41 protein-coding genes, 2 pseudogenes and 1 riboswitch are annotated in these 53,403 nt (G+C 70.2%); of the genes and pseudogenes, 17 read left to right on the plus strand and 26 right to left on the minus strand.

Annotated features, from left to right (window positions below):
- Window positions 1-38: 38 nt before the first annotated feature.
- The gene (locus ACH442_RS44785) at window positions 39-854 is read right to left on the minus strand and encodes a hypothetical protein (RefSeq protein ID WP_396344291.1); all 816 of its coding nucleotides are present in this window, start codon (window positions 852-854) and stop codon (window positions 39-41) included.
- A gap of 1,133 nt (window positions 855-1,987) precedes the next feature.
- Window positions 1,988-3,598 carry an ATP-binding protein gene (locus ACH442_RS44790; RefSeq protein WP_396344292.1) on the minus strand — a complete coding sequence of 537 codons (1,611 nt, stop codon included), beginning with the start codon at window positions 3,596-3,598 and terminating at the stop codon, window positions 1,988-1,990.
- Window positions 3,599-3,894: 296 nt separating this feature from the next.
- On the opposite strand from ACH442_RS44790, the gene ACH442_RS44795 reads away from it, so the two are divergent.
- On the plus strand, window positions 3,895-4,098 hold the full coding sequence (locus ACH442_RS44795) for a hypothetical protein (protein ID WP_396344293.1): 204 nt from the start codon (window positions 3,895-3,897) through the stop codon (window positions 4,096-4,098).
- Window positions 4,099-4,704: 606 nt separating this feature from the next.
- Here the strand turns inward: ACH442_RS44795 and ACH442_RS44800 are convergent.
- Complete coding sequence (locus ACH442_RS44800) at window positions 4,705-4,908, minus strand: cold-shock protein (protein ID WP_396344329.1); 204 nt, start codon at window positions 4,906-4,908, stop codon at window positions 4,705-4,707.
- 279 nt (window positions 4,909-5,187) lie between these two features.
- On the opposite strand from ACH442_RS44800, the gene ACH442_RS44805 reads away from it, so the two are divergent.
- A complete protein-coding gene (locus tag ACH442_RS44805) occupies window positions 5,188-6,840 on the plus strand; it encodes a Na+/H+ antiporter (RefSeq protein WP_396344294.1) in 1,653 nt (550 codons plus the stop codon).
- A gap of 94 nt (window positions 6,841-6,934) precedes the next feature.
- Here the strand turns inward: ACH442_RS44805 and ACH442_RS44810 are convergent, their stop codons facing one another.
- The 4 genes from ACH442_RS44810 to ACH442_RS44825 all read right to left on the minus strand — a co-directional run bounded on the left by ACH442_RS44810 (window position 6,935) and on the right by ACH442_RS44825 (window position 14,261).
- A complete protein-coding gene (locus tag ACH442_RS44810) occupies window positions 6,935-8,179 on the minus strand; it encodes a serine hydrolase domain-containing protein (protein ID WP_396344295.1) in 1,245 nt (414 codons plus the stop codon).
- A 308-nt stretch (window positions 8,180-8,487) separates the two neighbouring features.
- A complete protein-coding gene (locus ACH442_RS44815; protein ID WP_396344296.1) occupies window positions 8,488-9,795 on the minus strand; it encodes an extracellular solute-binding protein in 1,308 nt (435 codons plus the stop codon).
- A gap of 55 nt (window positions 9,796-9,850) precedes the next feature.
- The gene (locus tag ACH442_RS44820; protein WP_396344297.1) at window positions 9,851-12,358 is read right to left on the minus strand and encodes a putative bifunctional diguanylate cyclase/phosphodiesterase; all 2,508 of its coding nucleotides are present in this window, start codon (window positions 12,356-12,358) and stop codon (window positions 9,851-9,853) included.
- A gap of 259 nt (window positions 12,359-12,617) precedes the next feature.
- Window positions 12,618-14,261: a diguanylate cyclase gene (locus tag ACH442_RS44825; protein WP_396344298.1), complete on the minus strand. Its 1,644-nt coding sequence runs from the start codon at window positions 14,259-14,261 to the stop codon at window positions 12,618-12,620.
- Between the two features lie 514 nt (window positions 14,262-14,775).
- Here ACH442_RS44825 and ACH442_RS44830 point away from each other — a divergent pair.
- Window positions 14,776-14,901, plus strand: a pseudogene (locus ACH442_RS44830) (NADH pyrophosphatase); the annotation flags it as partial.
- 301 nt (window positions 14,902-15,202) lie between these two features.
- Here ACH442_RS44830 and ACH442_RS44835 read toward each other — a convergent pair.
- The 6 genes from ACH442_RS44835 to ACH442_RS44860 all read right to left on the minus strand — a co-directional run bounded on the left by ACH442_RS44835 (window position 15,203) and on the right by ACH442_RS44860 (window position 21,183).
- Window positions 15,203-15,694 carry a DUF4262 domain-containing protein gene (locus tag ACH442_RS44835; protein ID WP_396344299.1) on the minus strand — a complete coding sequence of 164 codons (492 nt, stop codon included), beginning with the start codon at window positions 15,692-15,694 and terminating at the stop codon, window positions 15,203-15,205.
- A gap of 489 nt (window positions 15,695-16,183) precedes the next feature.
- Entirely contained in the window at window positions 16,184-16,969 is a 786-nt protein-coding gene (locus ACH442_RS44840) for an LLM class flavin-dependent oxidoreductase (RefSeq protein WP_396344300.1), read from the minus strand.
- A 217-nt stretch (window positions 16,970-17,186) separates the two neighbouring features.
- Window positions 17,187-17,945 carry a Pr6Pr family membrane protein gene (locus tag ACH442_RS44845; RefSeq protein WP_396344301.1) on the minus strand — a complete coding sequence of 253 codons (759 nt, stop codon included), beginning with the start codon at window positions 17,943-17,945 and terminating at the stop codon, window positions 17,187-17,189.
- 187 nt (window positions 17,946-18,132) lie between these two features.
- Complete coding sequence (locus ACH442_RS44850; RefSeq protein WP_396344302.1) at window positions 18,133-18,873, minus strand: YcnI family protein; 741 nt, start codon at window positions 18,871-18,873, stop codon at window positions 18,133-18,135.
- A gap of 106 nt (window positions 18,874-18,979) precedes the next feature.
- Entirely contained in the window at window positions 18,980-20,422 is a 1,443-nt protein-coding gene (locus ACH442_RS44855; RefSeq protein WP_396344303.1) for a sensor histidine kinase, read from the minus strand.
- Window positions 20,423-20,481: 59 nt separating this feature from the next.
- Window positions 20,482-21,183, minus strand: a complete 702-nt coding sequence (locus ACH442_RS44860; protein ID WP_396344304.1) for a response regulator transcription factor — start codon at window positions 21,181-21,183, stop codon at window positions 20,482-20,484.
- A gap of 177 nt (window positions 21,184-21,360) precedes the next feature.
- Between ACH442_RS44860 and ACH442_RS44865 the strand changes: the two genes are divergently transcribed.
- From ACH442_RS44865 to ACH442_RS44880, 4 genes are all read left to right on the plus strand, one after another.
- Window positions 21,361-22,524, plus strand: coding sequence for an outer membrane lipoprotein carrier protein LolA (locus ACH442_RS44865; protein WP_396344330.1), 1,164 nt, complete (start codon window positions 21,361-21,363; stop codon window positions 22,522-22,524).
- Window positions 22,525-22,608: 84 nt separating this feature from the next.
- A complete protein-coding gene (trpB, locus tag ACH442_RS44870) occupies window positions 22,609-23,787 on the plus strand; it encodes a tryptophan synthase subunit beta (protein ID WP_396344305.1) in 1,179 nt (392 codons plus the stop codon).
- Entirely contained in the window at window positions 23,784-24,575 is a 792-nt protein-coding gene (gene trpA / locus ACH442_RS44875; protein WP_396344306.1) for a tryptophan synthase subunit alpha, read from the plus strand. Before trpB ends, trpA begins: the two co-directional genes overlap by 4 nt.
- Complete coding sequence (locus ACH442_RS44880; RefSeq protein WP_396344307.1) at window positions 24,535-25,263, plus strand: GntR family transcriptional regulator; 729 nt, start codon at window positions 24,535-24,537, stop codon at window positions 25,261-25,263. Before trpA ends, ACH442_RS44880 begins: the two co-directional genes overlap by 41 nt.
- A gap of 35 nt (window positions 25,264-25,298) precedes the next feature.
- Here ACH442_RS44880 and ACH442_RS44885 read toward each other — a convergent pair whose 3' ends face one another.
- Complete coding sequence (locus ACH442_RS44885; RefSeq protein ID WP_396344308.1) at window positions 25,299-25,922, minus strand: tyrosine-protein phosphatase; 624 nt, start codon at window positions 25,920-25,922, stop codon at window positions 25,299-25,301.
- 486 nt (window positions 25,923-26,408) lie between these two features.
- Here ACH442_RS44885 and ACH442_RS44890 point away from each other — a divergent pair, with 486 nt between their 5' ends.
- On the plus strand, window positions 26,409-26,891 hold the full coding sequence (locus tag ACH442_RS44890; protein WP_396344309.1) for a DUF4265 domain-containing protein: 483 nt from the start codon (window positions 26,409-26,411) through the stop codon (window positions 26,889-26,891).
- A gap of 42 nt (window positions 26,892-26,933) precedes the next feature.
- Here the strand turns inward: ACH442_RS44890 and ACH442_RS44895 are convergent, their stop codons facing one another.
- The 6 genes from ACH442_RS44895 to ACH442_RS44920 all read right to left on the minus strand — a co-directional run bounded on the left by ACH442_RS44895 (window position 26,934) and on the right by ACH442_RS44920 (window position 33,416).
- The gene (locus ACH442_RS44895) at window positions 26,934-27,764 is read right to left on the minus strand and encodes a phosphatase PAP2 family protein (protein ID WP_396344310.1); all 831 of its coding nucleotides are present in this window, start codon (window positions 27,762-27,764) and stop codon (window positions 26,934-26,936) included.
- 228 nt (window positions 27,765-27,992) lie between these two features.
- The gene (locus ACH442_RS44900; protein WP_396344311.1) at window positions 27,993-29,009 is read right to left on the minus strand and encodes a tetratricopeptide repeat protein; all 1,017 of its coding nucleotides are present in this window, start codon (window positions 29,007-29,009) and stop codon (window positions 27,993-27,995) included.
- Between the two features lie 7 nt (window positions 29,010-29,016).
- The gene (locus ACH442_RS44905; protein ID WP_396344312.1) at window positions 29,017-30,444 is read right to left on the minus strand and encodes a tetratricopeptide repeat protein; all 1,428 of its coding nucleotides are present in this window, start codon (window positions 30,442-30,444) and stop codon (window positions 29,017-29,019) included.
- Between the two features lie 471 nt (window positions 30,445-30,915).
- On the minus strand, window positions 30,916-31,887 hold the full coding sequence (locus ACH442_RS44910) for a C40 family peptidase (RefSeq protein ID WP_396344313.1): 972 nt from the start codon (window positions 31,885-31,887) through the stop codon (window positions 30,916-30,918).
- Between the two features lie 15 nt (window positions 31,888-31,902).
- Window positions 31,903-32,038, minus strand: a riboswitch (cyclic di-AMP (ydaO/yuaA leader).
- A 113-nt stretch (window positions 32,039-32,151) separates the two neighbouring features.
- Window positions 32,152-33,069, minus strand: coding sequence for a M56 family metallopeptidase (locus ACH442_RS44915; RefSeq protein ID WP_396344314.1), 918 nt, complete (start codon window positions 33,067-33,069; stop codon window positions 32,152-32,154).
- Window positions 33,066-33,416 (minus strand): BlaI/MecI/CopY family transcriptional regulator, encoded by a 351-nt coding sequence (locus ACH442_RS44920; protein ID WP_396344315.1) that lies wholly within the window; start codon window positions 33,414-33,416, stop codon window positions 33,066-33,068. Before ACH442_RS44920 ends, ACH442_RS44915 begins: the two co-directional genes overlap by 4 nt.
- A gap of 76 nt (window positions 33,417-33,492) precedes the next feature.
- Here ACH442_RS44920 and ACH442_RS44925 point away from each other — a divergent pair, with 76 nt between their 5' ends.
- The 4 genes from ACH442_RS44925 to ACH442_RS44940 all read left to right on the plus strand — a co-directional run bounded on the left by ACH442_RS44925 (window position 33,493) and on the right by ACH442_RS44940 (window position 40,336).
- The gene (locus tag ACH442_RS44925) at window positions 33,493-34,908 is read left to right on the plus strand and encodes a cytochrome ubiquinol oxidase subunit I (RefSeq protein WP_396344316.1); all 1,416 of its coding nucleotides are present in this window, start codon (window positions 33,493-33,495) and stop codon (window positions 34,906-34,908) included.
- A gap of 13 nt (window positions 34,909-34,921) precedes the next feature.
- Complete coding sequence (cydB, locus tag ACH442_RS44930; RefSeq protein ID WP_396344317.1) at window positions 34,922-35,902, plus strand: cytochrome d ubiquinol oxidase subunit II; 981 nt, start codon at window positions 34,922-34,924, stop codon at window positions 35,900-35,902.
- 395 nt (window positions 35,903-36,297) lie between these two features.
- Entirely contained in the window at window positions 36,298-39,771 is a 3,474-nt protein-coding gene (gene cydC / locus ACH442_RS44935) for a thiol reductant ABC exporter subunit CydC (RefSeq protein WP_396344318.1), read from the plus strand.
- 10 nt (window positions 39,772-39,781) lie between these two features.
- The gene (locus ACH442_RS44940; protein WP_396344319.1) at window positions 39,782-40,336 is read left to right on the plus strand and encodes a TetR/AcrR family transcriptional regulator; all 555 of its coding nucleotides are present in this window, start codon (window positions 39,782-39,784) and stop codon (window positions 40,334-40,336) included.
- Here ACH442_RS44940 and ACH442_RS44945 read toward each other — a convergent pair.
- Entirely contained in the window at window positions 40,324-41,910 is a 1,587-nt protein-coding gene (locus ACH442_RS44945; RefSeq protein ID WP_396344320.1) for a methyl-accepting chemotaxis protein, read from the minus strand. The two genes, ACH442_RS44940 and ACH442_RS44945, sit on opposite strands and share 13 nt — an antisense overlap.
- Before the next feature lie 149 nt (window positions 41,911-42,059).
- On the opposite strand from ACH442_RS44945, the gene folP reads away from it, so the two are divergent.
- Complete coding sequence (gene folP, locus ACH442_RS44950; protein WP_396344331.1) at window positions 42,060-42,857, plus strand: dihydropteroate synthase; 798 nt, start codon at window positions 42,060-42,062, stop codon at window positions 42,855-42,857.
- Window positions 42,858-42,948: 91 nt separating this feature from the next.
- Here the strand turns inward: folP and ACH442_RS44955 are convergent, their stop codons facing one another.
- Window positions 42,949-44,343 carry a DHA2 family efflux MFS transporter permease subunit gene (locus ACH442_RS44955; RefSeq protein ID WP_396344321.1) on the minus strand — a complete coding sequence of 465 codons (1,395 nt, stop codon included), beginning with the start codon at window positions 44,341-44,343 and terminating at the stop codon, window positions 42,949-42,951.
- 67 nt (window positions 44,344-44,410) lie between these two features.
- Between ACH442_RS44955 and ACH442_RS44960 the strand changes: the two genes are divergently transcribed.
- On the plus strand, window positions 44,411-44,977 hold the full coding sequence (locus ACH442_RS44960; protein ID WP_396344322.1) for a TetR/AcrR family transcriptional regulator: 567 nt from the start codon (window positions 44,411-44,413) through the stop codon (window positions 44,975-44,977).
- Window positions 44,978-45,525: 548 nt separating this feature from the next.
- On the opposite strand, the gene ACH442_RS44965 is transcribed toward ACH442_RS44960, so the two are convergent.
- Both ACH442_RS44965 and ACH442_RS44970 read right to left on the minus strand, forming a co-directional pair.
- Window positions 45,526-46,155, minus strand: coding sequence for a DUF4241 domain-containing protein (locus ACH442_RS44965; RefSeq protein ID WP_396344323.1), 630 nt, complete (start codon window positions 46,153-46,155; stop codon window positions 45,526-45,528).
- 32 nt (window positions 46,156-46,187) lie between these two features.
- Window positions 46,188-47,981, minus strand: coding sequence for a LamG domain-containing protein (locus ACH442_RS44970; protein WP_396344324.1), 1,794 nt, complete (start codon window positions 47,979-47,981; stop codon window positions 46,188-46,190).
- 82 nt (window positions 47,982-48,063) lie between these two features.
- Between ACH442_RS44970 and ACH442_RS44975 the strand changes: the two genes are divergently transcribed.
- Together ACH442_RS44975 and ACH442_RS44980 are read left to right on the plus strand one after the other, a co-directional pair.
- Window positions 48,064-48,504, plus strand: coding sequence for a hypothetical protein (locus ACH442_RS44975; protein ID WP_396344325.1), 441 nt, complete (start codon window positions 48,064-48,066; stop codon window positions 48,502-48,504).
- A gap of 50 nt (window positions 48,505-48,554) precedes the next feature.
- Window positions 48,555-50,159 (plus strand): phosphatidylserine/phosphatidylglycerophosphate/cardiolipin synthase family protein, encoded by a 1,605-nt coding sequence (locus ACH442_RS44980; protein WP_396344326.1) that lies wholly within the window; start codon window positions 48,555-48,557, stop codon window positions 50,157-50,159.
- Window positions 50,160-50,310: 151 nt separating this feature from the next.
- Here ACH442_RS44980 and ACH442_RS44985 read toward each other — a convergent pair whose 3' ends face one another.
- Together ACH442_RS44985 and ACH442_RS44990 are read right to left on the minus strand one after the other, a co-directional pair.
- Window positions 50,311-51,729 (minus strand): GntP family permease, encoded by a 1,419-nt coding sequence (locus tag ACH442_RS44985; protein ID WP_396344327.1) that lies wholly within the window; start codon window positions 51,727-51,729, stop codon window positions 50,311-50,313.
- A 325-nt stretch (window positions 51,730-52,054) separates the two neighbouring features.
- On the minus strand, window positions 52,055-52,726 hold the full coding sequence (locus ACH442_RS44990) for an SDR family oxidoreductase (RefSeq protein WP_396344328.1): 672 nt from the start codon (window positions 52,724-52,726) through the stop codon (window positions 52,055-52,057).
- Between the two features lie 72 nt (window positions 52,727-52,798).
- Here ACH442_RS44990 and ACH442_RS44995 point away from each other — a divergent pair.
- Window positions 52,799-52,921, plus strand: a pseudogene (locus ACH442_RS44995) (TetR/AcrR family transcriptional regulator); the annotation flags it as partial.
- Between the last annotated feature and the right edge of the window lie 482 nt (window positions 52,922-53,403).

The raw sequence follows: 53,403 nt of genomic DNA on the forward strand, positions 1-53,403 counted from the left end.
CCAACATCGCCCGCGCCATACGCCAAGCCAACCGTCGCTCACACGACCTGATCACCGCCGTGACCAGCAGTTACCCGACAACGCAATGACCCTGGAACGATGCCGGCCAGCCACACGGCGACTGCGGCCACCGCGGCCTCGGTCGCGACGGCAACGTTGCCCCAGACAACGCCATTGACATTGGCTACGGCGTTGGCGGTGACAAGGACATTGAGCCCGACCTTCAAAGAACCCCGCGCGGCATCGGCCTGGGCGGTCACATTCTTCCCTCCGGAACGGGCCTGGAGGCGCTGAACGTAGGTCTGAATATCCTGGGAAAGGCGCACCAGAGCAGCCTGGATAAGCTCCGGGTCCTTGCTCTGGACATCGACCGTCACCTTCTCGTGGTATTGACTGTCGATGCTCTTCAGCAATACGAGCAGGGCACGGATGTCGTCCTCGGAGGCGCCCTTCACCTGGGCTGGCGGAACGAACTTGGCGGCCACGTCGGGGTGCTCCGCGGCGGCCCGCCCGGTTCCGAAGGCGAACAGAGCCAGGATCTCTTCGTCGCTGTAGGGGAGTTTGGCCTGGCCGGCGTCGGCTGAGGTGGTGGTAGCCGAGCTCGGTGAAGGCTCGCCCTGGGCGTGGGCAGCCGCAGGGCTGAAAGACAGGACCATCGCCGCGGAAGTGACTGCCGCCACGGTCTTGAGGTATCGCGTTCGCGACACGACTTCTCCGATCTCATGAAGGAAACAACGGACATAGGGGTTTCGAGAAAGCTCGGAAGATATGCACACGTCGCCGAGAATGGCGACGGGCAGCCTGATTTTCCCCAGCGTATAAGCGCTGAGGAACCGGCACGTCCGCGCGAACATGCTCGAAAAGGTTTCTGCCGGGTGGCGAACTATTCCAGGTTCTGGAGTCTCTGGATGTCCAGACCCGCCCGTTGCCCGTCGCGATTCCGCGATACCGACGGTGAATCGATGTTACGACAGCCCACAGTTGGCGTTCCTTCCCGCTTCCCCGTTTCCCCCGTGCTACCCCAGGAAGGACACCGGCATCAGCAGAAATGAAGGCGGCGCAGGGACGGAACTCTCCTCGAAGAAAGAGCCCACAATGCTGGCCGGTCATCCGTGATGATGATCGATGCCCCCGGAGCGACGCCAATGTAGCACGGGGTTTCTGACTCGACCAGATCATGCGATCAAGGCGAAAAAGCCCTTGAAAATGTCGGTTTTGCGACCGATTTATCCACGTTGGAACCACGCCGAGCAGAGCCCTTCTGCCCATTCGCGACGGCCCGTTCAGCAGGCCGCTGATGCCGCCGGCTCGGTCCACGAACAGGACCACCAGTGGGCTGACGACCTGCCCGCAAACTCATTGCACCGACTCACCATCCGGCAGATTCCGCACGAGGAACACGACCCAGCCCGGCCCCGATGCTTCCCCCGATCGCCGCATTGGCGGAGCCGATGAAGACTGGCTGTGAGTCAGCTGATAAATGGCCTGTAACTACCACCCATGACAAATATCATGGTTGCCCGCCGGCCAGCTCCTTCGTAGCGTCGACACGGATCGCGAATTGACGGGGGTTAATCGTGACGATTCCTTTGGGCGTGCTGCTCGGCAGCCGCCGGGCTTTCGCCTGCCAACTTCTGGGCCGGCTCAACCGCGGTCGGCTGCCGGCGCCGTACGGTCGAGGCCGATCACCCGTGTAGCAGTGAGGTTCCGCCCCGGGACCGGACATCAGGGTGTTATGCCGCGAGGGGGATGGCTGGACGGCAGCAGACACGGGTCTCAGGCGGTGTGCGTAGCCCGTTGATCGAGTGCAGCCGCTGTCCGTTGCCGTGGTTGATCGGCGTCGGTTCGCCGTGGCCGGGCAGGGGTCGACGATGATCGTGCCGCCGATGATCGGCCGAACTGCACACCAGCGCAGACGAGATCGCCGACGTACGGCAACATCTCGCTTCGGCCGCGGCCCATGGCTGTTGTCTGTGCTGCCGACGGGCTATTGCGGTTTGGTCGGGAGTTCGATGACGAAGGTGGTGCCAGGGCCGGGGTGATCGGCCAGGTGGATGGAGCCATGGTGTCGTTCGATGATGGTCCGGACGATGACCAGGCCGAGGCCGGTGCCGGGGATGCGCCGCTCGAGGGCGGTGGAGGCGCGGTAGAAGCGGCGGAACAGCCGGGGTCGTTCGGCAGCGGGGATACCGATGCCGGTGTCGGCGATGCTCCAGGTGATGCGCTGACCGCTGTCGTCAGTCGTAGCGGTGACGGTGATGGTGCCGCCGGCGGGTGTGTATTTGATGGCGTTCGACAGCAGGTTGTCGGCGACCTGGCGCAGCCTGCCCGGGTCGGCGTGCAGATCCAGCCGTTGCGGGAGCCGGAGCGAGACGATGAGGTTCTTGTCCGATGGTGTGATCGCCTCCAGCGCCTGGCGGATGATGTCGCACAGGTCGGTGTCGGTGGGGTCGATGGCCAGGTTGCCGGATTCGAGCCGGGCCAGGTCGAGCAGGTCGTCGGCCATGACTGACAGGCGTTCGGCGTTGCGGGCGATGAGTTGCAGGTAGTGTCGCTGCTCGTCGGGGGCAAGGCCATCGAGTTCGCTGGTGAGCATGGCGGCGGTGCCGGTGATCGCGGCGAGCGGGTTGCGCAGCTCGTGGGTGACCATGGCGAGGAATTCGTCTTTGGTACGGGCCAGCTCGATGGCCAGTTCTTCGGCACGGCGCCGTTCCACATATTGCCCGATCTGGGCGGCGAGGCCGTTGAGCAGGCCGATCAGGGTGTTTTCGGGATCTTCGACGCGGTCGCCGTAGACGCACAGAGCGCCGAGGATGTGGGTGCCGGTGCGCAGCGGAACGCCGACGGCCACACGTAGCCCGATCCGGGCGGCGGCGCGGCTGCGCAGGGAGCCGGTGTCCGCGGCCAGGTCCGAGATCCAGTGCGGTGCAGCGTCGGCGCAGATGCGGCCGGGCAAGGCCATGCCCGGTTCAAGGACGTCGATGGCGAAGTCCCGCAGCCGGCGGCCGGGCTCGACGTGACGGGCAAGGCAGGTCAGCAGTTGCCGATCGTCGTCGACGATCCACAGTTCGGTCACCGGCCAGCCCATCTTCACGCCGAGGGCCTCGACCACACGGGCGGCGGCGGCGGTGCTGGAGTCGGATTCGGCGAGGCTCCGGGCGACGGCGACTTCCGCTGCGGCGAACAGGCCGGCTCGTTGCGCGGTGGTTACGTCGTGGGCAAAGACGTGGAACACCCGGCCGGTGGGCTCCTCGGTGGCCGTCAATGTCATTTCGATCGGCACCTCGTGACCGTCGGCGTGCCAGGCCGACCACTGCAACCGCCGGCCGCGGGTCTGCCCCGGCAGGCCGAGGGCCAGCGTCGCCAGTTCGACTCGCCCCGTCTCCCGTGCTTGGGGCCGGACGATCAGCTCCTCTACCGATCGACCGCACGCCTGAGCCGGGGTGTAACCGAACGTCGTCTCGGCGGCCGGATTCCAGGCCACCACCCGCCCGGAGGCGTCGAAGGCCAGATAGGCGTCCAGCGCGGCAGCGAGCACCGCCGACTGGCGTAACGGCCCGGGGTTCGTACTGCCGGCCCGTTCGGATCCTGCTGGCATCGTTTCCCCTGACGGATTCGCTGCGATCAGCCGATTGCCCTGATTCGGGGATACAAAGTGGCGCGGTACATTCCAGGCTAACCCGAGGACCTACGCCGTCGGCCCTGTTCACGCGGTACTGGTTTCAGCGCTCACGTTGCCATCGCCGGCGAGTTTCCTGCAGCTCGCACGGTGCTCAAGGGCCGCCGACCGGCCTGCTGCCCGGAGGAGCCATGTTGGCGCGCCGGATCTGCGGGTAGATCTTCGACATGACTGCGCATGATGAAACCTCCAGCCGGCAACGGACTGCGGCCGCGATGCACGACACCGCGGAACGTCTGGAAGTGGCCGAAGCGATTCTGCACCGCAGCGCGGAGGAGTCACCGGATCCGGCCGCCGCCACTCGGTTGCACTCACTCGGCGACCAGGTGACCGCGCAGGCAAAGAACATCGGTCGGCGCGCAGATCAGATCGAGCAGCCGAGCGTCGAGCGCGATCACGCGCCGGGCCGCTCCAGGTGATGCGGGTGGGGCAGCGCTCACTGTAGTCGCCGTTGGGAACGCGGCGGACTGCTCCGCAGTGGCGCCGGGTGAGGGCCGGGGTTGAACGGCAAACTGACGGTAGCGCAGGTGTGGTGGTCCGGTGCCGGAGCCAGGCGTCGAAGTCGGCCGGGGCGCCGGGCGCCGCCCGATGCCAGGCCACGCCGGTCCCGTCCGCGCCGGTCGCCCTCTTACAGCAGCGTCGAGCAGGTCAGCAACTTGACGGCATCGTCGTGCCGGCCATCACGGCGAAGGGGTTGCGTAGCCGGTGCATGGCCGTCTCGCCGCGGTCCGCAGCACGAGGGACCGGACCCGGATCCGCGGCGGCCGGAGCGAGAAACGAGGCACAGGCCCGGATGCCGTCACCAGCAGCGGCCGGTCGGCTGAAACGCGGGAAACCAGCGCGGGCACCCTGCCCGAGCGGGGTGGTGACAACCGTGGTCATGTAAATACTCCCGGGGACGGCACGGCAACAAAGCACGTGCGGCAGGTCACGGAACATCATCAGAATGGACCGAGAAAGAACAAGCAGGAAATACTGAAAGGCGGCCCGCTGAACCAGTCGGGCCGCCGTTCGGGGATCGCAGGTCAGAGCGAGCGAATATTCTCCGCCTGCAGGCCCTTCTGCCCCTGGGAGATGTCGAATTCGACGCGCTGGTTCTCCTCAAGGCTGCGGAAGCCGCTGGCCGAGATCGCGGAGAAGTGGGCGAAGACGTCGGCGCCGCCGCCGTCCTGGGTGATGAAGCCGAAGCCCTTGTCGCCGTTGAACCACTTCACGGTACCTGTCGTCATGTCTGCTCCTTCGCAGGCCTGCAGGGGCCGCACCGTGCGGACCCTGACGCCGCCGCGTTGATCACCCGCGCCGGAACCGACACGAAAAACGAAAAGCGCCTGCATGGATCACAAAATCCATGAGGCGCCGAAAAACGTCTAAGGAAATCAAAACTGCAACCGGGCAACCGTAGCACAGAGATCGCCGACCGCCACCGGGATTCCGCACGAACCCGGACGCCACGTTTTTCGAACTCCCCGGTTTTCGCTGTTTCCGGGCCGGTCCGCGAGGATTGGCCGGTGGATGTCGAGTCGGTACTGGTGTTCGTCCTCGCCGCTGTCGCCGTGGTCGCCGTGGTGCGGTGGGTCGCGGCCCGGACCGGGCTGCCCGCCGCGGCCCTGCTGCCGCTCATCGGCATCGGCTACGCCCTGCTGCCCGGCCCCGACATCGCCCTCGAGCCGCACATCATCCTCACCCTCGTCCTGCCGCCGTTGCTCTACAGCGCCGCCCTGGACTCCTCGATGCTCGCGATCCGCCGCAATCTGACGACGGTGGTGAGCCTGTCGGTCGTTCTGGTCCTGCTCACGGCCCTGCTGATCGGCCTGGGCTTCGCCTGGCTGGTCCCGGGGGCGACCCTGGCCGCCGGTGTCGCGGTCGGCGCGGCCGTCGCACCACCGGACCCGGTGGCCGCACTGGCCGTCGGCCGCAAGGCCGGGCTGCCGCCACGCATCATCACGGTGATCCAGGGTGAGGGGCTGCTCAACGACGCCACCGCGTTGACCATCCTGGGCGTCGCGGTCGCGGCGGCAACCGGTGACGGCTTCTCCGCGCCCATCGCGCTGGGCCGATTCCTGATCGTCGCCACGGGTGGCGCCGTCGTCGGGGTGATGATCGCTTTCTTGGTGCGTCTGCTGTCGCGGCCGCTGAGCGCGGATCCGCTGCTGGCCAACGCGGTCTCGCTGGCCACCCCGTTCGGCGCCTACCTGCTGGCCGAGCAGATACACGTCTCCGGTGTGCTGGCGGTGGTCGTCGCCGGGCTGATCGTCGGGCACCACACACCACGATCGGCCTCCGGCGCCGGGCGTCTGCAGACCAGCGCCGTCTGGAGACTGGTCGACTTCCTGCTCGAAGGCCTGATCTTCCTGCTGATCGGCCAGCAACTCCCGCAAGTCATCGACGGGCTCGCGGGGTACGACACCGCAACCGTCGTGGCCGCGGTCGCCGTCACCGTGGGTGTCGTCCTGCTGCTGCGACCACTGTGGCTGCTGCTGACTCTGATCCTGCCGGCAGCACTGTTGCGCGCACGCTCCCGCGGGGGCCGCCCTCCGGCGACGGAACCCGCACGATGGTCGGCACGGGAGGTCGCCGTGCTCAGCTGGGCCGGCACCCGGGGAGTGATCAGCCTCGCCGCGATCTTCACCCTGCCCCTGACCACCGATACCGGGGCCGGCTTCCCCGCCCGGGACCTGCTGCTGTTCTGCGCCTTCGTCGTCGTGCTCGTCACCCTCGTCGGGCAGGGCCTCAGCTTCGCCCCGATCGTCGGCCTGCTCGGGCTACGCGCGGACGACAACGACCAGGCCCAACTGCGTAACGAAGCCCGATCGGCGTCCGTACGGGCAGCCCTCACCGCACTCGACGAACTGGAGGAACAGGAACACGACGACATCAGCACCCCCGTGATCGAGACGATGCGCGAGCAACTGCGTGCCCGGCTCGACCGCTACCAGGACCGGATCGTGCTCCTGCGTGCCAACGACGACACGACCGGTACGCCGATCTCACCGCAATACGAGGCCGCGCTGCACGTACGTCGTGTTGCACTCGACGCCCAACGCGACGAACTGCTGTGCTGGCGCGACGCCGGACGGTTGCCCGACGAGGGCCTCCGAGTCCTGGAGCGCGAACTCGATCACGAGGAGCGGTTGCTCCCTGACCGACCGACCCGCAGGTGAACCTGGATACGGCCGGTCCGGTCGACCTCTCGTCCGCACCCTCGCGGTGCGTTTCGGAACCCGGGCCGTGAGAGGTGGCCGCTGCTGGACCAGGTCAGCCGCCTGATCCGTCGGGCGGCGGCGCCACTCCGGTGATGGCCTGCATCTCCCGTCCGATCATCTCCACCAAGGGCACGTCGTCGCGGTTGGTGAGGATGACACCGGCCCAGCCGGTATCCGGGTAGACGTTCCAGTTGGCGCCGACACCGGGGTTCCCGCCGCCGCGTCCGTATGTCCACTGGCCGCCGACGATCATGGCCGGAGGCCCGTAGGTGCTGAATCCCGCCGGGCCAAGCGGATTCTTGGCTGCGGTGAGCACATCCGCCCAAGGCCGGTCCAGGACCGTGCCGTCAGTCAACGCGTGCGCGAACCGGACCAGGTCCGGGGCGGTGGCGAAGCCGCTGTCACCGGGGGCATCGATGTAGGTGCGGCCAGGGTTCTTGCCCAGCGTCTCCATACGCGGACTGCTCTTGTCGAGATTGCGGACGGCGTCCACCTGGCTGCCGTCAGCCAGCGTCATGTACGGGTGAGCGATGTTCGCGTCGGTGAGCCACTGTGGTCTGGTGTGGAACGCCGACCCGGTCATGCCGCAGCGCTGGAAAATCTGTTCCTCGACGTAGTCCCAGTACGTCATGCCGGCCACGGCCTCCACGATCAGCGCGGCGATGGTGACCTCCGCCTCCGCGTGGTCGGTGTCGGGCAGGCCCGGCACGCCGGCCGGACTCGCCTGCCGGGCCCTTCGCCGGTAGTACGCGTGCACCTCGTCGCGGCTGTGGAAGACACGGCGGACGTCCTCGGCCGGAGACTTCAGCCCGGACATGCCGGAGAGCAGATGGTGAATGGTCACCCGCTCGGCGACGTCCCGGGGGAAACCAGTCAGGTGCTCACCCACCGTATCTGCCAGCCGCAGCTTGCCCTGCTGCGCCAGCTGGAGGATCGCCACCGCATGGAACGGCTTGCCCGCCGAGCTGAGGCTGAACGCCGTGCCCTCACGGTTCCGGACCCCCTTCTCCCTGTCGGCCATGCCATAACTGCGCGACAGCACCGTCCGGCCGCGGTGGGACAGCAGTACTACACCGGAGAACTTGCCCGCGGCGGCCAGTTGCGCCACGTACCGGTCGTAGGCTCCTCCGGGCAGAGTGTCCGGCGGGATCCTGTCGGGCCCCGATGAGCCGGCCGGGAGCCGGTCTGTGTGACCGGCGCGGGCGCGCACCAGCGGCACACCGGCGATCGCGGCGCCGCCCCACTGCAGCATCCGCCGGCGGGCGACACCGCGTACGGAATCCGATTTCAAGATCATCTTCCCTCCTTGGTCGGCAGGCCTGGGCGCAGGAGAATGCGCAGAGGTCATGCGACGATCCAAAAGGGAGCGCCGTTGCAGCGGCGTATGCACTCTCCTTACGCCCGCGATACACACCGCGACTGGCTCGTCAGGAAACGGCGACGGTCCTCACCTCGGCAGATGGATGAGTTCTCACCGAGTCGGCCACCGCACATCTGCCCGAGACCTCGGCCGCCTGTGGGGCCGGCCCAAGGCAATCACCGGCGACTTCCATCGCTTCCTGCGAGGCGCACATGGGCAGTGACCTCGGCGCGGAATCGATGATTTCACCGGCCGAGCCGGACGTAGTTCTCGTCATAGGGCTTGGCGATGTCGGCCAGGACGGCATCCGGGGTCTTGTTGCCGTTGATGAGGTCCTGGATCGCCACGCCGAGGACGTCGTAGTAGCCCGGCGCCGGCCAGTCCGGGTAGAAGGCCAGACCGTCCTCGGCCTCGATGGTGGCGAAGCGGGTCATCAGCTCCTTGTTCTTCTCGGCCGACGGCGGGGGCAGGTCGGCGCGGACCGGGACCCCGCCCGACTCGCCGAGCAGGCTCTGGATCCTCGGCTTCATGGTGATGTCGATGAAGTCGTACGCGAGGGACTTGTCCTTGGCCTTGGCCGGCACGACCCAAAGGTTGCCGCTGGAACCCGGGTGCAGCGTGTTGCCGGGGAACAGGAACGTACCCCATTGGAAGTCCTTGATGTCCCGCACGAAGTCGCCGTACATCCAGCTGCCGACGATGACCATCGGGAAGCGCTGCTTGGTGAAGGCCAGGTTCATGTCCTCGGCCTTGACCCGGGCCGCGTTCTTGGCGATGTAGCCCTTGCGTACCCAGGTGGCGAAGGTGCTGGCCCCGAACCGGAATTCGGGGCCGGTGAAGTCGACCTTGCCGTTGTAGAGCTGGTACTTGTCGACGAAGGTGCGGTCCGCCTTGGAGAGCACCAGCTCGTAGAAGATCTGCTGGGCCGGGTACTCGGCGCCGCCGACCGACAGGGGCGTGACGCCGGCCTTGACGAACGTGTCCATGGCCTGCTGCAGCTCGGCGAATGTGGCCGGGACCTTGACCTTGTACTTGGCGAACAGGTCCTTGTTGTAGTAGACCATCACGAACTCGGCGTAGTTGGGGATGCCGTAGACGGCGCCGCTGCCCATGATGCCGGCGCTGTCGTAACGGGTGGTGGTCTGCAGGCTTGGGGTGAGCAGCTTGTCCCAGCCTCGCTTGGCCGACTCGCTGGTGAGGTCGGTGAGCAGGCCCTGGTCGGCGAGCAGGCCGGCGGTCGAGTTGCCCTTGTTGTACTCCAGGACGGTGGGCGGGTCGTCGGCGTTCAGGGCGATGGCCGCGTTCTGCCGGATCTGCTCGAACGTCTTCTGCTCGAACCGGACGGTCACCCCGGGATGGGATTCCTTGAACTGCTTGATCGCCTCGGTCCAGGCGAGGCCCATCGCGCTCTCCGGGCGTTCGTAGTGCCACACGGTAAGGGTCTGTGCCCCGGCCGCCCCACCCGGGCCGGCGTTGTTCCCGCAGGCGGCGAGCGCCGCGACGGTCAGCAGGATCGCCAGCCCGGACACCAAGCGCAAACGTCTGACCCGCATGTTCTTCCCCCCATGGCCGCTGTTCCCCCAGTCTGGCAAGGCTGAGGGCCGACTATCAGGAAGCCGGGGAAATCGCCGTGAGACGGTGCATATCGGCGGGGGCCGGGCGGCCGAAGTAGTAGCCCTGGAACAGCCTGCAGCCGAGCCGTTCCAGCTCCTCGGCCTGCCCGGCGTTTTCCACGCCCTCGGCGATCACCAGCAGGCCGAGCGTCTGGGCCACCCCGATGATCATCTGGACGATCGAGGTGGCCTCCGGGTCCCGGCCGAGCCCGTCCACGAACGAGCGGTCGATCTTGAGGGCCTGAACCGGGAACCGGCGCAGGTGGGCGAGGGACGAGTAGCCGGTGCCGAAATCGTCGAGCGCCAGCCGGACTCCGAGGTCCCGCAGCGCCTCGAAGGCCTTGGTCACCTGGGCGATGTCGGCGGCCAGGGCGGACTCGGTGATCTCCAGCCACAGCGCCGCGGGATCGATGCCGGTGCTGTTCAGCACGCCCGCGACGGTCTCGACGAACGTCGGGTGCTCGAACTGCAGCGCGGACACGTTGACCGACATCCGCAGCAGCTCGCCGTCGGCCCGGCCGGCCTGCCACTCGGCCAGCTGCCGGCACGCCTGCGCCAGCACCGAAGCGCCGAGCGCCACGATCAGGCCGCTCTCCTCGGCGACCGGGATGAACTCGTCCGGCGACACCAGCCCGCGGGTCGGGTGCTGCCAGCGGACCAGCGCCTCGAAACCGGCGGTCCGCCCGCTGCCGGCCTCGACGATCGGCTGGTAGAAAACCACCAGCTCGTCGTCGTGGATGGCGCGGCGCAGATCCTGCTCGGTGCGCACCCGGCGCTCCAGGGCCGAGCTGAGCCGTTCGTCGAAGATCTCCACCCGGCCGCGGCCGCGCTGCTTGGCCTGATACATCGCCACGTCGGCGTCGCGCAGCAGCTCATCCGCGGTGACCGGGTTGCCGGCCGCCACGAACGCGATGCCGATGCTCGCGCCGATGGTGATGTCCCGGTGCCCGCCCTTGATCTCGACGCGGATCGGCTCGCTGATGCCGGCCACCACCCGTTCGGCCGCCGCCACCGCCGCGCCGACCTCGGGGACCTCCTCGCTGATCACCACGAACTCGTCGCCGGCCAGCCGCGCGACCGTGTCGGTGGCGCGCAACCCACGGATCAGCCGCTCGGCCACCGCGCGCAGCACCGCGTCACCGGCGTCGTGCCCGAGCGAGTCGTTGACCAGCTTGAACCGGTCGAGGTCGATGAACAGCACGGCCATCAGGTCGGATCGATGCCGGACCCGCAGCAGGGCCTGCTCGAGGCGGTCCAGCACGGCGGCGCGGTTGGGCAGGTTGGTGAGCGTGTCCCTGCTGGCCAGGCGGGCCAGGCGCCCGGTCGCGACCTCGGTGGTGGTGATCGTCTCGTTCAGCGCCTTGGCGATATAGCTGAGCTCGTCCTGGGTGCTGACCTGGACGCGAGCGCTGAGGTCGCCGCCGGCCACCGCGCGCAGCGCCTCGACGATACGGCCCACCGGGGTGGCGACCGAGAAGTAGAAGCCGGCGAACAGGTAGACCGCCAGCAGCGAGGCCAGCCCGAGCCAGAGCCGCACCTCGCGGATGCGGGCGGTGGACTGCCCGATCCGGGTCTGCAGCAGGCGGTCGAGCGTGGTGACCGCGACCGAGGCGTAGTTGTTGGTAGCCACCCGGACCGCGTCGGCCGAGTGGGACGGGAACTGCTCCAGCGACTTGTGCTCGACGGCGAACGCCAGCCGCTCGCCCATCGCCGCGGTCACCGCCTTCAGCTCGCGGGACTGCCCACGGATCGAGGCGACCGCCTCGTCGTCGCCGGCCGAGGCCGCCACGGCGTCCGCCGCCCGGGTCAGGTGGTCGCTGCTGGTGGTCACGATGCCGAAGTACTGGCCCAGCTCCATGAAGGTGGTCAGCTGGTCGCCGGTCTGCTCCTGGACGGTCACCTCGAGCAGGTCGGCGATCCGGCCGGCGACGTCGCACAGTGAGGGCAGCCAGTCCTGCAGCATCCGGGCGATGTAGTTGGAGTCGAGGTCAGGATCGTGGATCAGCCCCGATCGGTCACCGATCGTGACGATCAGCGCGAGGGTCGAGTCGGAGGCGGCCTGGTACTCCTGGAACTGGACGGACTTCGCCTGATCGCTGGCCTTCAGCGCGGCGACGATGGCCTCCCGGGTGCGCGCCCACTCGGCGTGCACCTCCCACGCGCCGTGGGTCTGATGGTCCACCTCGTCGACTCGGGCCACGTCGGCGTCCAGGTTCACCGACAGGTCGAAGCCCTCGGAGACCGCCGACCGCCGGGCCTGCACCAGGTCGCCCGACATCACCAGCAGCGTCCGCAGGTAGCGCAAGCCCTCCTGCTCGCGCACGGTCGCATCGATCTTCTCCCGCTGCACGTGAACGTACTGGTTGACCGTCACCACCAGCGGCACCAGCAGAACCAGGCCGACCAGCAGGAACTTCTGGGCGTAGCGGAGCCGGCCGATCAGCTGGGCGGCCGGCCACAGCAGCAGCGACAGCGCGGCCCGCAGCCGAGCACCCACGCCCATCGCTTCCCCGAATCCCCGTCACCCGGTGTTCTCCCCTTTACCTTCGGATCGCGAGGTGCGGGCCTGAGAGGACCGCGACTTCCGGTTCCCGTACGCGTCGGCCTGCACGCGGTACACCCCCGCGTACCGGCCGCCGGCCGCGAGCAGCGCGGCGTGGGTGCCCCGCTGCCAGGACGTGGAGGACAGCGGTGAGCGGACAGTCGGCGGCCTGGGGAGAAACCCACAGAGCGTCATACATGGGCGCGAATCAGCGCCATCGTCAGGATGAAGCTGCCTGGGACAACGCCTGATCCGTGGCGAGGTACACCCGGTCCCGGCCGTCTGCCTTGGCCCGGTAGAGCGCTTTGTCGGCAGCAGCAAGCAAGTCGACCGGCGTCGTAGCAGACCAACGGTAGACGGCGGCCACTCCGGCGCTGAATGTCGCAGGGGTGGAACATCTGCTCAGTGCCGCGCGCCATTCGTCGGCTCGGTCTCGCGCCCGATCCGCTGTGACGCCCGGAAGGACGACGACGAACTCCTCGCCGCCGTAACGGGCGACCACGTCACCGGGCCGACATCCTGAGGTCAGAACCTCTGCGACGTTGACCAGCAGCCGGTCACCGGCTGCATGGCCGAAGGTGTCGTTGACGTGTTTGAAGTGGTCGAGGTCGACCATGACGATGCTCGTCGGCGCAGCGGTTTCGCAGGTCTCGGCGGGGGCCGCGGCCAGATCTGCCTCCAGGACGCGCATCAGGTATCGGCGGTTGTACAGTCCGGTGAGCTCGTCACGGACGGCCTGCTCCGCCAACTCCCTGCGGAGACTTTCCACGACCTTCAACTGCTCCTGCAGATTGGCGTTGGCCACATCCAGGGAGCGTTTCTGCTCCTCCAGCTCGGAGATGTCGCGGATGACCACGACCCGGCCCGCTGCCTGGCCCTGCCGATCGGTCAAGGCGGCCGACCGGACGTCCAGGTCGAGGTGCCCTGCGCTGGTTTCGAGCGAATGCTTGCCGTCGGTCAGGAGCATTCCCGGATGCCGCTGCGGTGTCAGTGCTCGTAACGGAAGGCCCGCAAGGTCGCCGGGAAGGTCGGTCCGGCCTCGCCGGATCAGGTGCTCGGCTGCCGGGTTGTAGTCGAGCACTCGGTCCTCGAGGTCGAGAACCAGCAGCGCGTCGGCGACCTGGTCGAAGACCGACGACCGTGCCAGCGGTGCCAGACGCAGTATTCCCTGCCGGAACACCGCCCACCAGTAGATGATGCCGATGAGAGCGAAACCGAGGACGGACAGGTCGACTGAGCTGCCGCGAGCCAGGAGCACCAGCGTCGCGATGTTGCACACGGTCGACGGCACCGCACCCAGCAGCACCGTGCCGAGTTGCTGGCGGTACAGCAACCTGGCGGTGCGCCTCGCCTTGACCACGTGCGCCAGCCCGGCAGTGATCAGCACGTAGCTGTAGAGCGTGTGGGCCCAGAACAGGGGACCCGGTGCCATCACCACCATCGGTGGTTCCACCCGGACCGAGGACGCGAGCAGACCGTGCCACGGGTTGGTCAGGGCCGCGGCGGTGACCAACGCCGGCTCGATCAGCAGCAGCGCTGTGCGTCTGCGCCAAAGGACGTACTCCCGGTCGACGATGACCCGGCAGAGCAGGTAGCAGCCGGTTACCGTGACACCGACACCGGGGTACAGCAGGGACAGCACACTGGTCTTCAGGGCAGTCGGTATCAGGATCACGCTGAGGAACTGCGAACCCGCCCAGAGTGCGAGGCCGAGCATGGTGAGGGCCAGCGCCACAGCGGCAGGCGTCTTTGCGCGCCGGCGCCCCGCCGACCAGCCGACCAGTCCGCAGGTCAGCATGCCGACCAGTGGTATCAACGCCAACGGGTGCCACCCGAACAACGTCGTCGCCTCCCGCAGGTTCATCCGGCCGCGAAGCACTCTTTACTCACATCGGCAACGTGATCCGCGGCCTGAGCACTACGAACGGGGCTGCGAACAGCTCACCTGTCGATCAGTGAGCGTGCGGTCGGCATGCGAGACAGGCGTCGTCTCCGGACCGGGCGTGCCTCCAGACCGCCGTTGCTGCGGCTTTGCGGGCCGCCCTGAAGGTGTCTCGATCGCTCATGAGTGACGATGGCAATCTGACGCGGGGTCTGAGATCCTCGTCAAGACAATCAGCGAGCGTTCGATGTGCTGCGTGGTTGAGGGATTGATGGCGTTGGGCTCCTCTGCTGTGACTGGAGCGCCGATGCCGTACGCCGAGGGTGGGCTGGACCGGGCGAGCGCCCGCCGGGGTGACCCGGACTGGCTGGCCGGCCTCCGAGATCGTCCGAACGTCAAGGTGGTGCCGATCTGGCAGGACGACTGCGTGGTGCACGGTGACCCGTCGCGGGCCGTCATCGCGTCCGGCGCGGTGGTGCGGCCGTTGCTCGACGCCGACGAGATCCTTGACGCCCGGTGGTTCACCCGGGCCGAACTCGCCGAGAAGGCCGCTGCCGGTGACCTCGGCCGCATCGACTCCATCGACCGGGTGCTGCTGCACTCATGGCTCGAGCACGACTGACCGCACCGCCGGCGCCGGCACTCCCCCGTTGTCCGGCACGTTGCATCGGCTCGCGATCGTCGTGTTCGCCGCCAACTACAGAAACCTGGCGAGTCGGCAGTGAACAGCAAACTGCTGCCGCTCTGGTCAGGTAGATGTGGCAGCAGCTCCGGTCAGTCGCAGTGGCGCCGGACTGCTTCCGGCCGGCAGAGTTGTGACGCCTCCCTCACGAATCCGCTCGTCGGATACAACCGGTCCGGCCAGGAGCGGAACCGAAACAGGCGCTCATGTCGGTATCGGGTGCGGAGCCGGCGCGACGAAGTCAGACGTCTTGGGTCCAGACGCCTTGCGGGTGCTCGCCGGGCGTGAGCCAGAGCTGTGGCTGGGAGAGGTTGCCGGTTTCCTCAGGAAATCTGCCGTCCCGGTCGGGCCAGACGACCTGGAGAAACGGGATGGGCGGTTGCCGGTAGAACCAGATGCCGTGACCGAAGAAGGCTCGATACCAGGCCGGTTCGATGGTCCTGAGACGGATCGGGTAATCCTTGACGACGTCGTCATGGGTCTGGCCGTCGGCGAGACCGTCCCGTTTGCCGAGGATGTTCAGACAGGACTGCATGACGCTCAGGTCGAGGCCGAACATGGCCAGTTCCGGACCGCCCCGGCTGTGCCAGCGACCGATCGTGTACGACCAGCCCGGCCCGAGCTCATCCGCCGGGACGCCGGTGACGCTCCACCCGAACTGCTCCACGTTGCCGATCACGCCGCGGTCGGCCGCGTCGTAGTCGCCGCGATCGCCGTGGTCCTTGCAGATCACACAATGACAAATCCGTGAAGCTTCGAGCACAGATCCAGCGTATGTGATCGGTTACGGCACCCGGGCGGCGGCCTGGGCAGGTACGAATCGAGCGTGATGACCGCTGCCGTCGCGGTCGTTGATGATCTCGGCGGTCGCGGATCGTTGATGGGAATCCATGCCGATGATGACGTGCCCCGTGCCTGTTCTCCTCGATCGAACCGGGGGTTGAATCCGGCCAGGAGGGCAGCACTACGTTGAGCTGGGCAGTCCCCTCTTGAGCCTCTCCGCGCCGCGGTGACCGGCAGGACGCATGCCATGAGCGAGTCACACCGACAGCGGCGGACAGCCGCAATACGAGCGATCCCGCCGGTCACTTCGACCGAGCCTGGCCGGGCTGCGGTCGTACCGCCAGTGGATGACCAGCCGATGAGCGGACATTGGCAAGAGGTCGCTCTCGCCGTCATGACATGCCGTGCTGCGGAACAGGACCCTGGCTCCGGAGGCTCTCTAGGTGCGTGGTCCGCGGCGGATCACGGCTCGGAGCGTGTCGATCCAGTCGCCGTCGGGGCCGATACCCTCTACCAGCCAGGTGGCGCCGGCGGACGCGTACTCGTCGGCGGGGATGCCGTCCGCGTGAAGGGCGACCACGTCCCACGCCGGCGGGCGTTCGATGCCGTCGAGATAGGCGGCGAGACTGTCGGGGGTCAGCGTCTCGGTGCCGGAGAGGGGAACGAACCCGTCCCACCCGACGGCACGCTCCAGCGGGCGGCGGTGCGGGCTTTCGCCCGCTACCCAAATCGGCGGGCGGGGCTGCTGAACCGGGCGCGGAAGCATCTCGGTGCGTACGGTGAAGTGCTTCCCGTCGTGATCGACCGGCCCCCGCAGGAGGCCGTCGAGAACCGTCAGGCCTTCATCGAGTACGGCCGCGCGGTGGCGCGCCTCTCCCCGCTCCCCGAAGGCCTCGAACTCGGCGTCCGCCGGCGCGCCCAGTCCCACGCCGAGAACGGCGCGCCCGCCGCTGAGGTGGTCGAGGGTGGTGAGTTCCTTAGCGACCTTCCACGGCCGCCGCCGGGCCAGCGGCGTGACCATGGTGCCCAGGAGCACCCGTTCGGTGCTGGTCGCGGCGGCGCCGAGCAGCACCCAGGGGTCGTGCACGTCGAGTCGCAGCTCGGGCTCCCAGGTCATGTGGTCCCAGAAGAAGACCCCGTCCCAGCCCGCCTGCTCCGCATCGACGGCAAGCGCGACCAGCGTCGCCGGTGGCGCGAACGGGGGCAGGTTGATCGCGAACCGCATGTTGCCTTTCCTTCCGCCGGCCCTGCACTCGTGACTACATGGTCAGGCTATTCCAGTCTGCTGTGGACGGCCGCTTGTGCGGCCGGCAAGTGGGTCCTGACAGCGCCTCGCCCAAGTACCGACCTGCATTGCCTGAAGTTCCCGGAAAGGCATCGAACGACAGCCGAACAGACCCGAGCCGGACCACCACTCCCAGGCGGCCGGCGAGCTGACTCGCCTACCGCTGACGCTCACTACCCGACGAAGCAATTGACGCACCACCGGCACCGCTCGGATCAGCACACTCCTCGGTCTTTCCAGGATGCGCCTCAGAAACCCGAACCGGGGCAACCACACGTCCACCCGGTAAACGCCGGTCCAGCCCCCACAACGTCACCCCGAACAAAACGGCGATCAGCACCACGAACGCCATATTGCGAATCGCCGCGCCGTAACCAATTTCAGTCACGCTGGCAAAGGGATACGGATACCAATCAGTGACCGCACCGTGGGCAAACGTGTAACCGATCCACAAGACCGGCCACACCACCGTCCAACCCAGCGTACGGCCGTCCATCCGCGCCCGGGGCCCGAACAACAGCCAGCCCAGCAGCGCCCACCACGGCGCCACGTAGTGAAAGCCCAGGTTCGACCACCAACCGGCACCAGTCGGATTGGTCGTGCCGGCCAGCACCGTCGCATACACCAGACCGGTGATGATGATGCCCAGCATCGCGTCCAGACGGATCACCCGCCACAGCCGCCCGTCCCGCTCTGGATTCACCGCCAGCGTGACCGTCACGATCAGCAGCAGGATGTTGCTCTGAATCGTGAAGAAACTGAACAGGCGAACGAACCGCGTCACCACCGGCTCCACCACACCGTCCGGGCCGGGCGAACCCTGCGCCGTCAGCACGATCTGGGTCAGCAGCGAGCCCACCACGACGGCGGCGAGCAGCCCATGCCAAAGGCGGGCGTAGACACGAGATCGGTTCATCCCGGTAGTAAAGCTTGATCTTGATGATCGCGCCACAACCGCCCCGGGCCCAGCCGAGCGTCTCAGTCCGCCTGCCCGAGCGGAACCGGTTTCACCTTCCCCGGCCCGAAAGGCCCAGGATGAACCACGATCCGCTGGACAGGCAGACCATCACGCCGGGCCAAGGCCCGACCCATCGTCGACGCGATCAGCTCGCGGCGGGCTTGTCGGTCACGGTTGCGGCCTGCTCCGGCTTACGACTGGCTTTCGCGTACGCCAAGCCGGCCAGCACCAGCGCGATGAGTCCCGCGATGAGCCCGGCCAGGCCCAGCCCCGAGCCGCTGCCCGAGTCGTCGGAAGCCTCGGCGGCAGCGGGAGCTGCGGCGGCCGCCGCCGGAGCCGCACTGGCGGCGGCGGCCGGGACGATCTTCAGGACCGGAGCGGGGCTGTCCGGCTCGGAGCCGTCCGTGGCCGGCTCGTCGATCCAGCGGACCACGTTGCCGTCGGAGTAGGTCTGCAGCGCCTTGAAGATCAGCTGACCCGACTCCGGCAGCGCGCCCATCGACACGTCGAACTCCTGGAATTCGCCCGGCTTGATCTCCGAGCCCTTGGCCGCGGTCCAGGTGATCTTCGAGACCGCCTCGGTGATCTCGGTGTCGTGCGCCTTGATCGGGGTGGCCAGCTTGGTCTTCTCGGCCACGGCGGTCCAGCCCGGGACCGGTTTGACGGAGACCGACGCGACCGGCTGGTCCGCGGGGAGGTTCACCTCGAGCTTGGTGGTGGAGGCGCTGTCCGACTCGTTCGGCACACGGAACGAGACCTTCGCGTAGCTGCCCGCGGTGGCGGTGCTCGGGTTGACCGTCACGTGCGCGGAGGCCGGACCGGCGATCGCGAGGGTCAGCAAACCGGCCGCGGCGGCCACCACCGCGGAACGCTTGAGCAGCGACATTGTTGGGGGAACCTTCCGTCGTTTCGTCGCCCGCTGCCGGGCACTCCCCGTTGGTCGGCCCGATGATGCGAGAAGTTCCCGACGATCGCCGACTTTCCGGCGCCGCTCACTCTTTCGTGATCATGGCAGCGGATTCCGCCTCCCGGAGGCGGCCCGGCCTCGTTTCCGCACCCCGGCGCCGGGGCGCCCCACCGTCGCCCTTGGGCAGGCGGACCTCAACGCGCAAACCCGGCTCCGCATCACCCAGCGTGACCGATCCGCCGTGCCGCCGCACCAGCTCCTGCACGATCGCCAGCCCCAGCCCGGAGCCACCGGCATCGCGCGCCCGGCCGTCGTCCAACCTGGTGAACCGGTCGAACACCCGCTCCCGGTCCCCCACCGGAATCCCCGGCCCGTCATCGGTGACGACAACCAAAAGATCACATTCAGCTTCCGCCGTACGGACGGTGACCGTCGACCGCCGATGCCGGCACGCGTTGTCCAGCAGGTTCGCCACTACGCGCGCCAGCGCGTCGGGATCGGCCACCAGCGGCAAGGGACCGGTCGCATCCTCGTGCCGCACCCCCGGGTAGCGTGCCGCCACCTCCCCCACGAGTTGCCCCAGGTCGACCTGTTCCATCCGCCGGGAGACGGCCCGGCCGCCCCCGTCGTCGGACCGGGCCAGCAGCAACAGGTCGTCGACGAGCCGGGACAGCCGTTGCACGTCGGCGAGCAGGTCGTCGGTGAGCGCCGGCCAGTCCGTGTCGTCGGGCAGCCGCTGCGCCACCTCCAACTCGGTGCGCATGTTGGTGAGCGGGCTGCGCAGCTCGTGGGCCGCGTCGGCGACGAACGCCCGTTGCCGCGCCCGTGCGGTGTCCAGCCGTTGCAGCATGTCGTTGAGGGTGACGGCCAGCCGCCGGACCTCGTCGTGCGAGTCGGGCACCGGCAGCCGGCCCGCCCGCGTACCTCCGGTGATCTCCTCGGCACCGGCCCGCAGCGCGTCGACCGGCCGCAGCGCCGCGCCCAGCGTCCGCCACAACCCGGCCGCCAGCAAGGCCACCAACAGCGGAAACGCGATCAGTAGGGTGACCTGCAGCAGGTGCAGGCTCTGGCTCTGCTGGCTCGTGGAACGCGCGACCAGGATCTGCAGCGGCTGGGTCGCCGGGCCGGCGGTGTCCTTGACGACCCAGGCCTCCCCGTCGAAGCCGATCCGCTCCCCTGGGATCATGATGCCGTCGCCGTCGCGCAGGCCGGTCAGCTCGCCGTCGTACAGAATCGGCACCAGCCGGTCCGCGGTGGCGGAAACCGCCCGCACCCGGTTCTGCTCGTCGATGACCTGCACCTGGACCCCGGGTGTCACCTGGATCGGATCGGTGAGCTGCCCCTGGTCGACCAAGCGGGCCACGCCGCGTGCCGTCTCCAGCGCCTCGGCGTTCACCGCCCGTCCCTGGGCGAAGGTGAGCACCGCGACGAGCAGCACGCCGCCCGCCGCCAGCCCGAGCACCAGCGCCGCCGCCGAGATCAGCAGCAGGCGCGCCCGCAGACTCAGCTCCCGCAGCCGTCTCCGCATCCGCTCCCCTCCTCCGCCACTTCCCCGCCACCCGCCTGGAACCGCCGCCCCGCCGTCTCTCAAGCCTGCGTCGGCTCCGGAGATCCCGGTTTGCCGGCCGCCTCGGCCGCGACCAGCCGGTAGCCAGCGCCGCGCACCGTCTCCAGGCGATCCCGGCCGATCTTGCGACGCAGGTAGCCGATGTACACCTCGACCGCGTTCGGCGCGGTGTCCAGCGCGGCGTCCCACACGTGGTCGAGCAGTTCGGTCTTGGAGACCACCTCGCCGGGGCGCCGGATCAGATACTCCAGCAGCGCGAACTCGCGGGTCGTCAGCGTGACCTCGGTGCCGGCCACCAGCACGCGCTTCTCCGCCGGGTCGAGCTCGACGTCGCCACAGGCGAGAACGACCGGCCGGGCCTGAGTACCGCGGCGGAGCAGCGCCCGCAGACGAGCGAGGAGCACGACGTACGAGAACGGTTTGGTCAGATAGTCGTCGGCGCCGCAGTCCAGACCGTCGGCCTGGTCATACTCCCCGTCCTTGGCGGAGAGCATGAGCACCGGCAGCCAGTGCCGTTCCGCCCGCAGCTGCCGCACCACGCGATAACCGGAGAGCCGTGGCAGCATGACGTCGAGAATCATCGCGTCATATCCACCGTGCCGGGCCATCTCCAGCCCGTCCTGCCCGTCGTGGGCCACGTCCACCGCGAACCCCTCGGCCTGCAGACCGCGTCGCAGCGCGGCAGCCAGCCGTTCCTCGTCCTCAACCACCAGCAACCGCACCCGCTCACCTTGTCACGCCGTCGTTGATCCTCGATACCGTCTCTCAGTCGCCTCTCAGCCCCGTCCTCCTTCCGGCCCGACCCCCAGGCATCGCGGGTCTTCCCCTACGGGTCCTTCTCAGGCTTGTCACAGCGGTGGCAGAGCAGGATTGATGCATACCAACGGGAGGTGGACATCGTGTCTGTGTGGAAGTCCAGGCCGGCCCTGCGCTGGCTGGTACCGGGGGCCACCGCGGTTGTCGTCATCGGGGGCGGCGCGGCGGCCGGCACGATCGTGGCCAGTGCTGACCCGTCGCTGCCGGACCGCAGCGCGGCCCAGTTGCTGGTGGATCTGCAGAGCGCCAACCCTGCCGGCCTTTCCGGCACCGTGGTGCAGAGCGCCGACCTCGGCCTGCCCGGCATCGCCGGGCTGGCGAGCAATCTCGGCGGCGCCTCGGCCTCGGGTAACGGCCTGACCAGCCTGATCGCCGGAAGCAACACCGCCCGCGTCTGGTACGCGGGGGAGGACAAAGTACGTTTTGCCCTGCAGGGGACGCAGGGTGAGACCGACGTGATCCGCAACGGCGCGGACGTGTGGCAGTGGAGCAGCTCGGACAACACGGGCAAGCACCTGAAGCTGCCGGCCGACACCGGATCGAAGACCGGCAGGGCGCTGCCCGGCTCGGTGCCGTCGACGCCGCAGGAGGCGGCCGACGCGGCCCTCGCCGCGATCGACCCGACGACCAAGGTGCAGACGACCGGTGCCGCCGAGGTGGCCGGGCGCGACGCATACGAGCTGGTGCTGAGCCCGAAGGACTCCGACTCGCTGGTCGGGCAGGTGCGGCTGGCGATCGACGCCGAGCAGCACATCCCGCTGCGGGTGGAGGTTTACGCCAAGGGGGCGGCGAAGCCGGCCGTCCGGGTCGCCTTCGACTCGATCAGCTTCAGCGTGCCGGACGCCGAGCAGTTCACCTTCAACCCGCCGCCGGGTGCGAAGGTCGACGAGCCGGGCACGCCGTCCGCCGATTCGAACAAGACGAAGGGCGCGCCGAAGCACTCGTCCGCCGCGCCGGCCAAGCCCTCCGCGAAGGGCGAGGAGCCGAAGATCATCGGTAAGGGCTGGACCACCGTCGTCTCCGCGAAGGTGCCAGCCGGGACGCTCGGCGAGCTGACCGACGCCAGCAAGGGCACCGGCGACCAGGCCAAGGCGGCGCAGGCCCTGCTGGGCACGCTGCCCGAGGTCAGTGGCTCGTGGGGTAAGGGACGTCTGTTGAGCGGCTCGCTCTTCAGCGTGCTGATCACCGACGACGGCCGGGTGCTGGCGGGTCTGGTGACTCCGGAGGCGCTGTACAAGGTCGCCTGACCTCCATCCGAAAATAGTTCTAGAACTCTGCCGCCCAGCATGGCATGCTTGGGCGGCAGAGTTCTATAACTTTTGGGAGCGGTGATGTCAGCGTCCACGGTTTCAGCAGTCCCGGCCATGAGCCCGCCGGCCACGGGCGGACGGTTCGGCGAGTTCGGCGGGCGCTATGTGCCCGAGTCCCTGGTCCCGGCCTGCGCCGCCCTGGAGGCGGCGTTCCGCGAGGCCTGGGCCGATCCGGCCTTCCACCAGGAGTTGTGCCGCCTCCGCGCGGAATATGCGGGGCGCCCCACCGCCCTCACCCCGGCCTTCAACCTCTCCGCCGACCTCGGCATCACGCTGCTGCTCAAGCGGGAGGATCTGGCCCACACCGGCTCACACAAGATCAATAACGTCCTCGGCCAGGCGCTGCTCGCGCGCCGGATGGGCAAGACCCGCCTGATCGCCGAGACCGGGGCCGGTCAGCACGGCGTCGCCACCGCCACCGCGGCAGCCCTCTTCGGCATGCGCGCCACCGTTTACATGGGCAAGCGTGACATCGAGCGGCAGCGGCTCAACGTCTTCCGGATGGAATTGCTCGGCGCCGAGGTGATCCCGGTGACCAGCGGCAGCCGCACCCTGAAGGACGCGACCAACGAGGCGATGCGCGCCTGGGTCGCCGCCGTCGACGACGCGCATTTCTGCCTGGGCTCGGTCGCTGGCCCGCACCCCTATCCGTGGCTGGTCCGCGAGCTGCAGCGGGTGATCGGCGAAGAGGCGCGGGCACAGACGCCGGCCGTGCCCGACGTGGTGGTGGCCTGCGTGGGCGGCGGGTCGAACGCGGCCGGCACCTTCGCCGGTTTCGTGGACACCCCGGCCCGGCTGATCGGCGTCGAGGCGTCCGGTGGCGCCGCGATGACCAACGGCTCACCCGGGGTCGTGCACGGCTATCGGTCGATGGTCCTGCAGGATGCGGACGGCCAGGTGCTGGAGGCCGAGTCGATCGCCGCCGGGCTCGACTATCCCGGCATCGGCCCCGAGCACGCCCACCTGGGCGCGACCGGCCGGGCGGAATATCGCACGGTCACCGATGCCGAGGTGCTCGACGCGGTGGTGCGGCTGGCCCGCAGCGAGGGGATCATCTGCGCGCTGGAGTCGGCGCACGCGGTGGCCTGGGTCCTGCGCGCGGCCGGCACACCCGACCTGCCGACCGGGTCGACGGTGCTGCTCACGCTCTCCGGGCGCGGCGACAAGGACATGGCGACGCTGGCGGGTGAGATCCGGTGAAGCGGCTCAACCCCTACCTGACCGGCGGCATCACGCCCGACTGGATCGACTACCTGCTGGCCTTCCAGGAAGCGGGCGCCGACGCGGTGGAGATCGGCCTGCCGTTCTCCGACCCCATGATGGACGGCGCGACCATCCAGCAGGCCTCCGAGCAGGCGTTGCGCCGGGGCGCCACCGTCGATTCGATCCTGGCCGACCTCGCCGCCGCCCGAGCGCGGATCAGGATTCCGCTGATCGCCATGACGTACGCCAATCTGGTCCTTCGCGACGGGCCGGAAGCCTTCTGCCGACGGCTCGCCCAGGCCGGGGTCAGCGGGTTGATCGTGCCGGACGTGCCGGTCGACGAGGCCGACCGGCTCGAAGCCGCCACCACGGCCGCCGGCATCGACCTGGTTCTGCTGGCCGCGCCGGTCACCGAGCCCGACCGGCTGGCCGAGATCGGCCGGCGCAGCCGTGGCTTCGTGTATGCGGTGAGCGTCATGGACACCACCGGCGAGCGCGACGCGCTGGCCGCGACCGCCGCGCCCCTCGCCCGCCGGATCAAGGAGGTCACCGACCTGCCGGTGCTCATCGGGTTCGGCATCTCCAACCTCGAGCAGGCCGCCACCGCCGCCCGCGCAGGGGACGGCGTGGTGATCGGCGCCGCCCTGATGCGTAGGGTTCTGGACGGCGCGTCACCCGATGACCTGCGAACCGAGGTCGCCGCGTTCCGTGCCGCTCTCGACCGGCTCGACCAGGAGACGACCGTTGTCCACGCGCACCCCGAAGTATCAGGTGATCGCCGATGACCTGACCAACAAGATCAAGGCCGGTGAGCTGCCGCCCGGGTCCGCGCTGCCCCCGCAGAAAGAGCTGAGCACGCGGTACGGCGTAACGCTGGCAACGCTGCGACAGGCGCTCAAGCAGTTGCAGGACGAGGGGCTGCTGTCGCAGGAGGCCGGCCGGGGCACGTTCGTGTTCCCCCGCGCGAAGTACCAGCTCACGTCGCTGCACGGGTTCGCCGAGGATCTACGGGACCAGGGTCAGACGGTGACCACGGAGATCCTCGACCAGACGGTCGGCACGCCGACGGACTGGGCTGCCACGCTTCTCGGCGACGAGCCGGCACTGCGGCTGGAGCGGGTGCGGCTCGTCGCTGGGCGGCCCGCGGTGCACCAGACCTCCTGGGTCCGCGGCACGAGCCTGGCCTCGGCCGACTTCAGCGACACGTCGCTGTATGCGGCGTTGATCGAGCTGGGCCACTTCGTGCACCGCGCGTCCGAGGTGGTCCGGCCCGGACTGCTCGAGGAGCCGGTGGCCGGCCTGCTCCGACGACCGGCGGGCGAGCCGGTGCTGCTGTCGGAGCGGGTGACGTACGCGCTGGACATGCGGGTGCTGGTGGTGGACCGCGCCACCATGCTCGGTTCGGCGATGGAGATCCGGACCGAGCGGGCGGCCAGCGGCCTCTCCGTCCACTGGAGTCGCATCACCGCCTGACCGTCGGCTGAGGTGCGGCGAGGCCGGCCTGGTGGTCAGTCGGGCAGCGGTGCTGTCAGCCGCTCCCGAACGGCGGCGATGTCGTCATCCGGGAGGCCGCAGTGAGCGAGGTAGGCGGGAACGCCGCCGTAGCGGGTGGTCGCGTGCGCCAGCGTGTTGAGCATCGCCTCCGGAACGGTCCCGGGTGTGCGGGCGAAGTCAGCCGCGATGTCCTCCGGGCCTACGCCGGCCACCGCGAGCAGCAGCGCGGCCAGTGCCCCGGTGCGGTCCCGGCCACCCCGGCAGTGGATCACAACGGCGCCCGGCGGGGCGGCGGCGATCTCGTGGAACGCCCGCGCGAACCTGACGGTGTTGTGATCCAGCATCGGCGCATACGAGTCCGGGGGCGGCTCGTAGCCGAGCGGATCCGCGAGCAGCGGCACATGGCGGTAGAACGGGTCACCGGCGAACGGGCTGGGATCGGCGGCGCACTCGCGTGACCTGCGCAGATCGAGGATTCGGGCGACACCCTGGGCGCGGATCGCGTCGGCTGTGGCCGCGGTGAGACGACCGTGGCTGTCCGATCGGATCAGTGCGCCGGGGCGGATCCGGCGACCGTCGGTGGTGGGGATGTCGCCGAGGTCACGGGCGTTCTCACAGTCCGGCCAGTCCACGATCATCCGCCCAGCCTAGGTCCGTTCCGAGCCGCGGGGCCCACCCCAGCCGGCTCAAGCCGCAGGGCCCGGCCGATCCGAGCCGCCGGGGGGCTCCCTCCGACTGGCTCGAGCCGCAGGGGCCGGCTCCGACTGTTTCGAGCCACGGGGAGGCGGCTTCTCCGGCTGGTTCGAGCCACGGGGAGGCAGCCTCTCCGGCTGGTTCGAGCCACGGGGCCGCCTCCGACCGGTTCCGCCGTCGGCCCCAGCCGGTCTGGGCCGCCTCCGATCGATGCGAGCCGCAGGGCCCGCCCCCAATGGGCATTCTGACAGCTGAACCCATGATCATGCGGACCGCCTGTGGACGAACCAACAGTGTGGACAACCGTTCGGGCGGCCACGACCCGGCGATACAGTGATTGGGACGCACGAAGATCGCGAGACGGCAACGATATGCGAGACTGCGGCGCGTTGATCACCACCACCTGGGCAAAATGCCCCAGAATGCCCGGCGTGACCGTTGAGGAAGTAACGGAGCAGGTCCGCCTGCTGGCCGGGCTGGGAGCGGGTGGCCAGCTCGTCTACGAGACCGTGCTGACCCGAACCGTCGAGCCGGGTCTGCACATGATCATGGCCACGCCGGCGTTCGTGGAGGGGATCGCCGCCGGGGACCAGATCCGGGTCCAGGCCGGCGGTGGTTTCGAGGTGGTGCGCCGGGGCGGCAACATCTGCCTGCTCGTGGTGCCCGACGCCGCGCCCGGGCCCGACGATCTGTCGCCGCTGCGGGACGCCTTCGAGGAGCTGGGCGGGATCGTCGAGCTGCCCCCGGATCGCCGGTTCATCGTGATCACCGTGCCGGCCGCAGCCGGGTTCGACGCGGTGGAAGCGGCGATCGACGCCTGGACCGCGCCGCGGGGGCATCACTGGGAATACGGCAATGTCTACGACACCGACGGAAATCCGCTGAACTGGTGGCTTTCCGATAAGCCCCGTTGAGTTGATGCGGGCGGCCGACCGCAGCCGCCCGGCCGGCTCGGACTACCGCCGCAGCACCGGCTCCTCGACCGGCATCCGCGGGTGCGGCGCGGTCCCCGTGTCCGGGCTCACGTCCAGCACCGGCAGGATCTCCGCGTCCGGCACGGCCACCGTCCGGCTCGACGGATAGAACGGGCGCATCAGCGCGTACGCGATGAGCAGCAACGCCACCGCCGCGATCGCGTCCAGCCAGTAGTGGTTCCCGGTCGTGACCACGACCAGCAGCGTGATCACCGGGTGCAGCAGCCAGAGTCCCCGCCAGCGGGCCGAGGTCGCCGTGATCAGCGTGATCGCGACCACGACGGCCCATCCCACGTGCAGGGAGGGCATCGCCGCGTACTGGTTCGAGAGCTGATCAGTTTCGGGCGCACCGTACACCGCGGGCCCGTAGATGCGGCCCAGGTCGAGCATTCCGGTGTCGGTGAGCATCCGCGGTGGCGCCAGCGGGAAACCGAAGTGCACGAGCAGCGCCGTGCCGGTCAGCAGGGCGAGCACGTTACGGGTCCAGCGGTAGTGCGCGGGGCGGCGGACGTAGAGCCAGATCAGGCAGATCACGGTGGCCGGGAAGTGCACGTACGCGTAATAGCAGTTCGCGACCTCGACCAGCCAGTGCCATGACATCAGCCGGTTCTGCACACTCAGTTCGCCCGGAAGATGTAACCAGTGTTCCAGATCCCACACTTTGTGCGCATTGTCGAACGCCTCACCGACGTGCCCGGTCGCCGCGATCCGGCCGATCTTGTAGACCAGGAACATGACCGCGACCAGACCGAGCTCGCGAAGCGCGGAAATCCAGCGGGACCGCGTGGAGGCGGGTGGGACGTCGACGCTCACACAAGCTCCTCGATGAGCCGGCCGGCGCACGGGGGAAGGCACACCGGCACGATAAAAAGCTAGAAATGGCCACATCACGTGACACCGCGCCACTCTAGTGATGAGTGGCAACACCGGCCCTGACCTGCGGCAGCCCCGGGCCGATGGCCGCGGGGTGACGGCCGATCAAGCGGAGCTTGAATGAACCATGACGCACAGCATCCGGCGATCTTGCCACATGGGCAAGTTTTAGCGCGAATTTAGTGATGTAACGCGCATCCGAAACGCACCCGAAATGATCAGTGCACTCACAGCGGCCACGGCCAGTGCGAGCGGGAGCCACCGGGCGCTCATGGCATACCAGACGAGAAGCGGGACGGACACGCCGGCCGCGACCAACTCGGTGACCACCAGACGTCGTGGCAGCAGCGCCAGGCACCGCCACGGCATCCGGCCCGCGGGCAGCAGGACACGGGCCGTGAAGGTCAGCATGACCACCGCCACGACCAGGGCGATCCCCTGCGCGAACAGGCCCGCGAGACTCCACCAGGGCGTCGCGAGGCGCACCGCCAGCGTCAGCGGCACTCCGACCGCCAGGCCGCGTCGCAGCCCGGCCAGCACGCCCAGGATCGGCCACGCGAGGGCTTCGGCGCGCAGCCGGGCCGGATGGTCGACGGCCAGGTCCCGCAGCCCGCGCATGGCCTCACCGACGTGCAGCCGCTCCGCGTTGAGCAGGGCGATCAGCCAGCGGCCGCCGGGATGCTCCGGGTCCTCGGCCAGCGCCGCCCGGGTGGCTCGCGCCGCGGCCCGGCGGCGGCCGGCGACACGTTCCACCTCGGCGAGCGTGAGCAGGCTGGGCACCGACCGCGGGTCGAACGCCAGGGCCTGCCGGGCCGCGGCGCGGGCCCGGCCGAAGTCCCGGCCTGCGGCATGGGCCCGGGCCAGGACCCGGTGGACTTCCGGTTCGGCCGGCCGCAGACGCGCCGCTTCACTCGCGGCCTCGACCGCTTCCCGCGTACGCGACAAGGCGATCAGATTCTCGGCCCGTTCCGCATGAGCCCCGGCGGATCCGGGTCCCGCCTCGATCGCGGCCTCCGCGGCGGCGAGGGCGTCGCCGTGCCGCCCGTCGAGCCGCAGCACCGCCGCGAGCAGCGCGAGCATGTCCGGATCGCCGGGCCGGTTCAGCAGGCCGAGGCGAAGCTCGGCTTCGGCCTGATCGAAACGGCCCAGCTCGACGAGCAGTCGCGCGCGCGACGCCGCCGTCACAGCGCCGTCACCGAGATTTGCGCTTCTTGAGGTATGCGGCCAGGTCGTCGTACTCGCCGCTCTGATTGGCGAACATGGCGACGTTACGGGCGGTGGTGAACCAGGCGTCGGTCGACGGGCGGACCTCGCGGGCCGCGTTCAGCATGTCCGACTGGTTGATCATGCGGATCTCGCCGGTGGCGATCGAGTCGCGCATCGCGTATTCGGCGGCGGTCTCGCAGAGGTGCGCCAGGTCGGCGCCGGAGAAGTTCTCGGTGGCCGCGGCGACCGCCGCCAGGTCGACGCCCGCGACCGGACGATCGCGCAGGTGGTACTCGATGATCGCGGCCCGCGCCGGACCGTCCGGCGGCAGCACCAGCACGGTGCGGTCGAGCCGGCCCGGCCGCCGCAGCGCGCTGTCGACATCCCACGGCGCGTTCGTCGCGGCCAGCACGAAGACGCCCTCGTTGCCGCCCTGCACCCCGTCCAGCTCGGTGAGCAGCTGGTTGACCACAGTGCGCATCGCCGACGAGTTCAGCTGGCTGCGCTTGTGCCCGAGCGCGTCGATCTCGTCCAGGAACAGGACGCACGGCGCGTGGCCGCGCGCCGACTCGAACAGGTCGTGCAAGTTCTTCTCGGAACTGCCGATCCACATGTTCAGCACATCGGTGATCGACAGCGAGATGAACGCGGCACCCATCTCCCCCGCGACCGCCCGCGCCAGGAACGTCTTCCCGCAGCCGGGCGGCCCGTAGAGCAGCAGGCCACCACGCAGGCTCTTGCCGAACAGGCTGCGCAGCTTCGGATTGCGCAGCGGGCCGAGGAAGGAGACCTCGAGCCGCTTCTTGACCTCGGCCATGCCACCGACGTCGGCGAGGGTCACGGTGGACCGCTCGACGTCGAACGACCGGTCCTCGTGGCCCGTCACCGGCTCGGGCTCGTCCCCGGCCTTGGCGAACCGGGGCGGCACGACATCGCCGAACTCCTGCTCCATCGCGGCCCAGTCCACGCCACCCGCCTGCCCCGCCGGCCGATCTCCCGCCGGCCGATCCCCCGGCGACCCGGAACCAGCCGGCCCGGAACCAGCCGGCCCGGAACCAGCCGGCCCGGAACCAGCCGGCCCGGAACCAGCCGGGTCGGAACCAGCCGGGTCGGACTTCGCCGGACCGCCCGGCTGCGCCGGGTCCGACGTGCCCGTCGAGTGGCCGGGATCCGCAGAGCCGGCCGGCTGGGCGCCGGGTTGACCCGCGGGCTTCGGCGGGGCCAGCGCGGACACCATCAGCCCCCGCGCGGCCTCGTTGCCCGGCTCACGGCTCAGCACCTGAGCAGCATGCTCGATCGCCTCCGCCCCACGCCCGGCCGCGACCAGCAACTCGGCCAGATGCAGCCGCAACGGCAGGTCGTCGGGGCGGGCCTGCACCGCCGCGGTGAGGCTGTCGATCAAGGCGTCGCTCATGAAACGCGATTATGCCCGCGTCGCCCGCGCTACGGCCGCTCGCCCTTTCCCCACCGGCCGCGCCGACCGTCTCGGGCGCGGCCGCACCGAGCAGCAGCGTGTAGCCTGCGGCAACCGCCGGAAGCACCCGTCAGCCATCGGTCACCGTCCGGAAGAACGTGATCACGTCCGCCGCGAAGAGCTCCGGCACCCCCAACGCGGCGCCATGCCCGCCACGAGGGAACTCCGTCCACTGCCGGATGTCATCCCGCCTCTCGACGAACGGCCGGATCGGCTGGGTGACGTCACCCGGGAGGGACGCGATGGACTCGGCTACGCCACCCGGGCAGAGGGACGCGGGCAGAGCCGGCACGCAGCGCGCGGGACCCGGGCGCGGGCCGGCGGGGTGGTGCTCCCCGGCGTACGCGGGGAGGGGTTGCAAAAAGGCCGCCCCCGGCGGACCGGGAGCGGCCTTTCCACCTTGAGCGCGGATCAGCCCGGCCGGCGATAGCCGGCGATGGGGCCGCGATCGATGGTCGCCATGCGCACGAAGTCGCCCGTGTGCGGCGCGTGCACCACCATGCCCTTGCCGATGTAGATGGCGACATGGTGCACGTCGGAGTAGTAGAAGACCAGGTCACCGGGCTTCAACTCGCTCCGGCTCACCGACTTCCCGGAACTCCACTGGTCCTTCGTGTAGTGCTCGAGGTGCACGCCTACCGAAGCCCACGCCTCCTTCGTCAGACCCGAGCAGTCGTAGCTGTTCGGGCCCTCGGAACCGAAGACGTAGGGCTTGCCGATGAGGTCGCACGCCTTCTGCGCCGCACGGCCGCCCTTGTCGTTGGTGTACTCGGCCGGGCACAGACCGGTCTTGTACGGCCCGGCGTCCGCCCCGTTGTAGGAGGTCTGCCGGAGCTTCTGCAGGCTGTTGATCTTCTTCTCGATCGCCGTCCTCTTCGTCTTGAGGTCGGTGTCACGGGTGGAGATCTCGGTGGCCAGGGCGTCCACCTTGGCCTTGTCGGCGGCGTACTTGTCGCGGAGTTTGACGACGTCACTGATCGACGCCTGCCGGTTGGCCGCCAGTTGCTCGAGGAGCGAGAGCTTCTCGGTCAAACTGCTCGGCGAGCCACTGAGCAGCGCACCGACCGCGGTCGGCGGACCCTGCATGTAGGCGTCGGCCGCCATGTTCCGCACCTCACCCATGGCCGCGTCGACCTGCTTCTGCAGCGGGGCGAGCGTCGTGGCCAGCTGCTTCTGCTGCTTCTGCAGCTTCAGCAGTTTCCCGTGCACGTCGTTGTAGTCCTCGATGACGGGCTCGAGCTCGTTCCACTGCTTGTCGATCTGGGCTTCGACGTCCGATGTCGGATCGGCGTGAGCGACAACAGGTCCGGTGACAACAAACCCGGCAGCGATGACGGCGCAGACGAGACTGCGCAGCACACCCCGCGCGCCTATCCGTTTCACGTAGGTGCGTTGTCCTTTCTTCCTCTCGGCCGCCGACCGGGTTAGCTGACGGGTTCGGGCGGGAAGCACGCCCGGCCGCTCAACGAGCGGCTTCACCCCGAGGAACCTGGGTCCCCGGCTCGCCTTTACGGCGATTAGGCGGTGGCTCGTCAGATCGGCCGGTTGGACGATGGGGGGCTGTCGAACCGGGGACCACCGTACTCGGATCATGCAGGCAAATGAAGGTCGCGTCCGGAGGGAAACTACCCGCACCAGTGCGAGCACTCACAGTGAGCGGAACGGCCACGCGTCCAGGGCCTGCGCGAGCCAGGGCACGATCAGGATCACCGTGGGTAGCACCAGGAGGCCGACGGCGGCGAGCCCGGCGAGGGCCGACAGACCGGTCGAACCGGCGGCCGGGCCGGTCAGCCGGTCAAGTCGGCGGCGGCGGGATTCACCCGCGGGGTCGGCCGGGGCTTCCTCCGCAAGGGGGACGGCGTCGGAGAGCCGGGCCAGCGCGGCGCGCAGCGGGGCCGGCCCGGTGCGGCGCCGGGCGGCATCGTCGGCCACCATCTCCAGGAGCAGGTACACGGCGTCGAGTGGCGCCCGGGACCGCAGCGGGCGCGGCACCGCCTGGTAGAAGGCGGTGAACGACTCCATCACCAGTTCGTGTTTGTGCCGCAGGTGCGCCTGTTCGTGGGCGAGCACCGCGTCGACCTGCTCCCGGTCGAGGATCTGGAGCACCGCGTCGCTGAGCACGACCCGCGGCTCGCGGCCGGGCACGCAGTAGGCCAGCGGCAACGCGCCGTCCAGCACCCGCACCTCGCCGCCGCCCAGCTCCTGGTGGCGTTCGGCCCGGTCGAGCAGGTCGGCGAGCATCCGGTGCCGTTCGCGCCGGGCGCGGGCCCGCACGCTCACCCGGATCAGCGAGATCAGCAGCCGGATCACGATGGTGGCCGCGACGGCCAGGGAGAAGACCAGCGACGCGACGACCCATGGGTGGTCGGCGCCGGCCGCGCGGGTCAGCTCCTCCGGGGCGGCGAGCACCACACCGAGGGCGCAGAGCACCGCGGTGAGGGTGAGCGCCTGCCAGAGCAGGACGGCGGCGACCGGTGCACGGTCGGGCCAGCGGGCGCCGGCGAGGACACCCGGGACGACCAGCGACAGGGTCAGCCCGAGAGCGCCTAACAGAAGTGCGGTCACGTCTCTTTCGGTGTGGCATCCAGGGCGGCTTGGATCGCGCCGGGCGGCAGCTGACCGAGGAAGTATGCCAGCGCGGCGTCCTGATCGGGAGTGCCGCTGAGTGCGTCGAACATCAGGGCGGCGGTCATCTCGGCGCGGGACTGGGCCGGCGCGTACTTGTAAGCGCGGTCCTCCATGGTCCGCACGACCAGTTTCTTCTTGGCGAGACGGTCGAGCACCGTCATCACGGTGGTGTACGCCAGATCACGGTCGGCGAGTATGCCCAGATAAACCTGCCGGACCGTCAAAGGGACGGGCGAAGCCCACAGCTGATCCATGACCTCACGTTCGAGTCCGCCAAGTGCCATGTGACCCATCCTACTAGGGCCGGTCGTACTACGTCTCGTAGTATCTACTACGAAGAGTCGTAGAGGGGGACACCCGATGGACGTGCTCGACCTGACCCGGCTGCAGTTCGCGGTCGTGACGATCTATCACTACCTGTTCGTGCCGCTGTCGATCAGCCTGTCGGCGGTCGCGGCCGGTCTGCACCTGACCTGGATGCGCACCGGCTCCGAGCGGTTCCTGAACCTGACCAAGTTCGTCGGCAAGCTGCTGATCGTCACGTTCGCGGTCGGCGTGGTCACCGGCCTGGTGCAGGAGTTCCAGTTCGGGCTCGGCTGGAGCGCGTTCGCCAAGTTCTACGGCGACGTGTTCGGCCCGACCCTCGCGATCGAGGGGATGCTCGCGTTCTTCCTGGAGGCGACGTTCCTCGCGTTGTGGTACTTCGGGTGGGGCCGTCTGCCCCGCCGCCTGCACGCCGCCACGATCGTCGTCGTCGCGGTCGGGACGCTGCTCTCGGCGTACATCATTCTTGCGGCCAATTCCTTCATGCAGAACCCGGTCGCCTACGCATTGGACGCGGAGACCGGCCGGGCCCACCTGACCAGCTTCGGTGAGCTGCTCACCAACGAAGTGGTGCTCGCCGCCTTCCCGCACACGACGGCCGGGGCGGCGATGGCCGGTGGCGGCCTGCTCCTGGCGATCGGGGTGTGGCGGCTCGCCGCCGACGGCGCGTTCCGCACGCTCGCCCGGCTCGGCGCGTGGCTGATGCTGATCGGTGGCGCGATGACCGCCATCACCGGCGACCACCTCGGCAAGGTGATGACCGCGGTGCAGCCGATGAAGATGGCCGCGGCCGAGGCGCTCTACGAGACGACGACCGGAGCGCCGTTCTCGGTCTTCGCGCTCGGCAAGCTCGGCCACGAGAAGCCGTTCCTCACCGTGGAGATCCCGCACCTGTTGTCGTTCCTGGGCACCGGCTCGTTCGACGGAACCGTGCAGGGCATCGACGACCTCCAGGCGCAGTATGTCGCTCAGTTCGGCCCAGGCAGCTACGTGCCGATGATCCCGGTCGCGTTCTGGACGTTCCGCCTGATGATCGGCGCCGGCGTGGCCGGGATGGCCCTCGCGGCGTACTACCTCTGGGCCTCGTCCTCCTCCCGCCGCTTCCGGATCCCCTTGCTCCCCGAGTTCCTGCAGATGGGCGCCGGCGTGCCGACCTGGATCAAGCGGATCCTGCTGCTCTCGCCACTGCTGCCGGCCGCCGCGAACACGTTCGGCTGGGTCTTCACCGAGACCGCGCGGCAGCCGTGGCTCGCGTTCGGCATCTCCAAGGTCTCCGACGGCATCTCCCCCGGGCTCACCGGCGCCGAGGTCATCGCGTCGCTGGCCGGGTTCACGCTGATCTACGGGCTGCTCGCGGTCGCCTGGTACAAGCTCGTCGTCCACCTCAGCCGCAAGCCTCTGGCCGAGGTTCCGGACAGAGCACCCGCCGCCGAGCCGGTTCCCGCCTACTAGGAGTCCAGGAAAGATGATCACCTTCTGGTTCGCGATCCTCGTCCTCGCCTGGGTGCTCTACTTCGTCCTTGAGGGCTTCGACTTCGGCGTCGGCGTGCTCGCCCCGTTCCTCGGGCGCGACGAGCACGAGCGCGGCGCGGCGATCCGCACCATCGGCCCGTTCTGGGACGGCAACGAGGTGTGGCTGGTCGCCGCGATCGGCGTCACGTTCGCCGCCTTCCCCGACTGGTACGCGGTGCTGCTCTCGGCGCTCTACCTGCCGATGGTCGCCATCCTGCTGCTGCTCGCGGTGCGCGGCGTCGCCCTCGAGTTCCGCGGCAAACACGACTCCCCCGCCTGGCGCCGCCGCTGCGACTGGCTCCTCTCCGGCTCGTCCGCCGGCGTGGTGCTGCTCTGGGGCGCGCAACTCGGCATCTTCGTGCACGGCCTCGCTCTCAACGCCGACGGCGCTGTGATCGGAAACGGACTCAGCCGCAGCCTCTCTCCGCTCCTCACCCCCGCCGCCGGGCTCGGGGCGCTCGGCGCGCTGCTCGCGACGGTGCTGCTCGGCGCGACCTTCCTGGCCCTGCGCACCACCGGCCCGGTCCGCCGCCGCGCAGTGTCGCTGGCCCGCAACGGCGGGAACCTCGGCACGGTCGGCCTGCTGCTCGCCGGCGTCGCCACCGGCTCCCGGATCACGCTGGTCGCCGCGGTCGTCTGCTTCGTCGCCGGGATGCTCGCCCGCCGCGGCTGGGAGGGCAGCGCGTTCACCACGGTCGCGGCCGGCGTCGCCGGTGCGGTGGTCACCGTCTTCACCGCGCACGGGTCGGTCGTGCTGCGCAGCACCCTCGACCCGCTGTGGTCGCTGACCCGCGCCGAGGCCGCGGCCAGCCCGTCCGCACTTCGGCTGATCACGATCGCCGGCGTGCTCATCCTGCCCGGGGTGCTCGCCTATCAGGCCTGGTCGTACTGGGTGTTCCGGCGCCGCATCGCCAGCGAACGGATCGCGTCGTGATTCCGCTCCCGGGTCTGCGCCGGCTCGGCTTCGGCGCCGCGCGCTTCGCACCGGCGGGCGGGTTCACTTCCGGTCATTTCCAACCCCTTTCCCGTACGGGATCAGCACCGTCCCCGTCCGCCCACGTCCCGCCGTCCGCCGTCGGCGTGCCGGCCGCTCCGGGGACCGACAGCCCCGGTACCGACGGTCCTGGGAGCGGCGCTCCTACGGTCGACGGTCCTACAGCGCACGGTCCTACCGCGCACGGTCCTACCGCGCACGGTCCTACAGCGCACGGTCCTACAGCGCACGGTCCTACAGCACACGGTCCTGGGAGTGACGGTCGTATGGCAGACGGTCCTGCGGGCGGCAGTCCTATGAAGGACGGTCCTGGGCGCGGTGGTGGGCGGCGCGTCGTGAGAGGGCCGATCGATCCGCAGCTGCTGCGTCACGCCCGCAGCTCGCGCGGCGGAGTGGCGCTGCTCGCAGTGATCGGGATCGGACAAGCGGCGGCGACGCTCGCCATTGCCGTCGCGCTCACCTGGATCGTCGCCCCGTCGTCGTTCTTCCTCGGCGGGCCACGTACCCCGGCGATCGCACTGCTGGCCGGGGCGTTCGCCGCCCGGGGCCTGCTCTCCTGGGCCGAACAGGTCGCCGCCCGCCGGACGGCCGCGCGCGTCACCGACGAGCTGCGGCGTTCGCTGCTGACCGCGGTCGTCCGGCGCGGCCCGGCGTGGGTCGCGTCCTACGGCGCCGGCCGCCTCACGACGGTGCTCGGCACCGGGCTCGACGCGCTGCGCCCGTGGTTCTCCGGGTACCTTCCGTCGCTGGTCCTCGGCGTACTGCTCCCACCCGCGGTGATCGCCGTGATGCTCCTCGCCGATCCGGCCTCCGCGGTGATCGCGCTCCTGACACTCCCGCTGATCCCGCTGCTCGGTGCGCTGATCGGCTGGGCCACGCAGGCGCGTGCCCGGCAGCGATGGGCGGCCGACGCCCGGCTGGCCGGTCACTTCCTCGACGTCGTACGCGGTCTCGGAACCCTCAAGATGTACGGGCGTGCCGAACGCCAGATCGCGGTCATCGCCGACCTGAGCGACCGCCATCGCCGGGCCACCCTGCGGGTGCTCCGCGTCGCGTTCCTCTCCTCGACCGCCCTCGACCTGGTCGGCACCCTGTCGGTCGGGCTGGTCGCGGTCCAGGCCGGCATCCGCGTGGCCGGCGGCTCGATGTCGCTGGCCCCGGCGCTGCTCGTGATCCTGCTGGCGCCCGAGGTCTACCGCCCGTTGCGGGAGATGGCCGCGCGCTACCACGCCGCCACCGACGCCACCGCCGTGATAGCCGACGTCGACGAGATCCTGGCCTCGACAACCACCGCGAGCGCCGGCTGGGCAGTCGCAGCTGAGACTGCGGACCGGATGTCGGCGGAGCCGGGTTCGGCCGAGCGGGAACGGTGTGCCGAGTCTCCGGGCGGGGAATGGGCGGCGCTCGCGGAGGCTGCCCGGTGGGGAGTCCTCGCGGCGGGGGTGCGCGCTTCCTATCCCGGCGCGGGCGGTGAGGCGCTGCGGCTGGACGAGCTGGCGGTCCGGGCCGGGGAGGTCGTGGCGCTGCGCGGGCCGTCGGGCGCCGGGAAGAGTACGGCGCTGCGGGTGTTCGCGGGGATCCATCCGGCCGAGTCGGGGGCGGTCGCCGTCGGGCGGGCGTTCCACCTGTCGCAGCGTCCGGCGCTGCCGCACGCCCGGACCGTCGGTGAGGCGTTCGCGGCGGACGCCACCGCGGACGAGATCCGGTCCGCACTGCACATGGTCGGGCTGGACGGCGAGGTCGGTGCGGATACGCCGCTCGGCGAGCACGGCAACGGCATCTCGGCCGGTCAGCGGCAGCGTCTGGCCCTGGCTGCGCTGCTGCACCGGGCCGGGCGGGCCGCGGCCCTGAGCCGGCGCGCCGCCGAACGGCCGCAGCGCGGCGAGCCCGGGCCCAAACGGCGTCCGCTCCCCGTGGTCACGCTCCTGCTGGACGAGCCCACCGCACATCTGGACCCGGCGGCGGAACGCTTGGTGGTAGCCCGGCTGCGGGAGTTCGCCCAGCGCGGCTGCGCTGTCCTGGTGGTGGCCCACCGACCGGCTCTGCTGGCGGCCGCCGACCGCGTCGTCGACCTGGAAGCCCCGGCCGGCCGTGTGATGGAGATGCTCCCGGCGGATGAAAACCCGCCGGCGACAGTGGCGAACGACGTGACCGAGGGTGCCGAAGCGGACTCGAGCCCCTGGTGGCGGCGGGGATGGGTGGCGGTTGCGCTCGGGGCGGGTGCGGTACTCGGCGGGATTCTGCTGACCGGGTCGGCGGCCTGGCTGCTCGTGCGGGCGGCCGGCCTGCCGCCGGTGCTGACGCTCTCCGCCGCGGTGGTGCTGGTCCGTGGGAGTGCGGTGGCGCGGCCGCTGCTGCGGTACCTGGAGCGGCTCGTCGCGCACGACGTGGCGTTCGCGCAGTTGGGGAGGCGCCGGGCGGCTGTGTACGCCGAGCTGGTCCCCCGGGTGCCCGGGGCTCGTCTGCACCGGCGCGGGGATCTGCTGACCCGGCTGGTCGACGACGTGGACGCCCGGGTGGACGGGCTGCTCCGGGGCCGGCTGCCGGCGATCACGGCGGGCGTGGTGGTCGCGGTCGCCGGGGCCGCGGCGGCCGGGATCGTGCCCGGGGTGGCGGGGGCGCTGGCGCTCGGCGTGCTGATCTCCGGGGTTGTCGCCCCGATGGTCGCGTCGTGGCAGGTCGACCGGCAGGACGCGGCGACCGGGGTGGCGCGGGCGGCACTGCGGGACGCGATGGTCGAGACCGTGGACGGGGTCGAGGAGCTGGGAGCTGGGGGCGGGCGTTCCGGCGTACCGGAAGAGCGGAGCCGGACCCTCGCGGAGTTGGAGGCGCGGGCGGCGCGGATGTCGGGGTCGGCGGCGGGGGTTGCCCATCTCGGCTGGGCGGTGGCGGCGGCCGGGACCGCGCTGGCGCTCGGGGGCGCCGGGGTGTCCGCGGAGTGGAGCGCGGTGGTGCTGCTCGGCGTGATCGCGCTCGGCGAGTCGGTGGTGGCGCTGCCGGACGCGGCGATCGCCCGCCGCCAGGCCGCCGGGGCCGAACGCCGGGTCGCCGCCCTGACCGCGGAAGGCCCGGTCGACGGAGTGGCGGCCGGCGCCGAGAGCCGCCCTACGGCAGCGGGAACATCCGAAGCGGCCACAGCCGCGCGACGGGCGGAAACGACGACGGGCGCGACTCCGGACGGAGCGGTGATCGTTTCGGGACTCGTGGCGGGGTGGGATCCGGCGTGTGAGCCGGCCCTCGACGGCCTCGACCTCACCCTGCGTCCCGGGGCGAAGGTCGCGGTGACGGGCCGCTCCGGGTCGGGCAAGTCGACGCTGGGCGCGGTGCTCGGCGGGCTGCTCGCGCCGCGCGCCGGGCACGTCCGGGTCGGTGGGAGGGTGGTGCTCGTCGGGGATGAGACCGGACACGTGTTCGCCTCGACCGTACGGGAAAATCTGCGTCTCGCGTCGCCGGTGGCGACCGATCCGGATCTTGTCGCCGCTCTGCGGCGGGTCGGGCTCGGATCGTGGCTGGCCGGGCTGCCGCAGGGGCTGGACACCTGGCTCGGGACCGGGGGCAGCACCATGTCGGGTGGGCAGCGGCGGCGGTTCGCGACGGCGCGGGCACTGCTGGCCGACCCGGCGCTGCTGATCCTGGACGAGCCGACGGAGGGGATCGACGAGGCGGGGGCGCACGCGCTGATGGCGGATCTGCTGGACGCGGCGTCGGGGCGTACGGTGCTGGTCTTCGCGCATCGGGCCGAGGGTCTTCAGCTCGTGGACGAAATCTGCGAACTGTCCGAGGGACGCCTAAATGTCGGAGTCCTCTAGTCTAGGGATCATGGCACGTACGCCGGTCCCGGGCACCCGCGACACGATTCTCACCGCGGCCGCCGGGCTCTTCTACCGGTACGGCGTCCGAGCGGTCGGCATGGCCCAGGTCGTCGAGGTCGCCGGGTGCGGCAAAAACCTGCTCTACCGGCACTTCCCGAGCAAGGCGGAGCTGGCCGCGGCCTACCTGCGGCTCGCCCGCCGGGAACGGGAACAGGCCGCCGCGGAGGCGCTGCGCTGGGCGCACGGGCCGGCCGGGCAGCTGATCGCACTGGTCAGTGAGATCGCCGAGAACACGCGGCGGCCCGGCTGGCGCGGGTGCGCGTTCCGGAACTATCTGACCGAGTTCCCGGGTGCGGACGACGAGCCGGCTCGGGTCGCGCGGGGGTATCTGGCCGACAGTCGCGCGCTGGTGGACCGGCTGGTGGCCGAGTTCGGCGGGGACGACCTGCTGGCCGATCGCATCTGGCTGATCGTGGACGGGCTGCACAGCGGACCGGCCGAGCAGGCCCAGGTCGCCGTCAACTGGGTCACCGAGCTGGTCTCGGCCCGTCAGGTGCGGTAGGCCGCGACGGTGGACTGCAGTTCGGAGGCGGTCCGGGCCAGTTCCGCCGCGGTGTGCTGCGTCTCGGTGGCTCCGGCCGTGACCTGCTGCGCCGCCTGCGCCACCCCCGCGATCGTCCCCGCGATCGCGGACGATCCTTCCGCTGCCTGACCGACGCTGCGGGCGATCTCCGCGGTCGTGGCGGTCTGTTCCTCCACGGCGGCGGCAATCGTCGTCGCGTACTCGTTGATGGTGGCGATCACCGCCGCTATCCGCTGGATCGCCTCGACCGCGCCCTCGGACTCCACCTGGATCGCCGCGACCTGCGCGGTGATCTCCTGCGTGGCCCGTGCGGTCTCCTGCGCGAGGTCCTTCACCTCGGACGCGACCACCGCGAACCCCTTGCCCATCTCACCGGCCCGGGCGGCTTCGATCGTCGCGTTCAGGGCGAGCAGGTTGGTCTGCTCGGCGATCGACGTGATCAGTGCGACCACCGTGCTGATCTGCGCCGACGCCTCCCCGAGCCGGGACACGCTGGTGTTGGTCTCGGCCGCCGTCCGGGCCGCTTCGGCCGCGACACCGGCCGCCTCGTTGGCACTGTTGGCGATCTCCCGGATCGAGACGCCCATCTCGTCGGCCCCGGCGGAGACCGCCTGCACGCCGTCACTGACCCGCCCGGCCGATTCCGACACCGTGCTGACCTGAGCCGACGTCTCCTCCGCGGAGACCGACAGCTGCCCGGAGACGGCCGACAACTCCTCGGAGGCGGAGGCGAGCACGTCCGCGCTGCTCCGCACCCGCCCGACCATCCGGTCCATGGCCTCGGCGGTGTGGTTGAGGGCGTCGGCCATCTGCCCGACCTCGTCGCGGCCGCTCACGTCGGCGCGCGCGGTCAGGTCACCGCCGCGGATCCGGTCCAGCACCGACACGCAAACCGACAGCGGCCGTACGATCATCCGGCTCACCACCACCGCGAGCACCACACCGAGCAACGCGCTGAGCGTCAGCATCAGCATCACGCGCCACTTGGTCGACTGGTAGCGGCTCTCGGCACTGTCCTCCTGCGCCGCGGTCGCGGCCACGGTCAGGTCGGCCAGGTTGGTCAGTCGCGCCCGTACCTCGGTCATCGGCGGGGTGACCTGCTGTGACCGGACGGCGGTGATCCGGGCCCGGCTGCCGGTCGCGGCCAGCGGCAGCAGGGTGCCGGTGAGCACCTGCTGGTACTGGGCCCAGGCGGCCCGGAACGCGGTCAGCGCTGCCGCGGCGGCCGCGTCGGGGGAGAAACTTTCGTACTTGGACGCGTACTGGGAAATCTGATCTTCGGCCTTGGTCAGTGCGGACTCGGCGGTCTCGTGGGCGGTCGCGTCGGTGGCCAGCAGGTCGTCGTCGACCGCCAGCCAGGCCCGGTTGACGGCGCTGCGCAGGTTGCCGATCGCCTCCAACTCGAGGCTGTGCTGATAACCGGTTTTGACCATGCCGTTGGTCGCGCCGAGGCTGCCCATCGCGAACAGTCCGTCGGTGACGCTGAGCAGGGCCACCACCAGCACCGCGACCATGATCTTCGTGCCGACGCGGCGGTCGGACAACAGGCTCACCAGCCCACGGTCTCACGGGCCGAGGTGGTCCCGGGCACGGTCTGACGTTCCCGCCCCGACCAGCGCTGTTAGGGTCGCCCGTTGTGAGCGACAACAGTGCCCGGGTCATCGCCGGCCGGCCCTACGACTTCTCCCGCCAGGCCGTCGTGATGGCGATCGTCAACCGGACGCCGGATTCGTTCCACGACAAGGGCCGCACGTTCGCGCTGGAGAAGGCGACCGCGGCGGTCCAGCACGCGGCGTCCGAGGGCGCCGACTGGATCGACATCGGCGGGGTGCCGTTCGCGCCGGGGCCGGAGGTCTCCGCCGCCGAGGAACTCGACCGGGTCCTGCCGATCGTCGAAGCCGCCCGGGATCTGGCCGTCGTCTCGGTCGACACGTTCCGGCCGGAGGTCGCCGCCGAGGTGATCAAGCACGGGGCCGGGGTCGTCAACGACACGTCCGGGCTGCGGGACCCGGCGATGGCCGACGTGGTCGCCGGAACCGACGCCCAGCTGGTCATCTGCCACAGCCTGGCCGCGCCGCGCACGCACTACCCGAGCCCGCGGTACCAGGACGTCACGCTGGAGGTCGCCGCGTTCCTGCGGGAGAAGGTCGAACTTGCGCTCTCCCGCGGCGTGCGACCGGATCAGATCATCATCGATCCCGGTCACGACCTGAACAAGAACACGCTGCACTCGCTCGAACTGACCCGCCGGCTCGACGAGATCGCCGCCATCGGCTACCCGATGCTGGCAGCGCTCAGCAACAAGGACTTCATCGGCGAGACGCTCGGCCGGCCCCAGCAGGAACGCCTCGCCGGCACGCTCGCCACCGTCGTCTTCAGCCTGCTGCGCGGGGCGCGGATCATGCGCGTGCACGACGTCCGCGCGGCTCACGACGCCATCCGGATGACCGAGGCGATGCTGGGCTGGCGCGCGCCCGCCTACCTCGAACACAACATCTGAAGACCTTTTCCCGTACGGGCGTGGACCGCCGCCGTGCGGACCAGCCGGAAGGCCGGCCCGCAGGCAGCGGATCCCGCCGTGCGCCGCCGGATCAGGCGCGACGCGGGAGGGCGAGCGCGACCACGGCCCCCACCGCGATCACCGCCGCCCCGGTGAGCACGGCCGGACGCGTACCGTCGATGAACGAGTCGAAGCTGGTGAACCCGCCGAGAGAGCTGAAGATCGAGGAGAGCGCCGCGACGCCGGCCGCCACCCCGAACTCCCGAATGGTGTTGTTGGTGCCCGACGCCACGCCCTGGGAGTCGACGTCGACGCTGGCCAGGACCATCGTGCTGACCGGGGCGAAGGTCAGGCCCATGCCGATGCCGGCGAGCACGAAGGCCCCGATCAGCGAGGTGTAGGAAGCGGTCAGCGACAGCCCGAGCGCCATCCACAGCAGGCCGCCCGCCAGGAACACCTGACCGGCGAAGATCAGGTTTCGCTGGCCGATCCGACCGGCGAACAGGCCGGCCAGCGGCGCGACGATCATCGGCGCCGCGGTCCACGGCAGCGTCCGCAGGCCGGACTGCAACGGGCTCAGCCCCTGCACCACCTGGAAGAACTGCGCGAGCAGGAAGACCGAGCCGAACGCGCCGGCCGAGAACGTCAGCGTCACCACGTTGACCAGGCTGAACCCGCGGTCGCGGAACAGTCGCAGCGGCAGCATCGGGGCCGGGTTGCGCGCCTGCCAGGCGACGAACCCGGCGAGCAGCACGACGGCGGTGCCGAGCATGACCGGCACCCGCCCGGAGGTCCAGCCGCGGTCCGGCCCGTCGACGACACCCCAGATGAGCAGCAGCATCCCGCCGGCGGAGAGGACCAGGCCGAGCGGGTCGAGCTTGCGCCCGTCGCCGCGGCTCTCGTCGAGCACGGTGGCGGCCAGCACCACCGCGATCACGCCGACCGGAACGTTCAGCCAGAAGATCCACGACCAGTGCAGACCGTCGACGACCGCGCCGCCGACCACCGGGCCGACCGCGACGCCGAGGCCGGTGATGCCGCCCCAGATGCCGACGGCCGCGTTCCGGAAGTTGTCGGGCACCGCCCGGGCCAGCAAGGTCAGTGCCAGTGGCGTGATCGCGGCGCCGCCCAGCCCCTGGATCGCCCGGGCCGCGGTGAGCTGCCAGGCCTCGGTGCTGAGCGCGGCCGCGGCGGAGGCGAGCGTGAAGACGATGATGCCGCCGATGAACATCCGGCGCCGGCCGAGCCGGTCGCCGAGCGCGGCCGCGGTGAGCAGGAACGCCGCGAACGGCAGCGTGTACGCGTTGACGAACCACTGCAGGTCGGTGATCGACGCGTGCAGTTCGGTGCGGATGACCGGCAGCGCCGTGCTGACCACCAGGTTGTCCAGCGACACCATGAACGTCGGGATGCCGACGGCGGCGAGCACGGCCGCGATCGGACGGGTTCTTCGTTGTGCCGGCCGTTCCACAGCGAGCGTTGCCACGACTCCCCCAAGAAGTTGTTATCGACTGATAACCAAGAAGGTAAGCATCAACTGATAACCTGTCAACATGACTCGGAGCCGCCTCACCGCCTCGGAACGCCAGGAGCAGATCGTCCAAGCCGCCCTCGTCGCGTTCGCCCAGGGCGGATATGCCGGCACCAGCACCGACCAGGTGGCGCGACTGTCCGGCGTGTCACAGCCGTACGTGATCCGCATCTTCGGCTCGAAGCAGGAACTCTTCCTCGCCACGTTGCGCTACGCCAGCGGGCGCATCGAAGCGCTGTGGCGCGCCGCCGCCGGACGCGAGCCGACCCTGCAGAGCCTCGGCCTCGCCTACAGCGACCTGCTCGCCGAGCGCGAACTCCTCGCCGTCCTCCTGCACGGCTACGCCGCCGCCGAGGACCCGGTCGTCGGCGACGCCGTTCGCACCTGTTACGGCAACCTCTACCAGACCGTCCGCGACCTGACCGGCGCCTCCCCCGAGGACGTGCGCGACTTCTTCGCCATGGGCATGCTGATCACGGTGCTCGGCGCGATGCGCGTCATGGGCCCCGACCCGGTCCCCACCCAGCCGTGGATGAGTTCCCTGCTGAGCACGTTCCCCGGACAAAACCCTTCCCCGGGTACGCCGTGAGCCCACCCCCACCCGCAACCCTCGCCGCCCCGTGACACCGCCGGTCGCCTCCGATCCGGGCGATCCGCCCCGGTCCACCAGCACGCGACGGCGACCAGAGGTGCTTCACCCCGCTCGTCACACACCCCACGCCCAGCCGGCCTCGCCGGGCTGGGCAGCGGGGGCGCTTCGACGCGCTCGTCGCACACCTGAGGAATCAGCCGGCCGCGCTCGGCCGGGGACCAGAGATGTCTCGACGAGGCAGGCGGACGCGCCCGCACGGAGGACCGGGCCGGCGGGCGGAGATGGTTCGACGCAGGGGGTGCGGTCACGGGGCAGGCGGTGACCGGTGGAAACAATCGGGGTGGGGATGTTGCATCTACGCAACATGGCTGCAACGATGACCTTCGATACCGGGATTCGTGGTCAGCGCGGGACCACCGGCTACGTCCGGCCGGCGGAACCCCAACCTCGCGCACGCCACGACCCGGAGAGCATTGCCGCCCGCCACCCCCGGCGGAGCGAAGACAGCGTGTGCCGGACCTCCGACCGGCACACGCTGTGCACTCTCAGGGAACGACGAGGAAGTCGGTGACGAAGGCGGCAACCTCGCCCGACTCGGTGCGCCCCACGTAGGTCGGGTAGTAACCGTCGCCCCATCCCGACTCCACCATGATCACGTTGGCCCCGGAGTCCTCGTCGACGACCTGGTCGAAGTGGCCGGGCACCGGCTCCTCGGGGAACTCGTCGGGATCGAACGCCTCCTCGAAGTCCTCCGAGTCCCACTCGGCGAGAAGCCGGGACACGCCGAGGTCGGCGAACGCACCGGCGCCGGTGTCCACCCCGTAGCCGAAGAACTCGCCCGGCTCCAGCTGATCCGGCTCGTCGCTGTCGACGAGCGCCAGCTCCCACGAGACGACCGGCTCGTCCCGAACGACCAGTTGCAGCGCGGCGACCCGCCGCTGCCACTCCCGGTCCTCCTTCTCCAGGACCGTGACCCACGCGGTGACCCGGTAATCCCCCGGCGCCAGGGTGACGGAGAACGGCTCGTCCTCCTCGTCGGTGACGCCCGGGTCGAAGGCGGCGAGCCGGCCGGTGGGCAGCTTGAGGACGCCGAGCGGGTGCGGCTCGACGACGTAGGTCACGTCGTCCTGGACGTAACGGGAACCGGCCTGGAGCAGGCGGTCGAGATCAGGCATGCGGGCAAGGTACCGGACCCGTACGACAAGACCTATCCGATGTGCACCCACACGTCGTCGAGGCTGCCGTGGAACTGGTCGTTGTCCGGGCCGACGCCCTTGCCGCCGACGGTCAGCGGGGAGTCGGTGTCGACCGCGAGCCCGACCGGCACCGGCACACTGGCCTGCAGTACGTCGTCGACCAGCAAGGACAGCGTCGGACCGCTGCGCCGGCACTCCAAGCTGTGCCAGCTGCCGTCGGCGACGGAGACGCGGCTGCGGGCCAGATGGACCTTCCCGTCCCCGAGGCCGCAACTGGGCCTGCCGGAGATGCCGTCGATCTGCAGCTTGTACTGGCCTCCGCCCGAGGAGTAACCCTTCTGCAGCACGTTCTCGCCGCGGGACGTCTCCGCCGGGGTCAGGAGCACTCCCGCGCCGTACCGGATGGGCCGGTTCCCGGGGTTGAGGTCGGGGGTCGATCCGCCCTGCAGGACCATGCGCGGGCAGGCGGCGCCGGTGCATTTCGCCGGGAACCGCAGCGCCTGGCCGAGGCCGTGGGCGATCAGTTCCGGTCCGCCGCCGTTGCGGGTGACCAACCGCAGCAGGTGACCGCGCCCCGATCCGTCGTCGAACGTGCCGTCCATGATCGTGGTGTCGAAGTTGTACGACGCCACGTATTCCGACCGCAGCTGAACACTTTCGGCCAGCCGGAGGACACCGAACTCGGCGTAGCGTCGCCGCGGCAGCCCGCCGACCACGGTGAAGTCACCGACCGCGCTGACCGACCCGAGCTCCGGGCTGGCGGCCAGCGACCGGGTGCCGGCCACCCCGTTGGCCTGCGGCGCCCAGGCCAGCAGGTTGCCCTGTTCGTCGACGGCGGCCAGTTTCCCGCGACTCACCGAGCCGTCCGTGCAGCTGCCCTTGACCCCGTTGTTCGTGGTGGTGCAGGCGCTGTCGAAGTGGCCGCCGACGTAGATCGTCCCGCCCAGCGCGGTGATCGCCTGCGCGTCGCCGTCGAAGACCCGGGTCCAGCGGGTGGCGCCGTCCCGGGTGTACGACACGGCCCGCCCACCCAGCCCGCCGAGTGCCGCGTACACCCCGTCGGCGGCGGCGGCCAGCGCGAACACCTGCGACACCGGTCTCGGCAGGAACCTGAGGTCGAGCACCCCGGTGACCGGGTCGACGGCGGTGAGCCGCAGGGTCGAGCGCGCCCCGTTCGTCCGGTGGAAACTGCCGCCCAGGTAGATCCGATCAGTTCCGGACGCGAGCGCGTGCACGGTGTCGTCGGTCGCCGGCGCCCACGGGTCGAGCGCCCCGGTGGCGGCGTCGAACGCGGCCAGGTTGGCCCGCGGCACCCCGTCGACCGCCGTGATCCGCCCACCCAGGTAGACCCGGCCGTGCCCGGCGGCGAGCGCGTTCGGCTGCCCCAGGATCGTGTGCCGCAGCGGGGTGAGCACACCGTCGGCCGCGCCCAGCCCGGCGATCGCGTCCCGGGTCTCGCCGTTGACCCGGTCGAAGTCACCGGCGGCGTAGACCGTGTCACCGTTCACGGCGAGCGCGCGGACGTTCGCGTCCGCGGCCGGCTTCCAGTCGAGCAGGGCTCCGGTGCGCGAGTCGAACGCGGCCAGCCGGGTACGTGCGAAGGTGCGGCCACCCGCGGTCGCCTTGGTGAAACTCCCACCGACGTAGACGGTGCTGCCGCGGTAGGCCACCGCGTACACCGAGCCGTTGAAGGAGGGTGAGGTCACCGGGCTCGGCGAGACGATCTCGGCGTGGGCCGTGCCACCGGACGCGGCCAGGACGGTCGCGATGCCGGCGATAAAGGCACGTTTATGAAGATTGGCCACATCGGTAGATAACTTCTAAGCTGCCCAAAGGTCGCGGGGCCAACTATGCTGCCGCGTACTGGAATCGAGAAAGGGGAATGCCGTGCCGCTGCTGCGCCGTCGCATCACCGTGCCCGTCACCCTGCTCGCCGTCGCCGCGTTCGCCGCGGGCTGCGAGATCAAGGTGGACCCGGGCTCGGTCTCCGCGCCGTTCAGCGTCGCGCCGATCCCCTCCGCCTCGGCCGGCCAGCCGAAATACGTGTGCACCGCGATCTACAAGATCCTCACCGACGGCGCGGTGAAGGCCGCGGCTTACGCGACCGGCACCGACGACGCCGCCAAGGACGGGCTGCGCAAGACCTTCGGCGAGATGGCGACCCAGGTCACCGAGGCCGGCGCGAAGAGCGACGTGCCCACCCAGAAGACCGCGGCCGACCAGATCGCCGCACGCTTGACGGCGGCCAGCACGGCGACGGATCCGCAGGCCTTCCTGAACGGCGACTTCACCACGATCAGCCAGACGATCGACGACACCTGCCCCTGAGCGAAGGGGCCCGGTAGAACGAGCACGCGGGTTTCCGGTTCAATCTCCGCATGTCACCTGCATCATCGTTGACCGATCTGATCGGGCGGTACCTGCCGCCGGCCACCGAGGATTGTCCGACCTTCACCGAGAACTCCCGGTTCGAGCCGATCATCGACGGTGTCACCTACTTCACCGAGCTGGCCGCGCACATGGACGCCCTCGCGCCCGGCGACGCCGTCTACATCGCCGGCTACCAGGCCGACCCGCAGCTCGACCTGACCGGGCGCAGCGCCGGCGAGGTGGGCTACCGGCCGTTCACCGACGTGCTCGCCGAGAAGGCGGCGGACGGTGTCGACGTGCGGATCGTGTTGAGCGCCGCCGAGTACTCCGGGGGTTCGCCGTGGCTGCCGGTCGGCCCGTTCCTGGCCAACACCCTGGCCGCGCGGGTGATCCGGGCGTGGCGGCCGTCGACCCGGGACACCGGTCCGACGCTGGACGATCGGGTGCTGCTGGACTGGTCCGGTCCGTTGCTCGGCTCCAACCACCAGAAGCTGGTGGTGTTCAGCCACGACGGGGTGCTCACCGCGTACGTCGGTGGTCTCGATCTTTCCCCGAGCCGTTTCGACCACAACCCGCATCGCCGTCTGCGCCTCGGCGTGCACCGGTGGGGCTGGCACGACGCGGCGGCGCGCCTGCACGGGCCGGCGGCCGTCCGGGTCCGGGAGACGTTCCGGTTCCGGTGGCAGAACACCGCTGCTCTGCCGCCGCGGTTCATCGCCAAGACGCTCGCGCCGGGGCATTTCCTCATGTCCGGCGAACGCACCGTGATCAACCCGCCGGACGCGCCGCTCGCGCTGCCACCCGTGCCGGAGCAGCCGGAACATCCTGCGGAGGGCACCGCGGTGCAGGTGGTCCGTTCCTACCGGCCGTGGCGTCTCTACCGCCACCGCGCGTGGCACCGGATGCGGCGGGCCAACGTGGTCCGGGCCGGCATCCAGGAGGTCTATCACGCGATGGCCACCGCGATCGGCGCGGCCGAGAAGTACATCTACCTCGAGGACCAGTACTTCCACGAGGCGCCCGGCGGCGATCCCCGGTTCCAGCTCTACGACGGCCTGCGGTCGGCGGCCCGCCGCGGCGTCAAGATCATCCTGGTCGGCTCCGGCCGCAAGGACCCGGCCGACGGCGGCAGCAGCACCGTGCGCCCGGTGATCACCCACGATCTGCGCCGGCGGGTCCTGGACCGCCTGCCCGCCACCGACCGCCGCAACGTGGTGATGTACCGGATCGACAACCTGACCGTGCACACCAAACTCATGCTGGTCGATGACGTCTTCGCCAGCATCGGCTCGGCGAACTTCTTCAGCCGCTCGATGGTCGGCACCGACAGCGAGATCACCTCGACGTTCGTCACCACCGGCAATCTCGTCCGTGACCTGCGAGTCCGCTTGTGGGCCGAGCACCTGCGCACCGACCTCGGCGCCCGCCTCACCCCGTCGCTCGCCGACCTCGACCTCGCCCTGGGCATCTGGCGTCGTGCCTGGCTGCCGCCGGGCCACCCGCCGGAGACGTGGCGCCGCCCGGACCTGCCCGCCGGTTTCGCCCCGGCCGAGTGGGCCCTGACGCCGGCCCGCTACTCAACCGCGGTCCTGCGCCGCGAGAGACGACGCTGAAAGATCACCTTCTTCATGTCCCACGTCCGCTGTGGTCCGGACCGTCGCTCCCGCGGGGACCCTTCCGGTCTGAGCAGGGGCGCGGGGCGCCCCTGAACGCTCAGACCGCAAGGGCGGCGTCCGTGGGTGGTCGCGGTCGACCCGCAAAACCTCAGACGACCAGGCTCAGGAGCATCACGCAGGCGAAACCGACCACCGAGATGATCGTCTCCATCACCGACCAGGTCTTGATGGTCTGCCCGACGGTCATCCCGAAGTACTCCTTGACCAGCCAGAAGCCGGCGTCGTTGACGTGCGAGAAGAACAGCGACCCGGACCCGATCGCCAGCACCAGCAGCGACACCGTCGGCTTGTCCAGCGTGGCGGCGAGCGGCGCGACGATGCCGGCCGCCGTGATCGTGGCGACCGTGGCCGAGCCGGTCGCGACCCGGATCCCGACCGCGACCAGGAAGCCCAGCAGCAGCGCGTTGATGCTGGCGTCCTTGGCCGCGTCCGCGATCACGTTCCCGACCCCGGTGTCGACCAGCACCTGCTTGAACCCGCCGCCCGCGGCCACGATCAACAGGATCGCGGCGATCGGCGGCAGCGACCCACCGACCACGGAGGACGTCTCGCGGCGGTCGAACCCGGCCCGGTGACCGAGCGACCACATCGCCAGCAGCACCCCGAAGAGCAGGGCGACCACCGGCGTACCGAGAACTTCGAGGACCGACCGCACGTCGTTGCCCTCGGCCAGGGTGAGCTCGGCGACGGCCCGGGCCAGCATCAGCACGATCGGCAGCAGCACGGTCAGGACCGCCGGCCAGAACCCCGGGTTGCGGTGGCGCCCCTCGGCACTGTCCGGCACACCGTCCTCGTCACGGTCGGTGACGCCCTTGGTCTCGGCCGAACCGCCGGTCCCGATCGCGACCGCCTCCCGCGACGGCACGGCCACCGGCACCCGGGCGGCGATGAAGTTACCGAAGAGCGGACCGGCGACGATCACCGTCGGGATCGCGCAGATCAGGCCGAACATCAGCGTCAGCCCGAGATCGGCGTGCAGGCTGTCGATCGCGACCAGCGGCCCCGGGTGCGGCGGCACCAGACCGTGCAGCACGGAGAGGCCGGCCAGCGCCGGGATGCCGACCCGCAACAACCCGATGTCGGTGCGGCGCGCGACCAGCAGCACGATCGGAACCAGCAGCACCACGCCGATCTCGAAGAACAGCGGCAGCCCGACCAGCGCCGCGACCCCGGCCATGGCCCACGGCAGCGCCGAACCGGACACGCCGTCGACGATCCGCTGGACGATCCCGTCCGCGCCACCGGACTCGGTGAGCAGCGCCCCGATCATCGAACCGAGCGCGATCAGCACCCCGACGCTGCCGACCGTACTGCCCAGCCCCGTGGTGAACGACGTGACGATCTTCGCGGGGACGGCGCCGGCGGCCAGGCCGAGCGCGGCGCTGCCGAGGATCAACGCCAGGAACGGGTGGAACTTCGCCCACGCGATCAGTAGGACGACGACCGCGATGCCGAGCACCGCGGCGACGACGAGTTGAGTGGTACCCGCATCGGTGATGGTCGACATGCCGCGCGCTTACCCATCCCCACCACTTTTCAAGCCTAAATCCGCCTCTTCCCGTACGCCCAGCGCCCGCCCCGCCCCGCCCCTGATGAGCGCCCATACCCCGGACACCTTCCGGAGCGGGCAGCCGCCCCGCCCGGTCGGCGACCTCGCCCCGGGGTTCGGCGAGACGCGACCCGGGGTCCCGGCCGGGCCGGGGCGCTCGGCTCGCGTCCGTCACGGAGGGGCGTGGGAAGTTCGGGGGCGCCCGGAGGCCGGGGCGGGGCGGATGCCGGGTGGGGCGGGCTTGGGGGCGTACGGGAAGAGGGGTTTGCGGGGGTTGGGGGTCTCAGGCGGCGAGGTTGGACTTGACGGTTCGGGTGAGGTCGTCGCCTAGGATCTCCGGGGCGCCGGTGGCCACCGCGTCCAGCGCGAGTTTCGCGACCAGGGCGGGATCGGTCTTCTGGTCGGCGGGGACGGACGCGGCCATGTCGGTGTCCATGTAGCCGACGTGCAGCGCGGTCACCGTGATCCCCTTCGGGGCGAGCTGTTCACGGGTCGCGTTGGTGAGCGCCCACGCCGCGGCCTTCGTCGCCGAGTACGACCCGAGCGCGCCCGGGTGGTACCAGGACAGCACGGAGAGCACGTTCAGCACCGCTCCCCCGCCGTTCGACTCGATGACCGGCGCGAACGCCTCGGTGACGGCGAGCGGGCCGAAGTAGTTGGTCTCCATCTCGGCGCGGATCAGCGCGAGGTCGCCGCCGAGCAGCGGCTGCCCGGTGGAGGAGCCGGCGTTGTTGATCACGAGGGTGGCGTCCGCGGCGACGGCGGCGGCTTCGGCGATCGACTCGGGGTCGGTGACGTCGAGGCGCAGCGGGATCGCGCCGGGAAGGTCGACGGAGTTCACGTCGCGGGCCGCGGCGTAGACCTTGGCGCCGCGTTGCAGCAACTGGGAGGCGAGGTGGCGGCCGAGGCCCCGGTTGGCTCCGGTGACGACGGCTACGGCGGTGGTGAGTTCCATGCGAATTAGATTACGAGCATCATCTAAAGCGCACAAGGTAATAGATGACACACGCCATCTATAGTTGAGCGCATGGGACGGGTATCGCAGGCGCAGGCGAAAGAGAACCGGGAGCGGATCGTCGCGACGGCGGCCCGGCTGTTCCGGGAGAAGGGCATCGCCGGAGTCAGCGTCGCCGACGTGAGCGCGGCCGCCGGGCTGACCCACGGCGGCTTCTACAAGCAGTTCGAGTCGAAGGAAGCGCTGGTCACCGAGGCCATCGCGTACGCCTTCGCCGAGCAGTCGGCCCGCCTGGAGGCGGATCCCGCCCTGCTCGACGGCTACCTGACGGCGGAGCACCGGGACGCGGCCGGCGTCGGCTGCCCGACCGCCGGGTTCGCCGGTGACGTCGCGCGCGCGGCCGGCGGGGAGGCGGCCCGGCAGTCCTACGCCGACGGCGTCGCCGCCTACGCCCGGTTGCTGGGCACCGACGGCGAACCGGACCTGGCCGCGGTCAGCATGATGGTCGGCGCGCTGATCCTGTCCCGCGCCACCGCCGGAACCGAGATCTCCGAGCAGCTCCTGGCCGCGGCCAAGCAGTCGCTAGCTGTGATGTCCAGCCAGGTTGTTCAACCGGGTGATCGGCGTGGTCTTGCCGATGGCGGTGTGGGGCCGATGATGGTTGTAATCGTGTAAGA

Origin of the sequence: Actinoplanes sp. NPDC020271 (genome assembly GCF_044388125.1) — a bacterium.
In the GTDB taxonomy this organism is placed as follows: Bacteria; Actinomycetota; Actinomycetes; order Mycobacteriales; family Micromonosporaceae; genus Actinoplanes.

Coding starts and splice junctions, on each gene's coding strand:
- ACH442_RS44810 (WP_396344295.1), bottom strand. CDS start 8,179: ATGATCTTGAAATCGGATTCCGTACGCGGTGTCGCCCGCCGGCGGATG.
- folP (WP_396344331.1), top strand. CDS start 42,060: ATGGCGATCGTCAACCGGACGCCGGATTCGTTCCACGACAAGGGCCGC.
- ACH442_RS44940 (WP_396344319.1), top strand. CDS start 39,782: ATGGCACGTACGCCGGTCCCGGGCACCCGCGACACGATTCTCACCGCG.
- ACH442_RS44790 (WP_396344292.1), bottom strand. CDS start 3,598: ATGCCAGCAGGATCCGAACGGGCCGGCAGTACGAACCCCGGGCCGTTA.
- ACH442_RS44785 (WP_396344291.1), bottom strand. CDS start 854: ATGTTCGCGCGGACGTGCCGGTTCCTCAGCGCTTATACGCTGGGGAAA.
- ACH442_RS44905 (WP_396344312.1), bottom strand. CDS start 30,444: ATGAGCGACGCCTTGATCGACAGCCTCACCGCGGCGGTGCAGGCCCGC.
- ACH442_RS44815 (WP_396344296.1), bottom strand. CDS start 9,795: ATGCGGGTCAGACGTTTGCGCTTGGTGTCCGGGCTGGCGATCCTGCTG.
- ACH442_RS44800 (WP_396344329.1), bottom strand. CDS start 4,908: ATGACGACAGGTACCGTGAAGTGGTTCAACGGCGACAAGGGCTTCGGC.
- cydB (WP_396344317.1), top strand. CDS start 34,922: ATGATCACCTTCTGGTTCGCGATCCTCGTCCTCGCCTGGGTGCTCTAC.
- ACH442_RS44840 (WP_396344300.1), bottom strand. CDS start 16,969: ATGCGGTTCGCGATCAACCTGCCCCCGTTCGCGCCACCGGCGACGCTG.
- ACH442_RS44845 (WP_396344301.1), bottom strand. CDS start 17,945: ATGAACCGATCTCGTGTCTACGCCCGCCTTTGGCATGGGCTGCTCGCC.
- ACH442_RS44850 (WP_396344302.1), bottom strand. CDS start 18,873: ATGTCGCTGCTCAAGCGTTCCGCGGTGGTGGCCGCCGCGGCCGGTTTG.
- ACH442_RS44980 (WP_396344326.1), top strand. CDS start 48,555: ATGTCACCTGCATCATCGTTGACCGATCTGATCGGGCGGTACCTGCCG.
- ACH442_RS44965 (WP_396344323.1), bottom strand. CDS start 46,155: ATGCCTGATCTCGACCGCCTGCTCCAGGCCGGTTCCCGTTACGTCCAG.
- ACH442_RS44885 (WP_396344308.1), bottom strand. CDS start 25,922: ATGATCGTGGACTGGCCGGACTGTGAGAACGCCCGTGACCTCGGCGAC.
- ACH442_RS44990 (WP_396344328.1), bottom strand. CDS start 52,726: ATGGAACTCACCACCGCCGTAGCCGTCGTCACCGGAGCCAACCGGGGC.
- ACH442_RS44795 (WP_396344293.1), top strand. CDS start 3,895: ATGCACGACACCGCGGAACGTCTGGAAGTGGCCGAAGCGATTCTGCAC.
- ACH442_RS44920 (WP_396344315.1), bottom strand. CDS start 33,416: ATGGCACTTGGCGGACTCGAACGTGAGGTCATGGATCAGCTGTGGGCT.
- ACH442_RS44960 (WP_396344322.1), top strand. CDS start 44,411: ATGACTCGGAGCCGCCTCACCGCCTCGGAACGCCAGGAGCAGATCGTC.
- ACH442_RS44985 (WP_396344327.1), bottom strand. CDS start 51,729: ATGTCGACCATCACCGATGCGGGTACCACTCAACTCGTCGTCGCCGCG.
- ACH442_RS44855 (WP_396344303.1), bottom strand. CDS start 20,422: ATGCGGAGACGGCTGCGGGAGCTGAGTCTGCGGGCGCGCCTGCTGCTG.
- ACH442_RS44825 (WP_396344298.1), bottom strand. CDS start 14,261: ATGAACCTGCGGGAGGCGACGACGTTGTTCGGGTGGCACCCGTTGGCG.
- ACH442_RS44925 (WP_396344316.1), top strand. CDS start 33,493: ATGGACGTGCTCGACCTGACCCGGCTGCAGTTCGCGGTCGTGACGATC.
- ACH442_RS44820 (WP_396344297.1), bottom strand. CDS start 12,358: ATGGGCGTGGGTGCTCGGCTGCGGGCCGCGCTGTCGCTGCTGCTGTGG.
- trpB (WP_396344305.1), top strand. CDS start 22,609: ATGTCAGCGTCCACGGTTTCAGCAGTCCCGGCCATGAGCCCGCCGGCC.